The 55,338-nt window shown below is 74.4% G+C and carries 33 protein-coding genes (1 of these 33 running past the window's edge); 25 read left to right on the forward strand and 8 right to left on the reverse strand.

What is annotated here, in order from left to right; genetic code table 11:
• The 5 genes from ACIPYS_RS27165 to hppD all read right to left on the reverse strand — a co-directional run.
• Positions 1-9,151, reverse strand: the beginning of a protein-coding gene (locus ACIPYS_RS27165) for a non-ribosomal peptide synthase/polyketide synthase (RefSeq protein ID WP_400750644.1). Its footprint begins 13,283 nt before the window's first position; the window shows 9,151 of its 22,434 coding nt (coding positions 1-9,151); its start codon is at positions 9,149-9,151; its stop codon lies off the left edge, out of view.
• Positions 9,148-26,130 carry an amino acid adenylation domain-containing protein gene (locus ACIPYS_RS27170; RefSeq protein WP_400750647.1) on the reverse strand — a complete coding sequence of 5,661 codons (16,983 nt, stop codon included), beginning with the start codon at positions 26,128-26,130 and terminating at the stop codon, positions 9,148-9,150. Before ACIPYS_RS27170 ends, ACIPYS_RS27165 begins: the two co-directional genes overlap by 4 nt.
• A gap of 122 nt (positions 26,131-26,252) precedes the next feature.
• Complete coding sequence (locus ACIPYS_RS27175; protein ID WP_400750650.1) at positions 26,253-27,068, reverse strand: ABC transporter permease; 816 nt, start codon at positions 27,066-27,068, stop codon at positions 26,253-26,255.
• Positions 27,065-28,054, reverse strand: coding sequence for an ATP-binding cassette domain-containing protein (locus tag ACIPYS_RS27180; RefSeq protein WP_400750653.1), 990 nt, complete (start codon positions 28,052-28,054; stop codon positions 27,065-27,067). Before ACIPYS_RS27180 ends, ACIPYS_RS27175 begins: the two co-directional genes overlap by 4 nt.
• Positions 28,055-28,086: 32 nt before the next feature.
• Positions 28,087-29,226: a 4-hydroxyphenylpyruvate dioxygenase gene (gene hppD / locus ACIPYS_RS27185; RefSeq protein WP_400750656.1), complete on the reverse strand. Its 1,140-nt coding sequence runs from the start codon at positions 29,224-29,226 to the stop codon at positions 28,087-28,089.
• A 343-nt stretch (positions 29,227-29,569) separates the two neighbouring features.
• On the opposite strand from hppD, the gene ACIPYS_RS27190 reads away from it, so the two are divergent.
• From ACIPYS_RS27190 to ACIPYS_RS27245, 12 genes are all read left to right on the forward strand, one after another.
• Positions 29,570-29,818, forward strand: a complete 249-nt coding sequence (locus ACIPYS_RS27190) for an acyl carrier protein (protein ID WP_375974333.1) — start codon at positions 29,570-29,572, stop codon at positions 29,816-29,818.
• 59 nt (positions 29,819-29,877) lie between these two features.
• Entirely contained in the window at positions 29,878-31,119 is a 1,242-nt protein-coding gene (locus tag ACIPYS_RS27195; protein ID WP_400750659.1) for a beta-ketoacyl-[acyl-carrier-protein] synthase family protein, read from the forward strand.
• Positions 31,116-32,255, forward strand: coding sequence for a beta-ketoacyl-[acyl-carrier-protein] synthase family protein (locus ACIPYS_RS27200; RefSeq protein WP_400750662.1), 1,140 nt, complete (start codon positions 31,116-31,118; stop codon positions 32,253-32,255). Before ACIPYS_RS27195 ends, ACIPYS_RS27200 begins: the two co-directional genes overlap by 4 nt.
• Entirely contained in the window at positions 32,252-33,193 is a 942-nt protein-coding gene (locus ACIPYS_RS27205; protein WP_400750665.1) for a beta-ketoacyl synthase N-terminal-like domain-containing protein, read from the forward strand. The genes ACIPYS_RS27200 and ACIPYS_RS27205 overlap by 4 nt, the downstream gene beginning before the upstream one ends.
• Complete coding sequence (locus ACIPYS_RS27210; protein WP_400750668.1) at positions 33,193-34,041, forward strand: alpha/beta fold hydrolase; 849 nt, start codon at positions 33,193-33,195, stop codon at positions 34,039-34,041. Before ACIPYS_RS27205 ends, ACIPYS_RS27210 begins: the two co-directional genes overlap by 1 nt.
• 44 nt (positions 34,042-34,085) lie before the next feature.
• Positions 34,086-35,105: a hypothetical protein gene (locus ACIPYS_RS27215; RefSeq protein WP_400750671.1), complete on the forward strand. Its 1,020-nt coding sequence runs from the start codon at positions 34,086-34,088 to the stop codon at positions 35,103-35,105.
• A 49-nt stretch (positions 35,106-35,154) separates the two neighbouring features.
• Positions 35,155-36,264 carry a beta-ketoacyl synthase N-terminal-like domain-containing protein gene (locus ACIPYS_RS27220; protein ID WP_400750673.1) on the forward strand — a complete coding sequence of 370 codons (1,110 nt, stop codon included), beginning with the start codon at positions 35,155-35,157 and terminating at the stop codon, positions 36,262-36,264.
• 100 nt (positions 36,265-36,364) lie between these two features.
• Complete coding sequence (locus ACIPYS_RS27225; protein WP_400750676.1) at positions 36,365-36,634, forward strand: acyl carrier protein; 270 nt, start codon at positions 36,365-36,367, stop codon at positions 36,632-36,634.
• Positions 36,631-37,026 carry a 3-hydroxyacyl-ACP dehydratase FabZ family protein gene (locus tag ACIPYS_RS27230; RefSeq protein ID WP_400750679.1) on the forward strand — a complete coding sequence of 132 codons (396 nt, stop codon included), beginning with the start codon at positions 36,631-36,633 and terminating at the stop codon, positions 37,024-37,026. The genes ACIPYS_RS27225 and ACIPYS_RS27230 overlap by 4 nt, the downstream gene beginning before the upstream one ends.
• Positions 37,026-37,532 carry a 3-hydroxyacyl-ACP dehydratase FabZ family protein gene (locus tag ACIPYS_RS27235; RefSeq protein WP_400750682.1) on the forward strand — a complete coding sequence of 169 codons (507 nt, stop codon included), beginning with the start codon at positions 37,026-37,028 and terminating at the stop codon, positions 37,530-37,532. Before ACIPYS_RS27230 ends, ACIPYS_RS27235 begins: the two co-directional genes overlap by 1 nt.
• The gene (gene fabG, locus ACIPYS_RS27240; RefSeq protein ID WP_400750685.1) at positions 37,522-38,268 is read left to right on the forward strand and encodes a 3-oxoacyl-[acyl-carrier-protein] reductase; all 747 of its coding nucleotides are present in this window, start codon (positions 37,522-37,524) and stop codon (positions 38,266-38,268) included. The genes ACIPYS_RS27235 and fabG overlap by 11 nt, the downstream gene beginning before the upstream one ends.
• A 17-nt stretch (positions 38,269-38,285) precedes the next feature.
• Positions 38,286-38,903: a 2-hydroxychromene-2-carboxylate isomerase gene (locus tag ACIPYS_RS27245; RefSeq protein WP_400750688.1), complete on the forward strand. Its 618-nt coding sequence runs from the start codon at positions 38,286-38,288 to the stop codon at positions 38,901-38,903.
• A gap of 46 nt (positions 38,904-38,949) precedes the next feature.
• On the opposite strand, the gene ACIPYS_RS27250 is transcribed toward ACIPYS_RS27245, so the two are convergent.
• A complete protein-coding gene (locus tag ACIPYS_RS27250; protein ID WP_400750691.1) occupies positions 38,950-40,911 on the reverse strand; it encodes an ABC1 kinase family protein in 1,962 nt (653 codons plus the stop codon).
• Between the two features lie 272 nt (positions 40,912-41,183).
• On the opposite strand from ACIPYS_RS27250, the gene ACIPYS_RS27255 reads away from it, so the two are divergent.
• From ACIPYS_RS27255 to ACIPYS_RS27280, 6 genes are all read left to right on the forward strand, one after another.
• Complete coding sequence (locus ACIPYS_RS27255) at positions 41,184-41,528, forward strand: hypothetical protein (protein ID WP_400750694.1); 345 nt, start codon at positions 41,184-41,186, stop codon at positions 41,526-41,528.
• On the forward strand, positions 41,528-41,935 hold the full coding sequence (locus ACIPYS_RS27260; protein ID WP_400750697.1) for a hypothetical protein: 408 nt from the start codon (positions 41,528-41,530) through the stop codon (positions 41,933-41,935). Before ACIPYS_RS27255 ends, ACIPYS_RS27260 begins: the two co-directional genes overlap by 1 nt.
• A 1-nt stretch (position 41,936) precedes the next feature.
• Complete coding sequence (locus tag ACIPYS_RS27265) at positions 41,937-42,332, forward strand: hypothetical protein (protein WP_400750700.1); 396 nt, start codon at positions 41,937-41,939, stop codon at positions 42,330-42,332.
• A gap of 223 nt (positions 42,333-42,555) precedes the next feature.
• The gene (locus ACIPYS_RS27270; protein ID WP_375974295.1) at positions 42,556-42,810 is read left to right on the forward strand and encodes a LysR family transcriptional regulator; all 255 of its coding nucleotides are present in this window, start codon (positions 42,556-42,558) and stop codon (positions 42,808-42,810) included.
• Positions 42,811-43,067: 257 nt separating this feature from the next.
• A complete protein-coding gene (locus tag ACIPYS_RS27275; protein ID WP_400750704.1) occupies positions 43,068-45,611 on the forward strand; it encodes an aminotransferase class I/II-fold pyridoxal phosphate-dependent enzyme in 2,544 nt (847 codons plus the stop codon).
• Positions 45,608-46,741: a prephenate dehydrogenase gene (locus tag ACIPYS_RS27280; protein WP_400750707.1), complete on the forward strand. Its 1,134-nt coding sequence runs from the start codon at positions 45,608-45,610 to the stop codon at positions 46,739-46,741. The genes ACIPYS_RS27275 and ACIPYS_RS27280 overlap by 4 nt, the downstream gene beginning before the upstream one ends.
• Positions 46,742-46,814: 73 nt before the next feature.
• On the opposite strand, the gene ACIPYS_RS27285 is transcribed toward ACIPYS_RS27280, so the two are convergent.
• Positions 46,815-47,291 (reverse strand): YbaK/EbsC family protein, encoded by a 477-nt coding sequence (locus ACIPYS_RS27285; protein WP_400750710.1) that lies wholly within the window; start codon positions 47,289-47,291, stop codon positions 46,815-46,817.
• Between the two features lie 509 nt (positions 47,292-47,800).
• Here ACIPYS_RS27285 and ACIPYS_RS27290 point away from each other — a divergent pair.
• The 6 genes from ACIPYS_RS27290 to ACIPYS_RS27315 all read left to right on the forward strand — a co-directional run bounded on the left by ACIPYS_RS27290 (position 47,801) and on the right by ACIPYS_RS27315 (position 52,596).
• Entirely contained in the window at positions 47,801-48,772 is a 972-nt protein-coding gene (locus ACIPYS_RS27290; RefSeq protein WP_400750713.1) for an ACP S-malonyltransferase, read from the forward strand.
• A gap of 22 nt (positions 48,773-48,794) precedes the next feature.
• Positions 48,795-49,544, forward strand: a complete 750-nt coding sequence (locus tag ACIPYS_RS27295; protein WP_400750716.1) for a thioesterase II family protein — start codon at positions 48,795-48,797, stop codon at positions 49,542-49,544.
• A 16-nt stretch (positions 49,545-49,560) separates the two neighbouring features.
• On the forward strand, positions 49,561-50,304 hold the full coding sequence (locus tag ACIPYS_RS27300) for an IclR family transcriptional regulator (RefSeq protein ID WP_400750718.1): 744 nt from the start codon (positions 49,561-49,563) through the stop codon (positions 50,302-50,304).
• Between the two features lie 81 nt (positions 50,305-50,385).
• Positions 50,386-51,027 carry a 2-hydroxychromene-2-carboxylate isomerase gene (locus ACIPYS_RS27305; RefSeq protein ID WP_400750721.1) on the forward strand — a complete coding sequence of 214 codons (642 nt, stop codon included), beginning with the start codon at positions 50,386-50,388 and terminating at the stop codon, positions 51,025-51,027.
• A gap of 87 nt (positions 51,028-51,114) precedes the next feature.
• Positions 51,115-51,327: an MbtH family protein gene (locus tag ACIPYS_RS27310; protein WP_400750723.1), complete on the forward strand. Its 213-nt coding sequence runs from the start codon at positions 51,115-51,117 to the stop codon at positions 51,325-51,327.
• A 198-nt stretch (positions 51,328-51,525) separates the two neighbouring features.
• Positions 51,526-52,596 (forward strand): polyprenyl synthetase family protein, encoded by a 1,071-nt coding sequence (locus ACIPYS_RS27315; protein ID WP_400750725.1) that lies wholly within the window; start codon positions 51,526-51,528, stop codon positions 52,594-52,596.
• Positions 52,597-52,711: 115 nt separating this feature from the next.
• On the opposite strand, the gene ACIPYS_RS27320 is transcribed toward ACIPYS_RS27315, so the two are convergent.
• Positions 52,712-54,868: an MMPL family transporter gene (locus tag ACIPYS_RS27320; RefSeq protein ID WP_400750728.1), complete on the reverse strand. Its 2,157-nt coding sequence runs from the start codon at positions 54,866-54,868 to the stop codon at positions 52,712-52,714.
• A 253-nt stretch (positions 54,869-55,121) separates the two neighbouring features.
• On the opposite strand from ACIPYS_RS27320, the gene ACIPYS_RS27325 reads away from it, so the two are divergent.
• Positions 55,122-55,338 (forward strand): carboxyl transferase domain-containing protein (locus ACIPYS_RS27325; protein WP_400750731.1); only part of this gene is annotated, 217 nt, incomplete at its 3' end.

A 55,338-nucleotide genomic window follows, 5' to 3' on the forward strand; every position in this document is an offset into this window, starting at 1 on the left:
GGGCCGGAAGGGCCTTCCGGTCGGCCTTCCCGTGGGCGGTCAGGGGGATCGCGTCGACGGTGACGAACAGCTGCGGGACCATGTACGCGGGCAGCCGCCCGGCGAGGTGCGCGGACAGCTCGGCGGCGGTCGGCGCTCCTTCCGTCGGTGCTCCGTCCGTCGGTGCTCCCTCCGCGGGCGCTCCGTCCGTCGGCACGATGTAGCCCACCAGGCGCTGGTCGCCCGGCCGGTCCTCGCGGACGATCACCGCGGCGGTGCGCACCGACGGGTGGGAGGTCAGCGCGACCTCGATCTCGCCCAGTTCGATCCGGAAGCCGCGCAGCTTGACCTGGTCGTCGCTGCGGCCGAGGTACACCAGTTCGCCCGAGCGGTTCCACTTGGCGAGGTCGCCGCTGCGGTACATCCGGCTGCCGGGCGCCCCGAAGGGGTCGGACACGAAACGTTCCGCGGTCAGCGCGGGCTGGTTCAGGTAGCCGCGCGCCAGCCCCCCGCCGGCGAGGTAGAGGTCGCCGGGCACGCCCTCGGGCACCGGTCGGAGCCCCGCGTCCAGCACGTACAGCCGGGCGTTCGGCTGCGGCCGGCCGATCGGCACCGGGCCGTCCGGCACCGGCTCGCCGGGGGCGATCCGGTACTCGGCGCAGTTCACCGTCGCCTCGGTCGGGCCGTAGACGTTGCGCACCGTCACACCGGGGTGCCGCTCGCGCCACTCGCGCAGCACCGCGCCGAGCAGCGCCTCGCCGCCGAGCAGCAGCTCGCCCGAGGGCGAGTAGCCGGCCGGGAGCGCGTTGAGCAGGGGCAGGTGGCTGGGGGTCGCCTTGAGGAAGGTCGCCGGGGCCCCGGCCAGCCGCGCGGCCTCGCGCGGCTCGGGGTCGGTGAGCGAGGCGAGGTCGACCCGGCCGCCGACCAGCAGGGGTGTGTAGAGGCCGGTGACGGTCAGGTCGAAGGACACCGGCGAGTGCACCAGCGCCACCCCGCGGGCCGCGTCGTACGCCCGGGTGGTGTGCGCCAGGTAGTCGCTGACCGAGCGGTGCTCGATCACGACGCCCTTCGGACGCCCGGTGGAGCCCGAGGTGTAGATCACGTACGCCGCGTCGCGCGGCGACAGCGGCCGGAGCCGCTCGGCGTCCGTGACGGGGCCGCTCGGGCGGGCCGACAGCTCCCGCACGGTGTCGGGCCGGTCCAGCAGGACGACGGGGGCGGCGCCGGACGGCAGGGCCGCGGCGGTGGCCTCGTCGCTGAGCACCAGCGCGGGGGACGCGTCGCCGAGCACGAGGGCGATCCGGTCGGCCGGGTTGGCGGGATCGACGGGCAGGTACGCGGCTCCGGCCTTGAGCACCCCGAGCAGCGCCGTGACCAGCCGCGGCGTCCTGGGCAGCGCGATCGCCACCAGGGAGCCCGGCCCGGTGCCGCCCGCGATCAGCAGGCGGGCGAGCCGGTTGGCGGCGGCGTCGAGTTCGGCGTAGGTCAGCGACTCCTCGCCGCGGACCACCGCGAGGGCGTCCGGGGTCCGCCCGGCCTGGGCGCCGAACAGCTCGTGCAGCGGCGTGGCCGCCACCTCGGCGGCGGTGTCGTTGTACTCCGTCAGGAGCCGGTCCCGCTGCTCGGCGGGCAGCATGTCGATGGTGTCGATCGGCTGGTCCGGGTCGCCGGCGGCGGACCGCAGCACCCGGCCCAGGTACTCGGCGAAGCCCTCCGCCGTCTCCCGGTCGAAGAGGTCCGTGCTGCACTGGATGTCGCCCTGCAGACCGGCCGGCCGGCCCTGCGCGTCGAACTCCTCGGAGAAGCCGAAGCCCAGGTCGAACCGGGCCGCACCGAGGTCCACGACGTACGACTCGAGCTCCAGGCCGTGCATCTCGGTGGTGTAGTCCTGCAGGTTCTGCAGGTTGAGCAGCACCTGGAAGAGCGGGTGGCGGGCGAGCGAACGGGTCGGGTTGACCGCCTCGACCAGCCGCTCGAACGGCACGTCCTGGTTGTCGTAGGCGTTGAGGTCGGTCTCCCGGACCCGGTCGACCAGCTGACGGAAGGTCGGCCGTCCCGAGGTGTCGGTGCGCAGCACCAGCATGTTGGTGAGGAAGCCGACCATCTCGTCGAGCGACTCGTCGGTGCGGTTCGCGATCACGCTGCCGATCGGGATGTCGGTACCCGCCCCGACCCGGTGCAGCATCGTGGCCAGCGCGGCCTGCAGCACCATGTACAGGCTCGCACCGGTCTCCTGGGCCAGCGCCAGCAGCCGCTCGTGCACGTCGGGTTCGACCCGGAAGTACACCGGCGTGCCGCGGTAGCTCGACACGGCCGGACGCGGCCGGTCGACCGGGAGCGACAGCTCCTCGGGCAGCCCGGCGAGGTTCTCCTGCCAGTACCGGAGCTGCTCGGAGTAGACGCTCTCCGGGTCGTCCTCGTCGCCGATGACCTCCAGCTGCCACAGCGCGTAGTCGGCGTTCTGCACCGGCAGCGGAGCGAACTCCGGGGCCCGGCCCAGGCAGCGGGCCTCGTACGCCTGCGCGAGGTTGGTCGCCAGGGGGCGCATCGACCAGCCGTCACCGGCGATGTGGTGCAGCACGAAGAGCAGGACGTGGTCCTCCTCCCCGAGCTCGTACAGGTGGACGCGCAGCGGCAGCTCGGTGGTGAGGTCGATGCCCACCCGGACCGCGGCCTCCAGCCGGGCGTCCAGCTCCTCGGGCCGGGTCCGCACCACGTCCAGCGGCGGGCGGGCCTCGTCGACGGGCAGGATCCGCTGGTACGGCACGCCGTCGGCCTCGGGGAAGACCGTCCGCAGCGCCTCGTGCCGGGCGACCAGGTCGGCCAGCGCCTCGGCCAGCGCGGCGCGGTCCAGCGGCCCGGTGAGCCGGAGCGAGATCGGCATGTTGTAGGTGGCGCTCCGGCCGTCGAAGCGGTTGATGAACCAGAGCCGCCGCTGCGCGAACGACAGCGGGATGTGCTCCGGCCGCTCCATGGCGCGCAGCGCGCTGCGGCCGGAGCGGGCGCCGTCCAGCCGCTCGCCGAGCGCGGCGACGGTCGGGGCGTCGAAGACCAGGTGGATCGGCACCTCCACCCCGAAGGCGGCCCGGATCCGGCTGACCAGGCGGGTGGCGAGCAGCGAGTCGCCGCCGAGCGCGAAGAAGCTGTCGTCGATGCCCATGTCCGGCCGGTCGAGCAGGGCCGCGAACAGGCCGAGCAGCTGCTCCTCGCGCGGGTTGCGCGCGGCCCGGCCGGTGGTGGTGGCCTCGGGCGCCGGAAGGGCCTTGCGGTCGACCTTGCCGTTGGCCGTGAGGGGGAGCCGTTCCAGCCGCACGAAGGCGGACGGGACCATGTACTCGGGCAGTTCGGCGCCCAGCCGGGCGCGGACCGCCGCCTCGTCGAGCGTCGTCCCCTCGGCGGGGACGAGGTAGCCGACGAGCCGGGGCCGGTCCTCGTCGTCCCGGCGGGCCACGACCGTCGCCTGGGCGACGTCGGGCATCCGCGCCAGGGCCGCCTCGATCTCGCCGAGCTCGATCCGGAAGCCGCGGATCTTGACCTGGTCGTCGGCGCGGCCGGCGAACAGCAGACTGCCGTCGGGCCTCCGGCGCACCAGGTCGCCCACCCGGTACATCCGGCTGCCGGCCGGACCGAACGGATCGGCGACGAACGACGCCGCCGTGAGACCGGGCCGGGTCCAGTATCCGGCCGCCAGGCCCTCGCCGGCGAGGTAGAGGTCGCCGACGGTCCCGACCGGGACCGGGCGCAGCGAGCCGTCCAGGACGTAGGCGCGCATGTTGTCCAGCGGGAGGCCGATCGGCACGGTCCCGGCCGGCGGGTTCGCCGCGTCCATCCGGTGCGAGGTGGCGAAGGTGGTGGTCTCGGTCGGGCCGTAGGTGTCCCGGACGACCATCTCCGGGAAGCGCTCCAGGACCCGGCGGACCGAGGCCGCGGGCACCACGTCGCCGCCGGCGAGCAGCTCGCGCACCGGGGCCAGGCACTCCAGGTCCTCGTCGACCACGAGCCGGAACAGACCGGCGGTCAGGTGCAGCCCGGTCACCCCGTACTCGGCGACCAGCCGGCCGAGCGTGGCCACGTCCAGGTCCTGGGGCGGTGCCAGCACGATCCGCCGGCCGGTGAGCAGCGGCATCCACAGCTCGTAGTTGGAGGCGTCGAAGGCGTGCGGGGCGTGCATGAGCACCGTGCCGTGCGCGTCGCCGGAGAAGCACCGGTCGAGCGCGAACGCGACCAGGTCGCGGTGGGTGACGGCGACGCCCTTGGCCTGCCCGGTGGAACCGGAGGTGTACATCAGGTACGCCAGGTGTTCCGGGTGGCCCGCGACGACGGGGGCGGTGTCGGGCTGCTCCGCCAGGCGCGGCTCCCGGTCCACGACGATCGTCGGGACGCCGGAGCCCGGCGCGGCGGCCGCCGAGGCGGAGTCGACCAGGAGCAGCGAGGCCTCGGTCTCGGCCAGGATGCTCTCGTGCCGCGCCCGCGGCGCCCGGGCGTCCAGCGGCACGTACGCCGCGCCCGCCTTGAGCACCCCGAGCAGCGAGACGACGAGTTCGGGGGAGCGGCGCTGCAGCACCGTCACCCGGGAGCCGGTGCCCACGCCGGAGGCGCGCAGCAGGTGCGCGAGCCGGTTCGCCGCGCGGTCGAGCTCCCGGTAGGTGAGCCGGCCGCCCTCCCAGAGCAGCGCGGTCCCGTCGGGGTGGCGTCCGACCTGCTCGGCGAACCGGGCCTGCACCGTCGAAGCCAGCGCCGGAACCTCGACCGCGGTGTCGTTCCAGCCCGTCAGCAGCTGCTCCCGCTCGGCGCCGGTGACCAGGCGCAGCCGGGAGAGCCGGCGGTCCGGGGCCTCGGCCATCTGCGCGAGGACCGAGGCCGTCCGCTCCCAGAGTCCGGACACCGTCGCGGCGTCGAACATGGTGGCGCGGTAGTGCAGCCGCCCGGTGAGCTCCTCGCCACCGGCCCGCCCGTCCACGACGAGCGAGAGGTCGAACCTCTCCAGGCCCAGGGCGGCGTCGTCCGGTCGCACGACCAGACCGGGCAGTTCGAGGCCGGCCCCGCCCTCGCCCCGGACGGTGAGCGCGACCTGCGCCAGCGGGTGCCGGGCCGCGACGAGGTCGGGCTCGAGGCGGCGCAGCAGCCGCTCGAACGGCACCGGGCGCAGCCGCGCCCCGGCGGCCGTCCGGCCGGTGCGGGCCAGCAGTTCGGCCACGGTCGGGTCGGCGGACAGGTCGACGCGCAGCACGGCGGGGTTCGCCGCGAGCGAGCCGGCGCCGGCGGTGTGCGGTGCGGACAGCGAGGCGATCGGCAGGTCCTGGCCCGCCCCGAGCCCGCCCAGCACCACGGCGAACGCGCCGCGCAGGACCGTCTCCAGGTCCACTCCGGCCTGCTCGGCGAGCGCGGTCACGCTCCGCCGCCACGCGGCCGGCAGCCGGACCGGGACGCTCAGCAGGTGCTGGGAGTCCCGGACGGCCCGCGGCCGGTCGACCGGCAGGACGATCTCCTCGGGCAGCTCCGCGAGCTGCCCGGCCCACCACTCGACGGCCTCCTCGTCCACCGCGAAGGCGGTCGTGTCGTCCCAGCGCACCGGCTGCCCGGCGACCCTGGACCGGTAGGCGGCCGCCAGATCGGCCGCCAGCCTCCCGCCCGCCCAGTCCTCGCCGGCGATCCGGTGCAGCACTGTCAGCAGCACGGACTCCGTGTCGTCGACCCGGAACAGGGAGAAGCGGACCGGGATCGCGGTCGTCAGGTCGAAGCCCTCGGCGGCGGCCGCGGACACGGCGGTCCCGTCGAAGCCGGCCACGGGCAGGGCCGGGCGCGCGCTCGCCGGCGGCAGCACGGCCCCGGTCGGCTCGCCGTTGACCTCCGGGAAGACGGTGCGCAGCGCGTCATGGCGGGCGAGCACGTCGTGCACCGCGCCGGTCAGCGCCTCGTGGTCGAGGTCACCGGTGAGCCGGACGGCGAACGGGACGTTGTGGGTCGGGGTCCGGTGCTCGAAGCGGTTGATGAACCAGAGCCGGCGCTGCGCCCGGGAGAGCTCCACCGGCCGGGTCCCGTCCGCCGGGGCGGTGTCGGGGAGCAGCGCCTCGATCTCGGCGACCAGCGCCTCGGGGGTGGGGGCGTCGAAGACGACCCGGATCGGCACGTTCACGCCGAAGGCGGTGCGGATCCGGCCGACCAGCCGGATCGCGACCAGCGAGTGCCCGCCGAGCAGGAAGAAGTCGTCGTCGAGGCCGACCTCGGGCACACCGAGGACGTCGGAGAACAGTCCGCAGAGCATCTCCTGGTGGGGCGTCGAGGGCGCGCGGCGCGCCCCGCGGGCGGCCACCGGCTCGGGCAGCGCGGCCCGGTCCGCCTTTCCGTTCCTGGTCAGCGGCATCTCGTCGAGCAGGACGAAGGCGCTGGGCACCATGTGCTGGGGGAGCCGGTCCCCGAGGTGGCGGCGCAGGTCCTCGCCGTCCGCGCCCTCGGCCACCGCGTAGGCCACCAGCCGGCGGTCGCCGGGGCGGTCCTCGCGCACGACGACCGCCGCGTCCCGCACCGCGGGGTGGGAGCGGACCGCGGCCTCGACCTCGCCGAGCTCGATCCGGAAGCCGCGGATCTTGACCTGGTCGTCGGCGCGGCCGACGAAGGCGAGCTCGCCGGAGGCGGTCCACCGGGCCAGGTCGCCGGTGCGGTACATCCGGCCGCCGGCCGGGCCGAACGGATCGGCGACGAACCGCTCGGAGGTGAGCCCGGCGCGCCCCAGGTAGCCGCGGGCGAGCCCGGGACCGGCGGCGTACATCTCGCCGACCGAGCCCACGGGAACCGGGCGCAGCGCCCGGTCGAGCACGTAGACGCGGTAGTTGTCGATCGGCCGGCCGATCGGGGGCGTGCCGCCGTCCGCGGTCAGCGGGCCGTGCTGGGTCGCGAGCACGGTCACCTCGGTGGGGCCGTACTCGTTGAACATCCGCACCCGCGGCGCGAAGGTGGCGACCGTCTCGGCCGGCAGCGCCTCGCCGCCGGTCAGCAGCACGCGCAGCGTGTCGAGGCTGTCCTCCGGCATCGCGGCCAGCGGCGACGGCGGCAGCAGCACATGGGTGATCCGGCGCTCGGCGATCAGCTCGGCCAGGACCGGGCCGACGGTGAGCCGCTCCTCGGGCGCGGCGACCAGCGTGGCACCGCTGAACAGCGCCATCGACAGCGACCAGTAGGAGGCGTCGAAGCTGTGGGAGGCGAACTGCAGCACCCGGTCGCCGGGGCCCACCGGGAAGGAGTGGCGCTGCAGGGCCGCGCCGTTGGCCAGGCCCTGGTGGCTGATCACGACGCCCTTCGGGCGCCCGGTCGAGCCGGAGGTGTAGATGACGTACGCCGGGTTGAGCAGGTTTGCCGGAGCGGTGCGTTCGGCGTCGGTCAGCGGGGTGTCCGCGGCGGCGGCGAGCGCCTCCCGGAACCCGGCGGAGTCGATCAGCAGCTGTTCGGCGCCCGCGGCCCCGGGCAGCAGCGGTGCGGCGTCGGTCGTGGTGATCACCGCCGTGGGGGCGGAGTCCTCGATGAGCAGGGCGACGCGTTCCCTGGGGTACGCGAGGTCCACCGGGACGTGGGCGGCCCCGGCCTTGGCGACGGCGATCACCGACAGCACGAACTCGATCGAGCGCGGCAGGGCCAGCGCGACGATCCGTTCCGGCCCGATCCCCCGGGCCGCCAGCAGCCGTGCCATCCGGTTCGCCCGCGCGTCGAGCTCCGCGTAGGTCAGCGAGGCCGACTCGAACTCGACCGCCACCGCGTCCGGTGTGCGGGCCGCCTGGGCCTCGAAGAGCTGTGCCAGGGTGGCCGGTTCGACCGGGCGGGCGGTCTCGTTGTTCCGCACCAGGACCCGGTGCCGTTCGGCGGGGTCCAGCAGGTCGATCCGCCCGACCAGCTGCTGCGGATCGGCGACCAGGGCCTCCAGCAGCAGCCGGGCCCGGTCCAGCAGCGCCGCGGTCTCCTCGGCGGTGAACAGGTCGGGCTGGTAGCTGACCCGCAGGTGCAGCCGGTCGCCGGGCAGCGCGATCAGGGTGATCGGGAAGTGGCTGTAGTCGGTGCTGTCGGACTCGAGCACCTTCAGTCCGGTGCCGGGCAGGCTCTCGGCGTTGTGGTCGACCGGGAAGCTCTCGAACACGGTCACCGTGTCGAACAGATCCGCCCCGCCGGCCAGCTGCTGGACGGCGGCGAGCCCCAGGTGCTGGTGCGGCAGCAGCTCCGACTGCTCGGCCTGCAACCGGGTCAGCAGGCCGACGAGGGGTTCGTCCGGATCGATCCGGACCCGCACCGGCAGGGTGTTGAGGAAGAGGCCGATCATGTTCTCGACGCCGGGCAGCTCCGGCGGGCGGCCGGAGACCGCCGTCCCGAAGACCACGTCGTCGCGGCCGGTGAGCTGGCCCAGCAGCAGGCCCCAGACGCCCTGGACGACCGTGTTCAGGGTGATGGAGTGACGGCGCGCCAGGTTGGTCAGTGCCGTGGTCAGCGAGCGGCTCAGGTCCGTCGTGGCCCGCTCCGGCACCAGCAGGGTGCGGCCGGGCTTCACCGGCCGCGCGACGGTCCCCTCGTCCAGGCCGTCCAGGGCCTCGCGCCAGGCCAGTTCCGCGGCCGGCTTGTCCTGCTTGGCCAGCCAGGCCAGGAAGTTGCGGAACGGGGGCACCGTCGGCAGGCCGCCGTCGTCCGTGCCGCCGCGGGCGTAGAGCGTGAACAGCTCGCTCAGCAGCAGCGGGATGGACCAGCCGTCCAGCAGGATGTGGTGGTGGGTGAAGAGCAGCCGGCAGCGCCGGTCGCCGAGCCGGATCAGGGTGAAGCGCAGCAGCGGCGGACGCCCGAGGTCGAACCGGCGGACCCGGTCCTCCTCGGTGATCCGCTCCGACTCGGCGGCGCGGGCCGCCCCGTCGAGTCCGGAGAGGTCGTGCTCCGTCCACGGGACCGGCACCTCCCGGAGCACCACCTGCACCGGCTGGGCGGAGTTCTGGTGCTGGAAGGCGGTACGGAGGTTGGGGTGGCGCCGCAGCACGGTGGCCGCCGCCGCCCGGAACGCCTCGACGTCCAGGTGGCCCTCGAGGTCCACGCTCAGCTGCGAGGTGTAGAGGTCGACGCCGCGGTCGTCGTAGAGGCTGTGAAAGAGCAGCCCCTCCTGCAGGGGAGTCAGCGGCAGGATTGCTTCAACTGCTGACGTGCTCATTCCGACACCTTCCAGTTCGCTTCGAACATCTTCAATTCGTCGTCGGACAGCGACACCAGCGACAGGTCGATCGCTCCGTCGTCGTCGGGGGCCGGCGGTTCGGCCCGGTCTTCGTCGGTCTCCGCCCCGTCGGTCGGCGTCGCCGCGGCCCCCTCGGCCGAGGAGGCGATCGCCGCCGCCGTCTTGTGCTGGAAGACGTCGCGTGCGGAGACGGCGACGCCCGCGGCCCGCAGCCGGCTGACCAGCTGGATCGAGATGATGCTGTCGCCGCCCAGGTCGAAGAAGTCGTCGTCGACCCCGACCGCGGGCAGGGCCAGGACCTCGGCCATCACCGCGCACACCCGGGCCTCCAGCTCGGTGCGCGGCGCCCGCCCGGTCGACCGGCTGGAGAAGGTCGGCGCCGGCAGCGCGCGACGGTCCAGCTTGCCGTTGACCGTCATCGGCAGGGCGTCCAGCGGCACGAACGCCGCCGGCACCATGTACTCCGGCAGCCTGTCCTCGGCGAAGGACCGCAACTCGGCCACCAGTGCGCCGAGTTGGCGGGACCCCAGCGGGTTGCTGACCTGGGCCGCCGGCTCCAGCTGCGCACCGGCCAGGTAGGTCCCGGCCAGCGTCGCGTCGTCGACGCCGAACACCGCGTCCAGCCGTCCGGCCGCTCCCGGCGCGTAGGTCACCCGCACGCCCAGGCCGCACCGGTCGGCCAGCTCGTGCAGTTCCTCCGGGTCGATCCCGGCGGACAGCTCGAGCAGGGCCGCCACCTCGGCGACCGGGCGCCCGTCGGCCAGCGCCTCGGCGGCCGCCAGCTCACCGGCCACCCGGGAGTCCGGGATGCCGGTGATCCGGAGCGGGCCGTCGTCGTACCCGGCCAGCCGGCGCTCGAGGTCCGCCAGATCGGGGACGTCCACGCCGTAGCGCAGCACCGCCGCACCGCTGACGTCGCGGGCCCCGGCCGGGGCCGTCCGCAGCACCACGTCGAAGCGGTGGCGGGTGAGCTCGTTGGCACCCCGGCCCCGCTTGACCTGGACGTCAACGGCCTCGAACGCCGGGATCCGCCGCGCCGCCGCCGCGAAGTACTCCGGGTCGACCAGGAGTTCCTTCTCCATCATGATCGCCTGCTCGACGGCGCGGGACAGCGCCGCCTCGTTCTGCTGCCCGGTCCGCTGGTTCAGCCGGATCGCGGTCTGGAAGCCGCGCTGGGTGCGCAGGTTGCGCTGGTCGCCCAGGAAGACGGCACCGCCCGGCACCAGCAGCCGCGACAGCGACTCCAGCAGGTCGGTCAGGTAGGCGGCGTCGGGGAAGTACTGCGCGACCGAGTTGATGACCACGGTGTCGAAGAACTGCTCGGGCATGCCCTCCAGTTCGTGCGCCGCGCTCACCGCCAGCCGTACCCGCCCGGCCAGTTCGGGCCGCGCCGCGACCTGCCGGCGCAGGACCCCGATCGCCTCGGTGGAAAAGTCGACGCCCCAGTAGGCCTCGACCCGCGGAGCCACCTTCGCCAGCAGCAGTCCGCTGCCGACGCCGATCTCCAGGACCCGGCGCGGGCGCAGCCCGAGGATCCGGGCGACCGTGGCGTCGCGCCACTCGCGCATCTCCTCCAGCGGGATGTCCTCGCCGGTGTAGCTGCTGGTCCAGCCGCTGAAGTCCTCGCCGAACTCCTCCGGCCGCTCGGCGCCGTACATCAGCTCGTAGACCTGCTGCCACTGGTCGACCTGTTCGTCCGCGGTGCCGCTCTCCGCCGGGGACGCGTCCGTGCCGGGCACCACGTAGGCCACCAGCTGCGGATCGTCGGCGCGGTCGGCGCGGACCACCACCACGGCCTCGTCCACTCCCGGGTGCCGGCGCAGCGTCTCCTCGATCTCGCCGGTCTCGATCCGGTAGCCGCGGAGCTTGACCTGGTCGTCGACCCGGCCCACGAACTCCTGGTTGCCGTCGGGGAGCCAGCGGACCAGGTCGCCGGTGCGGTACATCCGCTCGCCCGGGGCGGCGAACGGGTCGGCGACGAAACGCCCCGCCGTCAGGTCGCCCCGGTGGAGGTAGCCCCGGGCCAGCAGCCCGCCGGCGATGTACAGCTCGCCCGGCACTCCGACCGGGACCGGCTGGAGACGGTCGTCGAGCACGTACATCCGGGTGTTCCAGGCGGGCGGACCGAGGACGACCACGCCCGGACCGGGGTCCTCGCCGGGGGCGATCCGGTGGACGCTGCAGCCGACCGTGGTCTCGGTCGGGCCGTACTCGTTGTAGACGGTGGCCCCGGGGTTCCGGGCCCGCCAGCCCGCCAGCGCGGCGCCGGTCAGCGCCTCGCCGCCGGTCACCAGGTCCCCGCCGGGGGAGAACTCCGGCGGCAGCGCGTCGAGCAGTCGCAGATGGGTGGGCGTCGCCTTGACGAACGACAGCGGGTCGGCCGCCAGCGCCTCGACCGTGCCCCGGTCCTCCTCCATCGGTGCCACGTGCAGGCGCCCGCCGGAGATCAGCGGCCCGAACAGCGCGGTGACCGTGAGGTCGAAGGAGATCGGCGAGTGCAGCAGCGCCGTCCCGCCGCCGAGGGCGGGATAGGTGTCGGCGGCCCAGTCGAGGTACTGCAGGACGGACGCGTGCTCGACCAGGACGCCCTTGGGCCGCCCGGTGGAGCCGGAGGTGTAGATGACGTAGGCGGTGTTGCCCCGGCGCAGCGGCGCCGTCCGCTCCGGGTCGGACAGGTCGTGGCCGTCCCGGCCGGCCAGCTCCGCCGCCGTTCCGGCCGAGTCCAGCCACAGACGCGGCCGGGTGTCGTCCCCGGGCAGCTGGGCGGCGCCCTGGGCGGTGCAGAGCACGAGGGCGGGGTCGGCGTCGCCGAGGACGTAGCCGATCCGCTCCGCGGGGTGGCGCGGGTCGAGCGGCAGGTAGCCGGCGCCCGCCTTGAGCACCGCGAGCACCGCGAGCACCTGCTCGGTGGAGGCGGGCAGCGCGATCGCCACCAGGCTCTCCGGCCCGACCCCGCGCTCGACGAGCAGCCGGGCGAGCCGGTTGGCCCGCGTGTTGAGGGTGGCGTAGTCCAGCGTCCCGTCCGCGCCCGTCAGCGCGACGGCCTCCGGCGTCCGGGCGGCCTGCTCCTCGAAGCGGCTGACCAGGGTGCCGGTGGGGGCGGGGCGCGCGGTGTCGTTCCAGGCGACGAGCACCCGGTCGCGTTCCTCCTGGTCCATGATCGCGAGGGCGTCGAGGCGGCGGTCCGGGTCCTCGACGGCGCTCGCCAGCAACCGCACCAGTCGCTGCACGAACACCTCGACGGTCCGCGCGTCGTAGAGGTCGGTGGCGAACTCCACGGAGCCGTTCATACCGGCCGGGAGGCCGTCCGCGTCGTGCGTCTCGGTGAAGCCGAACATCAGGTCGAAACGGGCGACCTTCATGCCGACGAACGCCTCGCGACTCTCCACCTCGGGCAGCGCCAGGACGGGCGTGGCGTCGTTCTGCAGACCGAAGGCGATCTGGAACAGCGGCTGACGGGACGGGTCCCGCTCCGGCTTGATGGCGTCCACCAGCCGCTCGAACGGCATGTCCTGGTGGGAGTAGGCGTCCAGGTCGGTCCGGCGCACCCGGTCCAGCAGCTCCCGGAAGGTCGGGTTCCCCGAGGTGTCGTTGCGCAGCACCAGGGTGTTGACGAAGAAGCCGACCATGTTCTCGACGGTCTCGTCCGAGCGGCCCGCGATCGGGCTGCCCAGCGGCAGGTCGGTGCCCGCCCCGAGCCGCGTCAGCAGCGCGGAGAGACCGGCCTGGAGCACCATGAACACGGTGGCCCCGCACTGGCGGGCCAGTGCGGTCAGCCCGGTGTGCGTCGGCTCGTCCACGCGGAAGACGACGTCGTCGCCGCGGTAGCTGGGCACCGGGGGCCGCGGACGGTCGGTGGGCAGCGTGAGCTGCTCCGGGACCCCGTCCAGGGCCTCGGTCCAGAACCGGAGCTGACGGGCGAACGGGCTGTCCGGGCCGGCCTGCTCGTCCAGCAGTTCGTGCTGCCAGAGCGTGTAGTCGCCGTACTGGACCGGCAGCGGCTCCCAGGCCGGCTCCTGCCCGTGCAGCCGCGCCGTGTACGCGGTGGTGATGTCCTGGCAGAGCGGCCCCATCGACCAGCCGTCACCGGCGATGTGGTGCAGCACGATCAGCAGGACGTGCGTCTCGGCGTCGAGCCGGAGCAGTTCCACCCGCAGCGGTGGGTCGACCTCCAGGTCGAACAGCCGTCGGGCCGCCGCGGTCATGGCGGCCTCGACCCCGGCCTCGGTCACCGCGGTGACCGGCAGGTCGATCCGGACCTGTCCGGGATCGAGGATCCGCTGCCACGGCACGCCCGCCTCGTCGGGGAAGACCGTGCGCAGCGCCTCGTGCCGGGCCACCACGTCGGTGACCGCCGAGCGCAGCGCGGCGGCGTCCAGCGGCCCGGAGAGCCGCATCGCGATCGGCATGTTGTAGGTGGCGCTGCTGCCCTCGTACCGGTCGATGAACCACAGGCGCCGCTGGGCGTGCGACAGCGGGAGCCGCTCCGGCCGCTCCCTCGGGAGCAGCGGCGGGCGGCCGGCGGCCGCGCGGTCGAACCACTCGGCCACACCGGCGACGGTCGGGTTGTCGAACAGCACCCGGACCGGCAGCTCCGCCCCGAAGGTGCTGCGGATCCTGCTGGCCAGCCTGCTGGCCAGCAGGGAGTGGCCGCCCAGCAGGAAGAAGTCGTCGTCGACCCCGACCGCGGGCAGGCCGAGCACGTCGCAGAACAGGGTGCACAGCACCTGCTCGGTCAAGGTCCGGGGGGCCCGCCCGGCCGCGGTCGGCGCCTGCGGCGCGGGCAGTGCGGCCCGGTCGAGCTTGCCGTTGGGTGTCGTCGGCCATTCCGTGAGGACCACGAAGGCCTGCGGCACCATGTAGTCCGGCAGCGCGGCTCCGGCCGCGGCCACGACCGCGTCCAGAGCGAGGTCCGGTCCGGCCGCGGCCAGCAGGTAGGCCACCAGACGGGGGTCGCCCGGCTGGTCCTCGCGGACCGTGACCAGCGCCTCGGAGACGCCCTCGGCCCGGGCCAGCACGGACTCGATCTCCGCGGGCTCGATCCGGAACCCGCGCAGCTTGACCTGCTGGTCGACCCGCCCGAGGAAGTCCAGCTCGCCGTCGGCGCGCCAGCGCGCGAGGTCGCCGGTGCGGTACATCCGGGTGCCGGGCGCCCCGAAGGGGTCGGCGACGAACCGCTCGGCCGTCAGGCCGGCGCGCTGCCAGTAGCCGCGGGCCAGCGACGGGCCGCTGATGTAGACCTCGCCTGCGCTGCCCACCGGTGCGGGACGGAGCGCGGAGTCCAGGACCCGCACCCGGGTGTGCGGGACCGGGCCGCCGATGGACGGGCGGCCCTGCTCCAGCGGGCCGGTGACGGTCGCGCAGACCGTGGTCTCGGTCGGTCCGTAGGCGTTGACCATGACGCGGCCCGGGGCCCAGCGGGCGACGAGCTCCGCCGGGGTGGCCTCGCCGGCCACCACCAGTGTCTCCAGACCGGGCAGTGCCTCGTCGCCGACCGCTCCGAGCGGAGTGGGCGGGATGGTGGCGTGGGTGACCTCGTGCTCGGCGATCAGCTCGGCGAGCGCCTGGCCCGGCAGCAGCCGGTGCGCGGGGGCCAGGACCAGCGTGGCGCCGGTCAGCAGCCCCATGCAGATCTCCCAGACCGACGCGTCGAAGCTGGGCGAGGCGAACTGCAGCACCCGCTTGCCGGGCCCGGCCCCGAGCCGGACGGTGTGCAGGTCGGCCAGGTCGGCCAGGGCCGCGTGGGTGACCACGACGCCCTTCGGACGGCCGGTCGAGCCGGAGGTGTAGATCATGTACGCGGCCCCGGAGACGTCCGGGGTGCCGGCGCGGTCCGCGGCGAGGAGGCCGTGGTCGGGTTCGGCGTCGATCGCGGCGGCGACGTCGGGGTCGTCGAGCCGCAGTTGCGGCAGGTCGGCCACCGCGCCCACCGTGTCGGCGGTCGCGCCCGACGTGACGGCGAGCACCGGCCGGGCGTCCGAGAGCATGAACGCGATCCGGTCCTGCGGGTAGTCCGGGTCGACCGGCAGGTAGGCGCCGCCGGCCTTCGCCACCGCGAGGACCGCGACGATCCAGGACAGGGACCTGGGCAGGACCACCGCCACGAAGCGCTCGGGTCCGACCCCGCTCGCCACCAGTCGGCGGGCGAGCCGGTTGGCGTGCCGGTCCAGCTCCTCGTAGCTGAGCGTCCGGTCCTCCCAGCGCACCGCGGGAGCCTGGGGGGTCGCGGCGACCACCCGTTCGAACAGCTCGGCGAGCCGACCGGCCGGCACCGACGTGTCGGCGCCGGTGGAGAAGCGGCGCAGTTCCTCCTGCTCGCCCTCGCCGAGCAGCTCGAGCCGGCCCACCGGGTGCTCCGGCCGGACGGCGAACGCGGACACCGCCCGGGCCAGCCGGTCCAGCATCGCCCCGGCCGCCACCCCGTCGAGCAGGTCGGGCCGGTAGGTGATGCGCAGTTCCATCCGCTCGCCGGGGAACGCGTGGAAGACGAACGGGTAGTGGCTGGCGTCGGTGCTCTCGGCGGCCGTCACCTCCAGACCGGCGTCACCGAGGTCCGGCAGCGCCGACTGCAGCGGGAAGTTCTGGAACGAGACGACCGTGTCGAAGAGTTCGCGCCGGGACGCGGCCCGCTGGATGTCGGCCAGGCCGAGGTGGTGGTGCTCGAGCAGCGCCGACTGCCGCTCCTGGAGCAGCCTCGCGGTCTCCAGCAGGGTCTGGCCGGGGTGCACCGCGGCCCGCACCGGGACGGTGTTGATGAACATGCCGAGCATGTCCTCGACGCCCGGCAGCTCGGCCGGGCGGCCGGAGACGGTCGTGCCGAACACGACGTCGGTGCGGCCGGTGAGCCGGGCGAGCAGCACCGCGAGTGCCGACTGCACCACCGTGTTGAGGGTCAGGCCGTACCGGCGCGCGGTGGCCGTCAGGGCGGCCGTCGCCTCCGCGGACAGCTCGGTGGCCAGTCGGGACGGGATCACGACCTCGGCCGAGCCGGTGCCCGGCGCCAGCAGGGTGGGCCCGTCGAGACCGGCCAGCTCGTGCCGCCAGGCCCGCTCTGCGGCGTCCCGGTCCTGTCGGCCGAGCCACGCCAGGTAGTCCCGGTACGCGTGGGCCGGCCTCGGGGTGCGCGGGCCCTCGCGGTACAGCTCGAAGAGCTCGGCGAAGAGCATCGGCATGGACCAGCCGTCCACCAGCATGTGGTGGTTGGTGAACAGCAGCTGGTGGTGGTCGGCACCGAGCCGGACGACGGTGAAGCGCAGCAGCGGCGCGTTGTCGAGGTCGAAGCGGTGGCCGCGTTCCCGGTCGACCAGACGACGCAGCTCGGCGTCCCGGTCCCGCGGCGCACGCGCGGACAGGTCGACGTCCTCCCACGGGAGTTCGACGGAGTCCACGACGACGGCGACGGTGTCCCGCAGCCCCTCCTGCCGGAACTCGGTCCGCAGGTTGGGGTGCCGGGCCAGCAGCTCGCGCGCGGCCGCGCGCAGTCGGGCGACGTCCAGCGGTCCCCGCACGTCCAGGGTGAGCAGCGAGGTGTAGACGTCGATCTCACCCTCGCTGACCAGGCTCTGGAACATCAGGCCCTGCTGGAGCGGGGCGAGCGGCAGGACGTCGGCCAGCGCGGGCCGGGCGGCCTCCAACAGCTCCACCTCACGCATGGACAGCGACACGAGCGGGAAGTCGGACGGGGTCCGGCCGCCGGCCCCGGGGCCCTCGGCATGGGCGACGAGGGCGTCGACCGACCGCAGCCAGGACTGCGACAGCTGCTCGATCTCCCGCTCCGGGACCAGCTCGCCCGCCCACGTCCAGGTCGCGACCAGCACCGGACCCTCGGGCCGGTCCTCGGTGACCAGGGTCAGGTCGACGGCGTGCTCCAGCGGCATCAGCGGGTCGGCGCCGCCGATCAGGCCGGTGCTGCCGGCCGGCGCCCAGTCCCGGTCGCCCGTCCCGGCGGCGAAGCGGCCCAGGTAGTTGAAGCCCCACTCGGCGGAGGGCAGTTCCGCCAGGACCGGGCCGGTGCCCGGGTTGAGGTACCTCAGCAGGCCGTAGCCGGTGCCGTCGCCGGGCAGCGCGTTGAGCTGCTCCTTGACCCGCTTGACCGCCTGGCCGACGGACGGGCCGCCGAGCGGGACGTCCCCCCAGTCCAGCGGGCCGGGGTCGATCCGCACCGGGTGCTGCTCGGTGAACCAGCCGACCGTTCGCGACAGGTCGGCGCCGGCGAACAGGTCGTGCCGGCCGTGGCTCTCCACGTCCACCAGCGGGCCCTCCGCCGGCTGGCCCCGGTGGCGGCGCCAGTCGGCGACGGCCAGGGCGAAGCCGGCCAGCAGGATCTCGCTCACGCCGGTGGAGAAGGCCGCGGGCAGGGTGGTGAGCAGCGGCGCCGTCCGCGCCGGGGACACCGACACGGTGAGGGTGCGGGCGGTCGCGGCCACGTCCCGGGCCGGGTCCAGCGCGCGGTCGGCCACGGCGGGACCGCCGCCGCGGAGCAGGTCGGCCCAGACCGGCAGCTCCCGTTCCCGCTCCGGGGTCCGGGCCAGCTCGGTGAGCCGCGTCGCCCAGGAGCGCAGTGAGGTGCCCACCGCGGGCAGCGCCGGCTCACGGCCGGCCTCCAGCGCCTCCCAGGCGAGGCGCAGGTCCTCCAGCAGGATCCGCCAGGACACGCCGTCGACGGCCAGGTGGTGGATGCTCAGCAGCAGCCGCCCGGCGCGGTCGGGGCCCGCGTCGAACCACACGGCGTCGAGCATCGTCCCGGCCGCCGGCTCCAGGCGCGCCCGGGACAGCGGGAGTTCGGCGCGGAGCGCGGCGTCGAAGGCCTCGTCGTCCGCCCCGTCGCGCGGCAGCTCGACCGCGGTCCGGGACAGCAGTACGTCGGCGCGCACCGGGCCGCGTTCCCGGACGGTCAGCGTCCAGTCGCCGTCCTGCACGTCCAGCCGCAGCCGGAGCGCGTCGTGGTGGTCGACCACCGTCTGCAGCACCTCGGCCAGCCGCTCCCGGTCGGCGCCGGTCGGCAGCGACAGCACGAAGGCCTGGTGGAAGCCGTCGACCGGTCCGCCCAGCTCGTGCTGCGCGCGGACGATCGGGGTCGCGGGCACCTCGCCGGCCGCGGCCGGGTCGTGGGCCGGCCCGTGCTCGGTGACCGCCGTCGCCCGGGCCGCCAGCTCGGCCACGGTGCGTCGGGTGAAGACGTCGCGCGGGCTGATCTCCAGCCCGGCGCGGCGGGCCCGGCTGACCAGCTGGATGGAGATGATGCTGTCGCCGCCGAGTGCGAAGAAGTCGTCGTCGACCCCCACCGAGGGCAGGCCCAGCACCTCCTGGAACAGCCCGGACAGCGTGTGCTCGGCCGGGGTGGCCGCCGGCCGCGAGGAGACCGCGGCCGCGAAGTCGGGCGCGGGCAGCGCCGCGACGTCGAGCTTGCCGTTCACCGTGAGCGGCAGTTCCGCGATCGGCACCACCGCGGCCGGGACCATGTACTCGGGCAGCGTCCGGACCAGGTGGGCCCGCAGTTCCGCCGGGTCCACCGGCCCGGCCGTGCCGACGGCGTAGGCCACCAGCCGGGTCACCCCGGGCGTGTCGGTCCGGGCCACCACCGCGGCCCGCGACACCGCGGGGTGCGCGGCCAGCGCCTGCTCGATCTCGCCGAGTTCGACGCGGTAGCCGCGGATCTTCACCTGCTCGTCGGCGCGCCCGAGGAACTCGATCCTCCCGTCCTCGGACCAGCGCACGACGTCACCGGTGCGGTACATGCGCCCGCCCGGTCCGAACGGGTCGGCGACGAACCGCTCGGCGGTCGACGCCGGCCGGCCGGCGTAGCCGCGGGCCACCTGCGGTCCGGCGAGGTACAGCTCCCCGGGCGCGCCCGGCGCCACCGGCTGGAGGGCGGCGTTGAGCACGTACGCCCGGCCGTTGCGCAGCGGGCCGCCGATCACGGGCCGCTCCGATCCGGCGAGCGGGTGCGACAGGGCGTCGACGGTGTACTCGGTCGGGCCGTAGAAGTTGTGGCTCGCCGTGGTCCGGGCGGCGCGCAGCCGGGCCCACAGGTCGGGGCCGAGCGCCTCGCCGCCGAGCATGAGCACCGCGGGCGCCGTGGCGGGGTCGTCGAGCAGCCCCGCGTCCAGCAGCTGGGCGGCGTAGGACGGGGTGATGTCGAGGAAGTCGACCCGCTGCGCCGCGACATGGGCCACCAGGGCCCGCGGATCGCGGCGCACGTCGTCGTCGACGATGTGGAGCTCGTGGCCGGCGAGCATCCACAGCACGCCGTCGAAGGAGGTGTCGAACGACAGCGACGCGGTCAGGGCGGCACGGAAGCGCCGTCCGCCCGCCGCCGCCACGGCCGGCTCCACGAGGTCGTGCCGGTGCGCGGTGAAGAGGTTCATCAGGCTGCGGTGCTCGACCGCGACGCCCTTGGGCACACCGGTGGAACCGGAGGTGTGGATGAGGTAGGCGAGGTTCTCCGGACGAGCGGCGGCACCGGGCTCCTCCGGGGTGCGGTCGTGCGCGGGGAGCGCGGCGAGTGCGGCGGTGGTCGCCGCCCCGTCCAGCAGCAGGAGGGGGGCACCGGACAGCGCCGGGGCGAGGGCCGCGGCCAGGTCGCGGGTGGTCACCACGACGGCCGGGGCGGTGTCGTCGATCGCGAAGCGGATCCGCTCGGCGGGCAGCGCCGGGTCGATCGGGAGGTAGACCCCGCCGGCCTTCATGGCCGCGAACACCGCGACCACCGCGTCCGTGCCGCGCGGCAGCAGGACACCGACGGTCCGCTCCGGTCCGACCCCGCGGCCGGTCAGCAGGCGGGCGAGCCGGTTGGCCCGGGCGTTGAGCTCCGCGTACGTCAGCGCGCGGTCCGCGCCGACCAGCGCCGTGAGGTCCGGCGTCCGGGCGGCGTGCTCCTCCAGCAGCCCGACGACGGTGCCGTCGGCCACCGGGGCGGCCTCGCCGCGTCCCCGGCCGAGGACCGCGGCGCGGTCGGCCGGGTCCAGCAGCCGGACCCGGCCGACCGGCTGCTCCAGGTCGTCGGCGAACTGCTCCAGGACGTGCACCAGAGCCGTCGCGACGTCCCGCACCTGCGCGGTCGTGAGCAGGTCGGTGCGGTGTCCGAGCCGCAGGCGCAGCGACTCGCCCGTCATCACGGCGATGCTCAGCGGGTAGTGGGTGTCGTCCCGGCCGTCGATGTCCACGACGCGCAGTCCGCCGTCGGCGGTGCTCAGCGACCCCGGTTCGAAGGGGTAGTTCTCGATCACCAGCAGGGTGTCGAACAGCTCGCCGACGCCGCCCAGGCGCTGCACCTCGGCCAGCGGCAGGTGCTGGTGGGGGGTCAGCTCCGCCTGCTCGCCCTGGAGGCGGGCGAGCAGCTCGCGGACGGTGTCGGCGCCGCCGAACCTGGCCCGGACCGGCAGGGTGTTGATGAACAGGCCCAGCATCGACCCGATGCCGTCGACCTCGGCCGGGCGGCCGGCGACGGTGCCGCCGAAGACCACGTCCTGGCTCCCGGTCAGGCCGCCCAGCAGGACCGCCCAGGCGCCCTGCACGAGGGTGCCGAGGGTGATCCCGTGCCGTCGGCCGGCGCGCTCCAGCGCGCCGGTGAGCGGGGTGCCGAGGTCCACCGCGAGTTCGGCGATGCCGCCACCGGTCGGCCGGGCGTCCCGGGTGGCGAGCCGGGTCGGGCCGGGCAGCTCGGCCAGTGCCTCGCGCCAGGCCTTCTCGGCCGCGGCCCGGTCCTGGTCGCGCAGCCAGCCGGCGTACGCGTGGTAGTCGACGGCGGGCGGCAGCGCGGCGGCGTCGCCGTACGCGGTGAGGATCTCGCGCAGCAGCAGCGGAACGGACCAGCCGTCCAGGAGGAGGTGGTGGTGGCCGAGGACGAGGCTGTGCCGGTCGTCCGCGGTCCGCACCAGGACGAACCGGAACAGCGGGGGCCGGCTGGGGGTGAAGCGCGGCTGGTCGGCCATGACGCGCTCCAGCCCGGCGGCGAGCGCCTCCCCGTCCAGGCCGCTGAGGTCCAGCTCCTGCCACGGCACGGTGAACGCGCGGGGCACGAACTGGACCGGGGCGCCCGACCCGTCCTGCCAGAAGCCCGCGCTCAGCTGGGGGTGGCGGCGCAGCGCGTGCTCGACGGCCCGGCGCAGCCGGGCGGGGTCGACCGCGCCCTCCAGCTCGAAACGGAACTGCACGGTGTAGGCGTCCGGCTGCTGGGTGTCGTACTCGGCGTGGAACAGCAGGCCCTGCTGCAGCGGGGCGAGCGGCAGCACGTCGGCCGGCGGACCGGTCTCGGCCGCCAGGGCGTCGAGGCGGCTCTGGGTCAGCTCCGCCAGCGGGACGTCCGCGGCGGTGACGCCGCCGCTGTCGGGCCGCTCCGCGTGCGCGGCGAGGCCCTCCAGCGCCTCGCGCCAGCGCCGGGTCAGCGCGGTCACGGCCTCCTCGGTCAGCACGCCCTGCGGCCAGGAGAGCACCGCGGTCAGTTCCGGTCCGTCGGCCCGCTCGTACGCCAGCACGTCGACCTGCAGGGCGTGACCGACCGGCATCGACGGGTCCTCGGCGCCGTCGAACCCGTCCAGGCCCGGCAGCGGGGTCCACGCCCGCGCGGTGCCGGTGGCGCCGAACCGTCCGAGGTAGTTGAACAGGATCTGCGGGGAGCGGTCGTCCGCCCCGCCGCGCAGGGTCCCCCGGGGGGCCAGGTGGCGCAGGACGCCGTACCCGGTCCCGGCGTCCGGGACGGCCCGCAGCTGCTCCTTGACCTGGCGCAGCGCCAGTCCGGCGGCCGCGCCGCCGGCGGCGAGTTCGGCGAAGTCCAGTGCGCCGAGGTCGAAGCGGGCCGGGAACAGTGTGGTCAGCCAGCCCACGGTACGGGTCAGGTCGACGTCGTCCTCGACGGCCTCGCGGCCGTGGCCCTCGAGGTCCAGCAGCACGGTGGGCCGCGAGCCGCGGCCCAGGTCGTGCCGCCACTGCGCGACGGCCGAGGTGAAGCCGGCCAGCAGGACCTCGCGGACGCCGGTGCGGAAGGCGGTCGGGACGGTGGCCAGGGTGGCGGCGGAGAGTCCGGCGGGCAGGGTGAGCGTCAGTCGGCCGCGGGTCCCCGCCAGATCGAGCCCGGCGTCCAGCGGGCGGTCGCCCAGCGGCTCGTCCTCGGTGTCCAGGACCTCGCGCCAGTAGGGCAGTTCGGCCTCCCGGGTGCCGTCGGCGGCCTGCGCGGCGAGCAGGCCGGCGAAGCGGCGCAGCGAGGTGCCGACCGGTGCGGGCCGCGGGTCCCGTCCCTCGCGCACGGCCTGCCAGGCCGCCGCGAGGTCGGGCAGCAGGATGCGCCAGGAGACGCCGTCGACCACCAGGTGGTGCAGCACGAGCACCATCCGGCCCGGCAGCTCCGGGCCGGCGTCGAACCAGACGGCCTGCAGCATCACGCCGTCGCGGGGCGCCAGGCGGTCCACCGCGGCCCGGGTCTCGCGCTCGGTCGCCTCGGGGGTCGGGTCCTCGCCGGGCGCGACCCGGCGCAGCCGGTCGGCCGCCGGCACCGCGCCGCGGGGCGCGACGTCCAGCCGCCAGGGGGCGTCACCGTCCGTCAGCAGTGTGGTGCGCAGGGCGTCGTGGCCGTCGACCAGTGCCTGGAGCGCCGCGGTCAGATCGTCGGCGCCGGCCCCGGCCGGGGTGGTGAAGGTCATCGCCTGGTGGTAGCGGTCGATCCGCCCGCCGCGCTCCTGGAGCCAGCGGACCACCGGGGTGGCGGGCAGCTCGCCGGTGTCGGGTCCGTGGTCGGCGGCCTCGGCCGGGCCGTGGACGGCCGCCGCGGCCAGCGCCTCGACGGTGCGGCAGCGGAAGACGTCGCGGGTGGTGAACCGGAGGCCGGCCCGCCTGGCCGTACCGACCAGCTGGATCGACAGGATGCTGTCGCCGCCCAGGGCGAAGAAGTCGTCGTCGATGCCGACCTGCGGCAGGTCGAGCAGCTCGGCGACGAGCTCGCACAACAGCGACTCCCGGGCGGAGCGCGGTGCCCGTCCGGACACCGCGGCGCTCAGGTCCGGTGCGGGCAGCGCCGCCCGGTCGACCTTGCCGTTCACCGTCAGCGGCATCACCGGGACGGACACGAAGGCGCTCGGCACCATGTAGTCCGGCAGTGCCGCCGCGGCCAGCCGGCGCAGCTCCGCGAGGTCGAACGGCTCGTCGGCGGCCGGCACCAGGTAGGCCACCAGCGCGGTCCCGCCGGGCCCGTCCTGGCGGGCGAGAACGGTGGCCCGGGCGGTGCCCGGGAGGGCGCCGAGCACGGCCTCGATCTCGCCCAGCTCGATCCGGAAGCCGCGGATCTTCACCTGGTCGTCGGCGCGGCCGACGTACTCGAGCGAGCCGTCCGGCTGCCGCCGGGCGAGGTCGCCGGTGCGGTACATCCGCTGCCCGGGCCCGGCGAAGGGCGAGGCCACGAACCGGCCGGCCGTCAGCCCGGGGAGCCCCAGGTAACCGCGGGCCAGGCCGGCGCCGGTCACGTAGAGCTCGCCCACGACCCCGGGGGGCGCCGGCCGGAGCGCCTGGTCCAGGACGAGCAGGCCGAGGTCGTCCAGCGGGCTGCCGATCAGGCTGCCGGAGGCGCGGGCGGCGAGGGTGCGGTCGAGCGCGAGGTGGCTGACGTGCACCGTGGTCTCGGTGATCCCGTACATGTTGACCAGTACCGGGGCGTCGTCGGCACGGTGGTCGTACCAGGCCGAGAGCCGGCCCAGGTCCAGGGCCTCGCCGCCGAAGACCACGTAGCGCAGGTCCAGCGGCCGGTCCGGCCGTTCCCGGTCGGCCCGGACGAGCTCGTGGAACGCCGAGGGGGTCTGGTTCAGGACGGTCACGTGCTCCTCGGACAGCAGCGCGAGGAAGTCCTCGGGGGAGCGCGACACGTCGAACGGCACCACCACGAGCCGGCCGCCGTGCAGCAGCGGCCCCCAGATCTCCCAGACCGAGAAGTCGAAGGCGAAGGAGTGGAACATGGTCCACACGTCCGAGGGCCCGAAGTCGAAGTGCCCGGCGGCGGCGGTGAACAGGCGCACCGCGTTGCGGTGGCTGACCACGACGCCCTTGGGACGGCCGGTGGAGCCGGAGGTGTAGATGACGTAGGCCGAGTTGTCCGGCGCGAGGCCGGAGGTCTCCGGGGCGGTGGACGGCTCCTCGGCCAGGGCGGCCGCGGTCGCGGGCGCGTCCAGGACCAGCCGCGGCACCTCGGACCGCTGCCCCGCGTCGGCCGCGTCGGCCGGGCCGTCCGCGTCACCCGCGGTCACCAGCAGGGCGGGGCGGGAGTCGCCCAGCATGAACGCCCGGCGGTCGGCCGGCGCGGCGGGGTCCATCGGGACGTAGGCGGCACCGGTCTTGAGCACGGCCAGGACCGCGACGACCAGGTCCAGCGAACGCGGCAGCGCCAGCGCGACGTTGCGCTCCGGGCCCGCGCCGTGGCGGACCAGGTGGTGGGCCAGCCGGTTGGCCCGGGCGTCCAGTTCGGCGTAGGTCAGCGTGGTGCCCGCGTACGTCAGTGCCGGGGCGTCCGGGGTGCGCCGGGCCTGCCGGGAGAAGAGGCCGGTCAGGGTCGCGTCGGCGGCCGGTACCCGGGCGGCCGCGGGGGCGGCACCGCCGGCGGCCGGGGAGGCGGCCGTCCGCTCGTCGGGGGTGGCGATCTCCAGCCGGCCGATCGGGAGGTCCCCGGCGGCCGAGGCGAGCTGCCGGAGTACCAGGCCCAGGCGCCGCCGGTGCGCGTCGACCTCGTCCTCCCGGTACCGGTCGGCGTTGCCGTCGACGTCGATGCGCAGCTCGGTGCCCCCGGCGCGGGTGTACACCACGACGGAGAGGTCGTCGGTCGGGCCGATCGACAGGTTGTGGACGGTGACGGGGTGCCCGTCGAAGGTCAGTTCGGCCGCGAAGGCCATGACGTTGACCTGGGGACCGACCAGGAGGTTGTCCCGGCCGCTGCCGCCGTGCTCGCGGCGCAGGTCCTCGTAGCGGTAGCGCTGGTGGCGCATGACCTCGCGCAGTCGTCCGGAGACGTGGTGCAGGGCCTCGTCGACCGTCATGGCGGAGCGCAGCGACAGCCGCAGCGGCAGCACGTTGGACACCATGCCCGGCGTCCGCAGGGCGGTGCGGCCCAGGCGGGTGGTCACCGGGATGCCGAGCGTGACCTCGTCGGTCCCGGCGGCGCGCTGCAGATAGACCGCCACCGCGGTGAAGACGGCCACCGGCCAGGCCACCGCGGCCTCGCGGGCCGTGTCGCGCAGCGCGTCCAGCTCGGCCGTGTCCAGGGTCATGGTGCGCCGCACCTTGGTGCGCGGGAGCGCGGCCGGTCCGGTGCCGAGCGAGGCGGGCGTCGGCGCGTCGGCGAGCTCGCGGGCCCAGAACGCGCGGTCGGCCTCGAACTGCTCCGACGCCCGGTAGGCGGCGTCCGCCCCGACCAGCTCCGCGAGCGGCAGGAACGGTTCGGCGGCCTCCTGCGGGGTGTCCGCCGCGTTGTAGAGCTCGGCGACGCGCCGGGCGACCGCCGCGACCGTGAAGCCGTCCGCCACGAGGTGGTGGTAGTGGTGGAACCACAGGAAGCGGTCCGGTGCCAGGGCGAACAGCACGGAGCCGAAGAGCGGGTCGGTGCCCGGGTCCAGGGGGGTGTCCAGCACCTGCCGCATCCGGCGCTCGGCCGCGGCCCGTGGATCGGCTTCCCGGCACAGGTCCACCACCGGGAGGGGCCGGTCGGCCGCCGGTCCGACGACCTGCCGGGGGCCGTCCGGGCCCGCCGTGACCCGTACGCGGAGCGTCTGCGCCTCGTCCAGCGTCTGCCGGACCGCCCGTTCCAGTCGGGGGGCGTCGACCGGGCCGGCGATCTCCAGGTACTCGCCACCCTGGTAGGCCGTGCTGAAGGGGTCGAGCTGCTGGGCCTGCCAGATGCCCGACTGTGCTGCGGTCAGCGGAAGTTCAGGCCTCGAGCGATCGGCCGGCCGGTCGTTCGCGGTGCGCTTCGAGGTCTCGCTAGGCACGGTACGTCCCCTTCTGCAATGAACAGGATGATGAGAGGGCCCGGACGGGAAGCGGGCGAAGCGCCCAGCCGGTCGGCTGGGCGACATCGCGTCCGGTCCCTCAGGCGCGGGTCTGAGGGCGCCTAGATCCGGCGCCCGTAGGCGCGGACGGCCAGCGGCACGAAGACCGCGAACACCACGGCGCACGCCACGACCGTCGACAGCGCGTGCGAGCCGACTCCGGCCGTCGGGCCGGTCAGCAGGCCGCGGAGGGAGTCGGTCAGCAGCGACACGGGGTTGATCTTGGACCAGGCCTGGAGCCAGCCCGGCAGGGTGCCGGTGCCGACCAGGGTGTTGCTGCCGAACGCCATCGGGAACAGCAGCATCATCACGAGCATGTTGACCGACTCGGGCTTCTTGGACACCAGGCCGATCGTCAGGGCGATCCAGGAGAAGGCGAAGGACACCAGGAGGACCAGCAGGACGGCCAGGACGGCGGAGAACGGATCGGTGTGGATCCGGAACCCGACGCAGAACCCGAAGACCAGGATGACGAGGGTGGACGCCGCCTGCCGGGGCAGATCGCCGATGATGTGCGCGGCGAGCGGCGCGGACCGGGCGATGGGCAGGCTCCGGAACCGGTCGAAGATGCCCTTGTCGATGTCGCTGTTGATGCCCTGCCCCACGTTGACCACCATGAAGGCCGCGTTCTGGGCGAGCATTCCGGGCAGCAGGAACTGGAGGTAGTCCGACTGGCTGCCGGAGACTGCTCCGCCGAACAGGACCAGGAAGATCAGCATCATGATGATCGGCTGCAGGGCGCTGAACACCACGAGCTGCGGCGAGGTCCGCAGCTTGGTCAGGTTGCGGCCGGCGAGGATCAGCGTGTGACCCAGCAGGCCGCCGCGGCCCGTGTTCGCCGGCGGTACGGCCCGGACGGCCGGATCGGTGGCGCTCATCGACGACTCCCTTCGACGGCCCCGGCCGGCACGGCCTCGGGGGTGGCCCGGTCGGCCGCGTCGCGGCCGGTCAGGGCGAAGAAGACCTCGTCGAGCGTCGCCTGACGCAGGGCCAGTTCGACGAACGGCACCTCGGCCTCCTCCAGTTGCTCGGCCAGCAGGCGCAGCGACCTGGTGTCGCCGGCCGGGGCGCCGACCAGGCCGGTGTCCCGGTCCACGGTCGCCTCCGCCCCGCTGATCGCGGTGAGGCGGTCGGCCACCTCGCCGCAGCGGTCCGGGTCCAGCACCCGGACCTCCAGCGTGAGTCCGCCGACCCGCGACTTCAGCTCGGTCGGCGTGCCGGTGGCGGCCACCCGCCCCTGGTTCAGGACCACCAGGTCGTTGGCCAGCTGGTCGGCCTCCTCCAGGTACTGCGTCGTGAGCAGGACCGTGACGCCGTCCCTGACGAGCTCGCGCACGAGCGTCCAGACCTCGCTGCGGCTGCGCGGGTCCAGGCCGGTGGTCGGCTCGTCGAGGAAGAGCACCCGCGGGCGGCCGACCAGGCTGGCGGCCACGTCCAGCCGGCGCCGCATGCCGCCGGAGTAGGTCCCGGCCGTCCGCCGGGCCGCCGCCTCCAGCTGGAACCGCTCGATCAGCTCGGTCGCCCGGCCGCGGGCCGCCTGGCGGGACAGCCCCAGCAGGCGCGCGATCAGCTCCAGGTTCTGCTGGCCGGTCAGTTCGTCGTCCACCGCCGCGTACTGGCCGGTGAGGCCGATCACGCCGCGGACCCGGTCCGGCTCGGCCGTGACGTCGTGGCCGGCGACCCAGGCGCGGCCCTCGTCGGGGCGCAGCAGGGTCGAGAGGATCCGTACGGTGGTCGTCTTTCCGGAGCCGTTCGGGCCCAGCAGCCCCAGGACGGTGCCGGGCCGGGCGGTGAAGTCGATCGCGGACAGCGCCGGGGTGCCGGCGTAGGACTTGGTCAGGCCTTCGACGCGGATGGTCTCCACGACGGCGCCCCCTTCTCTTCGGTTTCCGGCCCTCACCGGCCGGCGGACGGCTGCGCTGCCGGGCCGGCCGGCAGGGACTGCCGGTCCTCCTGCTCACGCTGCCGGGTCTGTTCGTGGTGCAGCTCGACCGCCTCGTAGAGCGCCTTGATGTTGCCGCTGCCGAAGGTCCGGGCACCGGCGCGCTCGATGACCTCGAAGAAGTAGGTCCCGCGCGGGTGGGTGGACCGGGCGAAGACCTGGAACAGCTGCCCGTCGTGGTCCTCGTCGACCAGCAGGTTCAGGCCGCGCAGCTCGTCCACCGAGTGCCGGGAGACCTCGATGCGGTCCGCCAGGAGCTCGTAGTAGGTCGCCGGGGTGGAGAGGAACTCCACGCCGCGCCGCACCAGTTCGCCGACCGAGGCGACGATGTCCCCGGTCGTCATGGCGATGTGCTGGACGCCGGCGCCGCCGTGGTTCTTCAGGAACGCGTCGATCTGTCCCGGGTCGCGGCTCGGGTCCGGCTCGATGACGGTGAGGGTGACCAGGCCGGACGCGCTCTGCACCACCTTGGAGTTCATCGCCTGGGTGCCGACGACGATGTACTCCTCGAAGATCATGTCGAAGTCGAGGACGTCGCAGTAGAAGCCGACGACCCGGTCGAGCTGTCCCGCCTCGACGCAGATCGCGAAGTGGTCGACGGTGCGCAGGCCCAGCTCCGCCGGGACCGGGAGGTCCGTCTGCGGGAGGAACCCGGGCAGCTCGTGCCGTTCGGCGCCGGCCGGCCGCTGCACGAAGGTGTGCGTCACGTCGCCGAACGCCATGATCGAGGCGAGCACGAAGCCGTCCCGCTCCACCGGTTCGGCGACCGGGGCGGCGCCGCGGCGGACCGCCTCGTGGAACGCGGCGCGGGCGTCCTCGGTGCCCAGCGCGATGTCGGCCACGCCCTCGCCGTGCTGCTCCAGGTAGGCGGAGCCGGGGTGGTCCTCCGTCAGCGGCTCGGTCAGCACGAACAGGATGTCGGCGGCCGCCAGCGTGCGGGAGTGGGCCGTCCCCGGGACACGGGCCGAGCCGACCGGGCGCAGGCCGTAATTCCGCGCCAGCGTTCCGGCCTTCGAGGCGATATCGCTTGCATAGACTTGAATGTGGTCAACGGTAAGGCCCGTGAAACACCTGGTCCTGTCGTCCGCGCTCACTGGGAACCCACTCCTAGTCGTCTGGGTGGTTCATTCACCGGTCGTCCGCGGCCATGCTGGCCGGTCGGCGTACCCGGCTGACAGTCCACATCGAATAATCGAGTGTGGCGGCGGTTCCGTCGCCCGGTCCGGCGACTGCGGCAAAGCCCGATGGTGCAGGAGTCCGCGGCCGGAATTCCGGGCGGTGGCAGCTTGCTGCAAGCGCGGAAGCCCTGCCCGCGGGCGGACTTGGCAGCATTCTGCCGCCGCTGTTGCCGGTGCTCCCGGGGCTGCCGTAGAACGATCTTCGGCAGAAACCTGGGAGTCACCCCGGGGTGCCGCGCCGAACAGGAAGGTGCCCATCATGGCTTCGTACGAAGAGCAGTCCCAGAAGATCAGGGAAATCGTCTGCGACATTCTCGAGATCGAGGAGGACGAGGTTACCGAGACCAGTCTCTTCAAGGAGGACCACAGCGCCGACTCGCTGCGCTCGATCGAGATTCTGGCGAATCTGGAGAAGCAGTTCAGCATCACCATCGACCAGTCCGAGCTGGCCCGCATGGTGAACCTCAAGGGCGTCTACGAGGTGGTCGCGGAGGCCGCCGGCTGGTAACCGGGGGCAGCGTTCGGACAGGGCAGGGCACGGCCGGGACACGGGACGGAGAGGTCGGGATGGCGATGTCGGGGCGGGCTGGCCCGCGCAGAGTGGTGATCACCGGACTGGGAGTGGTCTCCAGTATCGGAATGGGCGCCGGTGAGTTCCTGGAAGGCCTGCGCGGCGGGAGCAGCGGGGCCAAGCCGATCACCGTGTTCGACGTCGAGGGCTTCGACCACGCCAACGGCTGCGAGGTGGTCGGGTTCGAGCCCGAGCGGTGGATCCGGCAGCTGCCCGTCGAGCGGCTCGGCCGCGCCACCCAGTACTCCGTCGCCGCCGCCCGGATGGCGGTCGACGACGCCGGGCTGGACCTCGAGGTCTGGCGTTCGCGCCCCGGCGTCGTCACCGTGGGCACCACCGACGGCGAGTCCCGCGACCTCGACCACATGGTCGAGGCCGAGGTGCTGCACGGCCCCGAGCACATGGCGCCCGAGTCCGCCCGCCGGGTCGCGGCGGGCCGGCTGTCCGCGGCCATCGCCCAGGAACTCCGGCTCGCCGACGTCGAGGCGGTGACGATCCCGACCGCCTGCGCCGCCGGCAACTACGCGATCGGCTACGGCTTCGACGCGGTCCGCTCCGGCGAGGCCGAGTACGCCCTGTGCGGCGGCGCGGACGCCATGTGCCGCAAGACCTTCTCCGGCTTCTACCGCCTGGGCACCATCGCCCCCGACCGCTGCCGGCCGTTCGACGTGGACCGCCAGGGCATCCTGACCGGTGAGGGCGCCGGCATCCTGGTGCTGGAGAGCCTGGAGTCGGCGACCGCCCGCGGCGCCCGGATCTACGCCGAGGTGCTCGGCTACGGCCTGAACTGCGACGCCTACCACCAGGTCGCGCCCAACCAGGACAGCGTCGGCCGGTGCATGGAGATCGCCCTGGAGAACGCCGGGGTCAAGCCCGAGCAGGTCGACCTCATCTCCGCCCACGGCACCGGCACCAAGGCCAACGACGTCACGGAGGCGCGCGCCATCCGCGAGGTCTACGGTGAGCGGACGCCGAAGGTCATCTCGATGAAGTCGATGATCGGCCACACCATGGGTGCGGCCAGCGCGCTCTCCGCGATCGGCTGCGCCCTGGCGATCACCAACGACTTCGTCCCGCCGACCATCAACCACACCACCACCGACCCCGAGTGCGACGTCGACTGCGTCCCCAACACCGCGATCGAGGCGGATCTGCGGATCGTCCAGAACAACGGACTGGCCTTCGGCGGCAACAACGCCGTGGTGCTGCTGGGGAAGTACGACGGGGTGCGGCCATGAGCTGGGCCGTGACCGGTGCCGGGGCGGTGGCCGGCATCGGCCGGGACCCCGGCGAGCTGTTCGCCAACCTGTGCGCCGGAGTCTCCGGTGTGGGCGAGCTGAAGGGCTTCGACCTCAGCCGCCACGACGCCCGCTTCGCCTACGAGGTGGACGACCGCCCCGGCCCCGGCACCGACGTCCCCCGCCGGGCCACCGCCCTGCTGATCGACGCGGTCGGCCAGGCCGCCCGGGACGCCGGCCTCGACGAGCGGGACCTCCGCGGCGTGCCGATCCTGATCGGCACCGGCCTGCGGGAGCTGCGCTCGGTCGAACTGTGGCAGCGCGACGGCACCGACTTCCCCCCGCAGGACCTGCACTTCGGTACGGCCCTGCGCGCGGCCTTCGGCGCCGACGACACCCACACCTTCTCCAACGCCTGCTCCGCCGGACTGTACGCGCTGGCCCTGGGCACCGACCTGCTGGCGGCCGGGACCGCGGACACGGTGATCGTGGCCGGCGTGGACGTGCTCACCGAGACCATGTACGGCCTGCTGGAACGGGTGCAGCCCGTCCCGCCGGACCGGGTGCGGCCGTTCGACCGCAACCGGGCCGGCGTCCTCATGGGCGAGGGCGCCGCCGCCGTCGTGCTGACCCGGACCCCGGCCGAAGGACGGAAGGTGCACGGCGTGGTGCGCGGTGTGGCCGTCAACTGCGACGCCCACCACGTGACCGCGCCCGACCCGGCCGGCATCGCCGAGGCCGTCCGCGCCGCGCACGCCGCCGCCGGCCTGGAGCCCCGGGACATCGACCTGGTCATGCTGCACGGCACCGGCACCCTGCTCAACGACGAGGCCGAGGCCGTCGCCGTCGCCGACGCGTTCGGCGAGCACGCGGGCGGGCCGCTGATGACGGCCGTCAAGTCGATGACCGGCCACACCTCGGGAGCCTCCGGTCTGCTCGCCCTGGTCGTGACCCTGAGCTGCCTGGCCGAGGGCCTGGTGCCGCCGACCCTCGGTCTCGACGACCCGGTGGACGAGGCGGCCGGGTTCCGGCTCGTCACCGGGAAGGCCGCCGAAGCTGCTCTGGAAGTGGCCCAGTTGAACGCATTCGGCTTCGGCGGCGTGAACGCCGTGGCGATCGTGGAGGCGGCCCGATGACCGTACTGGTGACCGGGGTGGGCGTGGTGCTGCCCCGCGCGGCGTCGGCCCGCGGACTCGTCGAGCCGGGACCGGCCGACGCACCGCCCGTCGAACCGAAGGACCTCGTCGGGAGGAAGGGCCTGCGCTACAAGGACCGGGCCACCCAACTGGCGTACTGCTCGGCCCGGGCGGCCCTGCGCGACGCCGCGCTGCTGGACGAGCAGGACGGCCTGCGGGTCGCGGCGCTCGACGTCGGGGTGGTGGTCAGCTCCAACTACGGGAACATCGACACCGTCACCCGGGCGATGGACACCATCACCCGGGAGACCGCGGCCGCGGGCAGCCCGATGGACCTGCCCAACGCCTCCAGCAACGTCGTCGCCTCCTCCGTCGCCATCCGCTTCGGCCTGCGCGGTCCGAACCTGATGCTGTGCAACGGCGCCACCTCCGGACTGGACGCCCTCCGCTGGGGCGCGGACCTGATCCGGGCCGGCCGGGTCTCCCGGACGCTCGTCCTGGGCGTCGAGCCCGACAACGAGGCGGTGCGGGCCTTCGTCGGCGGCACCCCGACCGTGGACGGCTCGGCGGCCGTGGTGCTGGAGAGCGCCGGGGCGGCGGCCGCGCGGGGCGTCCCGGCGCTGGCCGTGCTGGGCGCCGGCGTGCGCGGCGCCGGTCTGGCGGCCACGCTGGCGCGGCTGACGGCCTCGGCCGGCGAACCTCCCGCCCTCTGGCAGGTGCCGGAGACCGACGCCCTGCCGGAGGGGCTGCTGGACGGTGTACCGCGCGAGGACCTCGGCGCCCGCTTCGGCCTCGCCTCCGGCGCGCTCGGCGTCCTCCAGTGCGCCGCCGCCGTCGGCCGGTTCGCCCGCGGCGGCACCGGTCCGGTGTTCGCCAGCTCCGGGTCGGACGCCGACGACGCCAGCGCGGGACTCGTCCTGCTCCGGCCGGCCGCCTGATGTCCGGCCCGGGCGGCCTGCTCGCCGCCGGCGACCCGCCGAAGGCCGGGCCGGGCGTTCCGCCGCCGGTGGTCGTGCGGCGCAGTGCGCCCGGCGGCCCCGACCGGATGCTGCTGCTCCACGGCCTCGCCAACAGCGCGAGCGTCTGGGACGCCTTCCTCGCCCACGCCGGCCGGGACGGCGGACCCGGGATCTGGACCGCCGACCTGCCCTGGCGCGGCGACTGCGTGGCCCACTGGAGCGCGCGGGGCGACGTCGTCCCGTACCTGGCCGAGGCACTGCGCGGGGTGCCCGGCGGCGCCGGGGTGGTGGTCGGCCATTCGATGGGAGCCAACGGCCTGCTGGAGTTCCTCCACCGGGAGCTGGAGCGCGGCGCCGACCCCTTCACCGAGTACGGCATCCGCGCCCTGGTCCTGGTGTCCCCGTTCTACCGCCGCGCGGCCGAGGACTTCGGCTGGCACTCCGTGGAGACCGCCGTCCGGAACTTCGTGCTGACCATGACCGAGGGCGTGCGGGTGCACGCCGGCGGACGGGTCACGGACGACCTGGTCGAGGAGCTCGGCGGGCGGGTCCGCGACCGGGTCGGCGCCTACGGCTGGATCCGGTTCTTCGAGACCTACCTGGCCACGCCCTGGCTGCGCACCGAACGCTTCCCCGTGCCCTGCCTCGTGATCGCGGGCGAGCGCGACTCCATCGCCCTCCCGGAGGAGGGCCGCCTGCTGGCGGCCGACCTGCCGCAGGGACGGTTCCACCTGCTGCCCGACAGCGGGCACTTCCTGATGATCGAGCAGGCGGGCGACCTGGCCGCCGCGGTCGATCACTTCGTCAGCACCTTGCCGGCCGCGTGACCGACAGGCGGCCCCGCACCCACACCACCAGGGGAGCACCTCCGATGACCACCGTGACCGAAAGCGCAGTCAAGGCGCTTCTCACCACCGAGACGACGGTGCCGCTGCGCACCCGCTTCGAGGGCGCCAACATCTGCACCTGGATCGGCTTCAAGCACATCAACTACCTGGTCGAGGAAGCCGTCCTGCTCCACTTCGCGGACGCCGGCCTCGCCGCCCGCACGCTCTACACGGAGCACGGCCTCGGTGTGGACCTCGTCGACCTCGACACCCGCATCCTCAGCGCCCTCTTCATGGACGAGACGGTCGAGGCGCACGTCGTCCCCAAGGCCGGGGACGACGACACCGCGGTCTCCTTCACCGTCACCCTGAGCGGCGAGCGCGACGGCGCGCCCACCAAGCTGGTCGCCGCCCGGGGCAGGGCCGTGCTGCGCCGGGAGAGCTACATCGAGGAGGCGAGCGAGCCGCCGGCCCCGATCGCCCGCTTCGTCACGGACCGGCTCGGCACGGCGGAGCCCGGCCTGCCGGCCCCGCCGGACATCTCCGGCCTCGACCTCACCACCGCCACCACCGCGCTGTCCGCCGGCCGCGGCACCACCGGCCCCGACCCGGTGCTCGACCTGCTCACCGCCGGCACCAACTCCTTCGGCTGGAAGTGGCGCATCCCGTACCCGTACTGCCACTTCTCCGAGCGCCTGCAGATGTCCAGCTACCTGCGGCAGATGGAGGAGGTCGTCGACCTCTTCCTGGCCGACCGGGGCATCTCGGTGCGGACCCTGATGGACGAGCGCCGCTGGATCCCCGCCTGCCCGCACTCGAGGATCCGGATCCTGGACGAGGCGCTCATGGAGGAGGAGCTCTACACCGTCTACACGGTGGAGGACGTGTTCAAGGACTTCACCTACACCTCGCGGATGGACTGCTACGTGATCCGCGACGGCGAGCTCGTGCGGACCGCCACCGGCAAGGTCACCCACGGCTACGCCGTCGTCGACAACCGGCGCGAGTGGAACCTGGTCACCTTCGACGAGCGCGTCTCCAAGGCGCTCCGGGGCGAGGCCTGACCGCCGTGCCGACCCGGCAGGCGCAACCGCGGAGAGCAACGGAGCAGACATGAGTACCACCTCTACCCTCGAGAACCCCACGGTCATCACCGCCTGGTCGGCGGTGTCCCCGTTCGGCGTCGGCCGCGAGGCGTTCGCCGAGGGGCTGCGGGAACGCCGGTCGGCCGAGCTGCCGCTGGCCCCCGAGCCCTGGCAGGCGCCCGCCGAAACCGCCTTCCTGGTACCGGACTTCGACATCCGTACGGCCCTGGGCAAGAAGGGCACCCGGTCGATGGACCGGGCCACCGGCCTCGCCGTCACCACCGTGGGCCGGCTGCTGGACGACGCGCCGCGCAACCGGCAGGTCGGCACCGGCGAGGACTCCGCGCTCGTGCTCGGCACGACCATCGGCAGCGTGCAGAGCCAGATGGACTTCACCCGCGACTCCTTCACGGGCGAGCGGCCCTACTTCGTGGACCCGGCCCGGTTCCCGAACGCCGTGATGAACTGCGCGGCCGGCCAGAGCGCGATCTGGCACCGGCTCAAGGGCGCCAACACCACCATCGCCGGGGGGCACGCGGCGGGGCTGTACGCCCTCAACTACTCGCGCCGGCTGCTGCAGTTCGGCCGGGCGCGGACCGTGCTGTGCGGCGCCGTGGAGGAGTTCTCGCACGCCCGATCCTGGCTGGACCGGCACGCCCACGACCCGCTGGCGGACGGCCCGGCCCGGCCCGCCGGCGAGGGCTGCGGCCTGCTGCTGGTCGAACGGGCCGACCCGGACGACCGGGACCAGCCGGTCCTGGCCGAACTCCTCGCCGTCCGGATGGGCATCGCCCTCGACGGTGATGTCCGGACGGCCCTGGCCTCCTGCGTGGCACACGCCCTGCGCCGCGCGGAGGTACGGCCCGAGGAGCTGTGGGCGGTCTCCACCAGCGAACTGCCCGGCCCGCTGGGCGAGCAGGAGCAGGCCGTGGTCGAGGCGGCCACCGCCGGGGCGAGCCCGCGCCGGCTCACCCAGGCCGCGCTGCTCGGCGACACCGTCGCCGCGTCGGCGGCCTTCCAGGTGGCCGGCGTCCTGGTGCACGCCGAGGACGACCCCTCGGCGGCCGGCCGGGTCGCCCTGGTGACCTCGGTCGACCGCGACGGCGCGGTCGGCTGCGCGCTGCTCCGGCTGCGCTGACCCGCACCCCGGCCCGCACCCCGGCCCGTACGCCCGACCCCGCATGCCCGATCCCGTACGCCCGACCCCGGACGCACGACCCCCACGGAAGGACACCGCCATGACGACGCAGGAGGGCCCGGCCACCACCGGGCTGGAGCTGGAGGACCTGCGCCGGACGATCGCCGACGTCCTCGACGTCGACATCGAGGAGCTGACCGACGACGCCGCCTTCGTGGCCGATCTCGGGATCGACTCGCTGCTGGCCCTGGAGGTGGTGGTCGTGCTGGAGAAGAAGTACGGCCTGCGGCTGGAGGAGCGGGACTTCCCGCTGATCACCTCGCTCCGCACCGCCTACGAGCTGCTGCGCGGAAAGCTCGGCCCGGCGTGATCGGCCCGCTCCTCGCCCCGGTGGAGGTGGTGCGTGCGCCGGAGGTCGACGGGAAGGGACGGTTCCGCGCGGTGGCCGAGGTCACCGTCGGGGCGGACGAGACGGTGCTGCCCGGCCACTACCCGGGGTTCCCGATCTTCCCGGGGGTCTGCGTGATCGAGTGCGTCCGCCTCGGTGCGCTCCAGGCCCCTCCGCCGGAGGCCGGTCCGCTGGCCCTGGTGTCGGTGGACACGGCCCGCTTCCTCAGCCCGGTCTTCCCGGGCGACCGGCTGCGGCTCGACCTCACCTGGAGCGGTGGTCCGGGCGCCTGGACCTGCGGCGGCGAGGTGGCCACCCACCGGGCCGTCGCGGCCCGGGTGCGGCTGCGGTTCGACGGCGGAGGGGAGGCGTGATGGCCGGCCCGACCGAGGCCTTCGGCCAGGCGGCGATCAGGCGGGTGCTGCCGCACCGCTTCCCGATGCTGCTGGTCGACCGGGTCCTGGACGTCGTACCGGGCGAACGGATCACCGCGGTGAAGGCGGTCAGCTGCAACGAGCCCTGGTACCGGGCGGCGGCGGACGACGCGGAGTTCGGCTACCCCCAGGTGCTGCTGATGGAGTCCTGGTGCCAGGCGGCGGGCCTGCTGGCCACCTGGGAGGACCCCGACCCGGACGTCCTGACCGGGCGGGTGATGCTCTTCGGCGGCGTGTCCGGCGTCGAGTACCACCGGCCGGTCCTGCCCGGCGACCTGCTGGAGCACCGGGCCACCGTCGTCCGCGCCCTGGCCGACACCCTGATCATCACCGGCCGGAGCCTGGTCGACGGCGAGCCCGTGCTGACCGTCGACAGCGCCGTGCTGACGTTCCGTCCGGCCGGGGAGCTCCGGCCGGCCCCCATGGGAGAGAGTCATGACCGATAACGAGACCCGGGTGGCCCTGGTCACCGGCGGCTCGCGCGGCATCGGCCGCGCGACCGTGCTGCGACTGGCGCAGGACGGCTTCGACGTCGCCTTCTGCTACCAGTCCAACGAGGCGGCCGCCGGCGCCCTGGAGGCGGAGGTGCGGAGCCTCGGCGTACGGGTGCTGAGCCGCAAGGTCGACGTGCGGGACCTCGAGGCGGTGCGCGGATTCGTCGAGGACACCGAGCGGGAGCTCGGCCCGGTCGATGCGACGGTCACCGCCGCCGGCATCACCCGGGACAACCCGCTCGTCCTGATGAAGGACGAGGAGTGGCACCAGGTGCTCGACACGAACCTGGACGGGGTCTACAACGCCTGCCGCGCCGTGGTCTTCGGCATGATGAAGCGCAAGGGCGGCGCGATCGTCAACATCTCCTCGGTCGCGGGCGTCTACGGCAACGCCACCCAGAGCAACTACTCCGCCTCCAAGGCCGGGATCATCGGCTTCTCCCGGGCGCTGGCCAAGGAGGTCGGCCGCTACGGCATCCGCGCCAACGTGGTCGCCCCCGGCTTCATCGACACCGACATGACCTCGGTGCTCACCGACGCGACGAAGGACAAGGCGCTGACCTCGGTCCCGCTGGGCCGGCTCGGCACCGCGGACGAGGTCGCGGACCTGGTCGCCTACCTGGTCTCGCCGCGCGCGGGCTACATCACCGGCGCCGTCCTGCAGATCGACGGCGGAATCACCATCTAGCGATCCAGGAGCCCGAGTTGTCGGCCGAACCGGCACGCTGGTACTTCTCCCTGCGCAGCCCCTACTCGTGGCTGGCCTTCCGGGAGCTGACCGAGAACGCCCCGGACGTGGCGGAGCGGATCGAATGGCGCCCGTACTGGGAGCCGGGCGGGGCGACCGCCCGGCTGCTGGCCGGGACGGACGTCCGGCTGCCCTACGTCCCGATGTCGAAGGAGAAGCACCTCTACATCCTGCAGGACGTCAAACGCCTGGCCACCGAGCGGGGTCTGACGGTCGCCTGGCCCGTCGACCCCGCGCCCGACTGGGACATCGCCCACCTCGGCTGGCTGCTCGCCGAGGACGCCGGCCGGGGCCGCGAGTACGTCGGACACGTCTACCGGGCGCGCTTCGAGCACGGTCTGGACATCTCCGAGCGGTCGGTGATCGCGGCGGTCGGCGCGGAGACCGGCCTCGACCCGGACGCCGTCGGCAACGCCGTCGACGATCCGGAGGTGCTCGCCCGCGGCGTGGAGGCGCTGCGCGTGCTCGGCCGCGACGGGGTGTTCGGGGTGCCGTTCTTCCTGCACGGGGCCGACCGCTTCTGGGGCTCCGACCGGCTCGCCGGCTTCGTCGCGAGTGTCCGCGCCGCGGCCTAGGGCGTGTGTCCGGACCCGCCCCGCGGGGCGGGTCCGGACACACGCCCTAGCCCGGCGGGGGAGGCTGTCGGCGGCGGGCGTGGAAGATGGTGAAGAGCACCCGCACCATCAGAATGGCACTGACCACCAGCAGGTTGTAGCCGATCACCTCGAACAGGCTGACCGACGAGGTGATCCGGGGTCCGCGGGCGGTGCTGAGCAGGATGACCGCCATCACCCCGGTGGTCGCCCCGAGGGCGGTCAGGATGACCTCGTGCACCAGGGTCTGCAGGAAGCCGCGGTCCTGGCGGTTCCCGAGCAGCCGGACGTTCACGCTCAGCCGGCCCTGTTCGACCGCGCTGGTGATCCGGTCCACCCGGCGGGGCAGTCGGCGGCCGATCAGGAGCAGGTCGAGCAGTTCGTCGGCGGCCCGGCCGGCCAGCTTCGGCGGCGACGCCGATTCGGTGACCTGGGTCCAGGCGAACTGCTTCGCCTCGGACATCAGGTCGAAGTCGGGGGCGATCCGGGTGAGGGTGCCCTCCAGGGTGGCGAGCGCCCGGAACGCCGCCGCGATGCTGTTCGGAATGGTCAGCCGGTGGGCGGTGACCAGCCGGAAGAGATCGTTGAAGGCCGTGCGGTCGAAGGACGTTCCGGAGCTGAAGTGGCGCGCCAGGAACAGTCCGAGGGTCCGTTCGAGCTCCTTCTGGTCGATCTCCTCCGGCTGGTTGGCCAGGGCGAGCAGGGCGTCGCAGAGCGCCGCCGCGTCGGCCCGGCGGAGGGCCACCAGCAGGTCCCGCAGCCGGGCCTGGAGCTGCCCGTCGATCCGGCCGACCGAGCCGAAGTCGAGCAGCGCGAGCCGGCCGTCGCGGAGCAGCAGGATGTTCCCCGGGTGCGGGTCCGCGTGGAAGGTCCCGCCGATCATGATCTGTCGCAGGACCGAGTCGAGGACGGTGCGGGCGACGGCCGTCGGGTCCGCCGCCCGGCCTTCGGTCCCCGGGCCGGACGCGCTCAGCGGCCGGCCGTCGAGCCACTCCGTGACGAGCACCTTCTCGCTGGAGAGCGCCGGGAAGACCTGCGGGATCAGCACCTTCCCGTCCCGGTGCCGCGCCGTGACCGCCGCCGTGTTGCGGGCCTCGACCCGGAAGTCCAGCTCCTCCAGGACGGACTCGGCGAAGCCGCGCGCCAGGGCGTCGACCCCGGCGGCCCGCCCCCAGGCGGTCCGTTCCTCGAGCCGGCGGGCGGCGCTGCACAGGATGTCGAGGTCCCGTTCGACGACCGGACGGCAGCCGGGGCGGCGTACCTTGACCACCACCTCCTGCCCGGAGTGCAGCCGGGCCCGGTGCACCTGCGCGATCGACCCGGCCGCCAGCGGCACCGGGTCGAACCGGGCGAACACCGACTCGAGCGGGCGGTGGAACTCCTGCCGCAGCTGCTCGGCGACGTCCTCCCAGAGCGCGGGCGCGGCCTGGTGCTGGAGGTTGCTCAACTCCTCGGTGAAGCCGGGCGCCAGCAGGTCGTGCCGGGTCGACAGGACCTGGCCGAGTTTGACGAAGGTCGCTCCGCCCTCTTCCAGGGCCCGCCGGAGCGAGCGGGCCAGCTCGTGGTGGCCGGCCGGCCCGGTGACCGGGGCCCGGCCCTTGGCGCGGAGCAGCCGTCCGAGGCCGTGCCGGTAGGCGATCGCGCTGAGCTGGGAGTAGCGGCGGGCGCGGGCGATCCGGCGGCGCAGTGCCCGCGGCAGCCGCAGCATCGACGGCCAGGAGCCGCTGGGCAGCACCACCTCGGAGGCGGCGAGGAAGCCCATGGTGAGCAGCAGTACCGCGCCGATCTCGACCGTGATGAGCGCGCCGCGGTCGCCCGAGTGCACGGTCCGGCTGAAGAGCACGGTGGCGAAGAGGCCGACGCTCCCGGTCACCGCGGCCCGGATCCGGCCGATCCGCAGGCCCAGCAGCAGCCGTGCGCCGGCGGAGAAACCCGCGATCGTGACGGAGACGGTGACGCAGCCGATCGCCAGCAGGATGGCCGTCTTCACGTGTGGCTGACCCCCTGAGCTGTACCGGACGCGAAACGAGGGCCAAGCCTACGAACGGCGGCTCGGGGCCGGGCCGGATCGGTGCCGGGGGTGACCGCAAGATGCCAGCGGTCGGCGAGGAGCCGCGGCGGGCGCCGCCGTTGTCACCTTCCTGTCAGAACGCCCCGGGGGCGGGCCGCGGAGCCCTGGCGGCTTGCGAGGATCACGGGACATGCCCGCCGTTGTCACGGCGGACCCGCCCGCGGGGCGGCGACCGGAGAGGGATGCACCGGATGAGCACAGTCCTTCGCCCACAGGCGCTGCGGTACCTCCTGGTGGAGAGCCAGGAGTCGGCGACCGAGGAGGTCCTGGCCTTCGTCCGCGACGGCGCGGTCCAGGCGGACGCCGGGCACGAGGTGACCCTGTTCCTGGTGCAGGGCGCGGTCTCGCTCGCCCTGGGCGGGCGCCCGGAGCTGGGGGCCTTCCTGGACGCGGGCGGCCGGCTGCTGGTCGACCGCTTCTCCACCGACCAGCGGGGGATCGCCGCCGAGGCGCTCCGCCCGGAGGCGGTGCCGTCCGGGATGGACGCGGTCGCGCGGCTGGTGCTCGATCCCGGGGTCCGGACGGTGTGGCACTGATGCCCCGCGCGATTCCCGGCACCGACGTGCTGCTGACCTTCATGGGGGCGCCGCACCGCACCGACCTGACCACCACCGTGCTGCGACTGGTCCAGTCGATGCTCGAACAGGGCGGGCGGGTCCAGGTCTGGGCCTGCGGCTACGCGACGATGCTGACCCAGCAGTCGCTGGGCGAGTTCAAGCCGCGCGACCTGGCGGACTGGTCGACCCGGCACCCGAGCACCGCCACCATCGTCCAGGAGATGCTCCGGGCCTTCCCGGACCGGCTCTACTGGTACGGGTGCCGGTTCTGCAGTGACGACCGCGGGGCCACGGCCCATGTGCCGGAGGTGGCCATGCGGGCGCCGCACGCCTACGCGGCCAATCTGGCGGCGACGGCCAAGACCGTACTGATCGGGGTGATCTGAGATGGCCGGAGCGGCCCGAGTGCTGGCGATCGTGGACCGCGCCTACCGGGGCGCCGTGGAGAAGCAGTTCGTCGACACCCTCTACCTGGTGCGTGAACTGCACCGGCAGATGGGCGGACTGGACATCCTGCTGCGCGGACAGGCGGTCGGTTACGCGGCCCGGGCGGCGCGGGTGGCGCCGCTGCGCTTCGGCGACCGGGTGGTGGAGACCCTGAGCGACCCGCGACGGGACGTCCAGGCCCTGCTGGACGCCGGCATCCGGGTCCTCGCGGAGGAGCCCGGGCTGACGGCGAGCGGGCTGGCCGGCCGCGAACAGCTGCTCGAAGGCGTCGAGTTGATCGGCGCGCGAGCCGCGGCGGAGAGCTGGTCCGGGTACGGGACGGTCTGCTTCCTGTGAGCGGGCCGCCCGCCGGCCGCCCGGCGGGCCGGCCGCGCTCGAGCCGCCCACCCGGCCGACCGCGCTCGAGTCGCCCGGCGGACAGCCCACCGGGCCGGACGGGTCCGTGCCGTTGCAGCTTCCTGTAGCCGCTGTTGCCCGGGCCACTTCGCATCGGCTGTTATGGCCCGGTCAGCGCGGATTCCGGGTGCCCCGGCGACCCGCCGAAACCACAGGGGGAGCTATGCACGAGCGGGAGTTCCGAGCTTTCGTGTCCGTGGCCGAGTTCGGACGCATGGACCACGCGGCGAAGGAGTTGGGGTATTCCCAACCGGCGATCAGTTACCAGATCAAATGCCTGGAACAGATGCTGGGAACGAAGCTCTTCACCCGTGATTCCAACGGCGCGCACCTGACCCGCGAGGGGCGGATGATCCTGCCGTCGGCGAAGGCCGTCCTGACCCTCATCGACAGCATGAAAGGCGTCTGCGCGGTGTGAGCCCGTCGGCGTCCGGGCCCGGTGACAGCATTCCACCGGGCCGGCGGCGGCACACCGCCACGTCAAAGAGTTGAAAACGGTGACGACAGGAACGGCGTCCTGTCGGGTGTCAGCAAGTTGCCGAGCCGTGCCGCGCGGGGCGTCCGGACCGGGAGCCGTGCCGTCTAATCGACATCGCTTCCGATTACTGGATGGGGACTCAGCATGCGCGGACACGACATCGAACTCCCGGTGCCACGAGCGGAGGTGGGCGTCCGATGACGGCCCACGGCACGCCGGGCGCGGCTCCGAAGGCACTCACGCTGGACGACTGCGCCGTGCTGGCCCGGGAGCGCATCGACCCGGCGGTCTGGGACTTCGTCCAGGGCGGCGCGGGGGAGGAGCGGACGCTCTCCCGGAACCTGCTCGCCTTCGACCGTGTGTGCCTGCGCACCCGGGTGCTGACCGGTGCGAGCGAGGTGGACACCTCGGTCACGGTGCTCGGACGCCGCTGGGCCGCCCCGGTGGGGGTCGCGCCGATGGCGTACCACACGATGGTCCACCCCGAGGGTGAGACCGCTACCGTACGGGCGGCGGGGGAGGCCGGCCTCCCGGTCGTGGTGAGCACCTTCGCCGGGAAGCCCTTCGAGGAACTGGCCGCCGCCGCGGGTTCCCCGCTCTGGCTGCAGGTCTACTGCTTCCGCGACCGGTCGACGACCCGGCAACTCGTCGAGCGGGCCGAGCGGGCGGGCTTCGAGGCGATCGTCCTCACCGTCGACGCGCCGAGGCTCGGCCGTCGGCTGCGCGACCTGCGCAACGACTTCCGGCTGCCCGGGGGCATCGTGCCGGCGAACCTGCCGCGCGCCGACTACTCCTCGCCGAGCGGCCACGGGCGCACCGAGCTGGACCCGGGCCTGGACTGGTCGGTGGTCACCTGGCTGCGCTCGATCAGCGCACTGCCCGTCCTGCTCAAGGGGATCACCACGGCCGAGGACGCCGCGCTGGCGCTGGCGGCCGGCGTGGACGGCCTGGTCGTCTCCAACCACGGCGGGCGCCAGCTCGACGGCGGACTCGCCTCCCTGGAGATGCTCGCGGAGGTCGCCGGCGCGGTCGACGGCCGCTGCCCGGTGCTGCTGGACGGCGGCGTGCGGCGCGGCACGGACGTGCTGACGGCGCTGGCGCTCGGCGCCGATGCCGTACTGCTCGGCCGCCCGGTGCTGCACGGGCTGGCGCTGGCCGGGCAGACCGGCGTGGCCGAGGTGTTCGACATCCTGGCCGGCGAGTTCGAGGACGCGCTGCTGCTGACCGGCACCCGCTCGGCCGCCGAGGCCGGTCCGGCGGTGCTGGACCGCGCGGCGCGGGAGTCCCTGGTGCGGGAGTCCCCGGTGCCGGCGCCCGCCGCACCGGAGCTCGCGGTGCCGGAGCCCGCCGCACCGGGACCCTCGGCACCGGCCGGGCGGTCGCAGCTCCCGGGCGTGCTGCGCAAGGAGGAACTCCACGCCAGCGTCAGCGACCCGGTGCTGGACACCATGAACTTCCTCAACGAGGTGACCACCCGCTACCCCGACGCGGTCTCCTTCGCCCCGGGCCGGCCCTACGAGGGCTTCTTCGACACCGAGCAGCTCTTCGGCCACCTGCGCCGCTACCTCGACCACCTGGCCGAGCAGGGCGACACCCCGGAGGCCGTCCGCACCAAGCTGTTCCAGTACGGTCCCACCGCGGGACTGATCAACGGGCTGATCGCCGACTCGCTGCGCGAGGACGAGGGGATCGACGTCGACCCCGCCTCGATCGTGGTCACGGTGGGCTGCCAGGAGGCGATGTTCCTGACCCTGCGGGCGCTGTTCGCCGGCCCCCGGGACGTCCTGCTGGCCACCAGCCCCTGCTACGTGGGCATCACCGGCGCCGCCTCGCTGCTCGGCATCCCGGTCACCGCGGTCGGGGAGGGGCCGGAGGGCCTCTCCTGCGCGGCGGTGGAAGCGGCCGTCGGTGCGGAGCGGGCCCGCGGCCGCCGCCCGCGCGCGCTCTACGTGGTGCCCGACCACTCCAACCCGTCCGGCACCACCATGCCCCGCCGGGCCCGCGAGGACCTGCTCGCGCTCGCCGAGCGCCTCGACCTGCTGCTGATCGAGGACAACCCCTACCGCCTGGTCAGCACCGGCGAGCGGCTGCCCACCCTCAAGGCGCTCGACACCGGCCGCCGGGTCGTCCACCTGGGCTCGTACTCGAAGACGGCCTTCCCGGGCGCGCGGATCGGGTTCGTGGTGGCGGACCAGCCGGTCCGGGACGCCGCCGGCGCCGGCGGACTGCTCGCCGACGAGCTCGCCAAGATCAAGAGCATGGTGACGGTGAACACCCCTCCGCTCAGCCAGGCCGCGGTGGCCGGGATGCTGCTGGCGGCCGGGGGGCGGCTCTCCGCGCTGAACGCCGGGCCCGCGGCACACTACGGGGAGGTCCTGGCGGCCGTGCTGGAGCAGTTGGAGCGGCACTTCCCCGAGGAGCGGCGGCGTGCGCTCGGCCTGCGCTGGAACGTCCCCGACGGGGGGTTCTTCCTCGCCGTCGAGGTGCCGTTCCCGGCGGACGAGCCGGCCCTGCTGCGCTCGGCCGGGGAGCACGGCGTGATCTGGACCCCGATGTCGTACTTCTATCCGCAGGGGGGCGGCGAGCGCACCGTGCGGCTCTCCTTCAGTTACCTGACCCGCGCGGAGGTCGAGGACGGCATCGCCCGACTGGCGGGCTTCGTCGAGGCCGAGGCCGCGGCTGCGGCCTCGACGGCAGCAGCAGCGGCAGCGGTCGCGGGCCACGACGGGCCGGGGCGATGAGGAGCGCCGCCGTCATCGGGACCGGGGCGATCGGCACCTCCGTCGCGCTCGCGCTCGGCCGGCACGGGGTGGCGGTGCATCTGAGCGACGTGAACCCGACCGCGGCGAGGACCGCGGAGGCCATGGGCGCGGGCTCGCTGGCCGTGCCCGAGGGACCGGTCGACCTGGCCGTCCTCGCCGTGCCGCCCGCGCGCGTCGGCACCGTCCTGGCCCGGGCCCAGCGCGCCGGACTGGCCCGCGCCTACACCGATGTCGCCAGCGTGAAGGCGCGGCCGCACGACGAGGTGGCGCGCGCCGGGGCGGACCCGGCCCGCTTCATCGGCGGGCACCCGATGGCCGGCACCGAGCGCTCCGGGCCGCTGGCCGGGCGGGCCGACCTGTTCGACGGCCGGCCCTGGGTGCTCACGCCGTCCCCGGCCACCGGCCAGGACACCCTCAACCGCGCCCTCGAACTCGCCTCGCTGTGCGGGGGAACACCGGTGGTCATGGATGCCACCGAGCACGACCGCGCCGTCGCGCTGGTCTCGCACGCCCCGCACCTGGTCTCCTCCCTGATGGCGGCCCGGCTGGCGGACGCGGGGGAGTCCAGCGTCCGGGTCGCGGGGCAGGGGGTGCGCGACGTCACCCGCATCGCGGGCGGCGACCCGGGCCTGTGGGGCGAGATCCTGGACGCCAACGCCGCCGCCGTCGCGGACGTCCTCGACGAGTTCGCGGCCGACCTCGGCCGGACCGTCTCCGCGCTGCGGGGCCTGGCCGGCACCGACGCCGCGCGGCGCGGACAGGCCGCGGCCACGCTCGACGAGGTCCTGCGGCACGGCACCCTGGGGTGGGCGCGGGTCGCCCGGAAATCGGGCACCCCGCTCACCGGCCTGGCCGCCGTTCCGGTCCTGGTGCCGGACCGACCCGGCGCCCTGGCCCGGCTGTTCACCGCGGTGGGCGAGATCGGGGTGAACATCGAGGACGTCCGGATCGAGCACTCGATGGACCGGCCCCGCGGCCTGGTCGAGCTGCTGGTCCAGCAGCGCTCGGCCTCGGCGCTCGGCCGGCTGCTGGACGCGGACGGCTGGACGGTGGCGGAGGACGGCTGGACCGTCGCGGAGGAGGCCGCCCCGGCGGCGGGCTCCCGCTGACCGACGACGGAGCTCCGGGGGGCGCGGGATCGCCGTCCCCCCGGAGCTCCGTCGTTCGCGGTCGCCGGTCCGGTCAGCCGACGGCCACCGGATCGTGCTGCGCCACCGGCCGGATCAGCGGGTGCGCGAGGCCGGCCCAGTCCGCGGGAGCGATCGCCAGTGATCGGTCCAGGCGGGCGGCGTTGAAGTAGATCTCCGCGGGTTCGAGCAGCGTGGGGTCGGCCAGCAGCCCGAGTTCCGGGTGGAAGGTGAAGGGGACGATCGATCCGCTGCGGCACCGGGTGAGCCGCTCCGCGGTCCGCCGGTCGGCGAACGCCGTCCGGTCGCCGCCGAGATGGTGGGCGACGGCTTCCAGGTCGACCCGGCGGTCACCGGGTACGACGACGACGGTGTGCCGGGGCGGGCTCCCGGCGGTCCTGGTGCGGACCACGACGCATTTCGCGGCCTGCCGCAGTGCGTGCCCGCGCAGTGCACTGGCCTCGGCGGTGCGCCCCTCCGGCCGGTGGTCGATCAGACGGAACGGCGTCCCGGACGATGACATCATCGTCATGATCCTTCGATAGACGCCGTCTTCGGGTTCGTCCGTGAGCTGATTGCTGTTCACGGAATTTCCTTCCTCGAAAGGCTGCCCCGAACGTAGTGCCCGCCGGGGGCCGGCATTCCGGCCGTGACCAGTAGCTGTCACTCCCTGCGGGCCGGTGCGGGGGCCGCCGGACCCGGGCCGCCGGGCCCGCCGTACCCCTGACCGGCCGCGCGGCGTCCGCCCCGGAGGTGGCAGCTTCCTGAAACGGGCGTTGTCCCTGGTCCGCGCGGCCGGATAGAGATTGCCGAGCACAGCGGCGGTCGGCCCATCCCCCGGCCGGGCGCAGCATGCCTCCGGCAGTCACCGACCCCCGGGCCGACCGCCGGAGTCGTCGTTCGGGTGTGGTGCACGCCGTCGTGGTGAGCGACGGCGGGCCCCGGGCGACGGAACGGCGGAGCCGGCCCGGACCCCGACGGGCCCGGCTCCGCCCCGGACCCGGACGACCCGCTGATCCGCCTGCTGGAAGGTGTTGGGCCATGACTCCCGAACCGATCGCGTTGCTGTTCCCGGGACAGGGCACCCAGAAGCAGGGCATGGGCGAGCCCTGGCGGGACACCCGGGCGTGGGACCTCGTGGAGCAGGTGTCGGAGCGGGTCGGCGAGGACGTCGCCGAGCTGCTCCTGCACACCGGCGACGCGTTGCTGCGGCGGACCGATCTGGCCCAGCTGGCGGTCTTCACCGTCGATGTGATGGCCCACGACGAGGCGCGGCGGAGCGGACTGTGGTCCGGTGCGCCGGTCGTCGCCTGTGCGGGCCACAGCCTGGGCGAGTTCGCCGCCCTGGTGGCCGCGGGGGCGCTCGGGCTCGCGGACGCGGCCGGCCTGGTCGCCGTCCGCGGTCGCGCCATGCGGGACGCGGCCGAACTCTTCGACGGCACCATGGGTGTGCTGGTCGGCGCGCCGCTGCCGGCCGTGGAGGCCCTGGTCGCCGACGCCCAGGCCGCCGGGCACCGGGTCTGGGTCGCCAATGCGAACGCGCCCGGCCAGGTGGTGCTGTCCGGCTCGGTGGACGGGGTGGCGGCGGCCGCCGCCGAGGCGCCCGGGATCGGCGCGAAGCTGATCCGCGTCCCGGTGGGCGGGGCCTTCCACAGCCCGCTGATGGCGCCCGCGGCCGTGCGGCTGCGGACGGCGCTCGCCGGGGTCGCGTTCGCCGGACGGCACACCCCGGTGGTCGCCAACGTGGACGCCCGCCCGCACGGGGCCGGCGCCGACTGGCCGGTGCTGACGGAGCGCCAGCTGGTCTCGCCGGTGCTCTGGGAGGCCGGGGTCCGGACGCTGGTCGACGGGCTCGGGTGCACACGGCTGATCGAGCTGGGCCCCGGACGGACGCTGGCCGGCATGGTCCGCCGGATCGCACCGGCCGTCGAGGTGCTCTCCGTGGACAGTCCGGAGGCACTCGCGGCCCTGGCGTCCGGCCGGTCCGGCCGGGTCGAGGGCGCGCGGGGATGACGTACCGACAGGAGAGGCAGAGATGATCGAGAGCACAGTCGCGAGCCGGTGGTTCCGGCGCTACCCGCCGTCGCAGGGCAGGGCGGCCGTCCGACGGCTGGTCTGCCTGCCGCACGCGGGCGGGACCGCCAGCGCCTTCCACGGCTGGGCGGACCGGCTCGGCGGCGGGACGGAGGTGCTCGCGGCCCGCTACCCCGGCCGGCAGGAGCGGATCGCCGAGGACTGCGTCACCGGCATGGCGGAACTCGCCGACGCGGTCACCGGGGCGCTGCTGCCGTTCCTCGACCTGCCGGTGCACCTGTTCGGCCACAGCATGGGGGCCTCGCTCGGCTACGAGGTCGCACTGCGGCTGGAGGAGGAGCACGGCGTCCGGGTGGCCGGCCTGCACGTGTCGGCCCGGAAGGCGCCGCACCTGGTGACTCCCGAACCCACCTACCTCGGCGGCGACGAGGCCGTGGTCGCGGAGGTGCTGAAGCTGGGCGGAACCGAGGCACAACTGCTCCGCGACCCGGACCTGCTCGAGCTGGTGATGCCCGCCCTGCGGGCCGACTTCGAGATCGTCGGCACCTACCACGCGCGGCCGGTGCGGCCGCTGGGCTGCCCGGTGGCCGGCTACGTCGGCGACCGCGACGAGGTCACCCCGGCCGACCTGGCGGCCTGGGCGGACGTGTCCACCGCCTCCTTCGACCTGACGGTGTTCCCGGGCGGCCACTTCTACCTGGCGGACCAGCGGGACGCGCTGCTGCGCGATCTCGCCGCCCGGATCGCGTAGCGCCGTGGGGGGCACCGTGACCTCGGAACCGAGCAGCGGCGTCGGCGTCCTGGACAAGACCTCGCTGCTGCTCGGCGCGCTGGCCGAGGGCCCGGCCTCGTTGCGCACCCTGAGCGACGTCACCGGTCTGTCCAGGGCGACCGTGCACCGGCTCGCGCTGGCCCTGGAGAGCATCCGCCTGCTGACCAGGGACACCCGGGGGCGGTTCCTGATCGGTCCGCGGATCGGCGAGCTGGCCGGCGGGGCCGGGCGCGACCGGCTGGTGCAGAGCTCCGGCCGGGTGCTGGCGGACCTGCGGGCGCGGACCGGGGCGAGCGCGCGGCTCTACCGGCGCCGCGGCGGGGTGCGGATCTGCGTGGCGACGGCGGAGGGACCGGGCACGGGGCGGTCGGCCGGGGCGGCGGAGGGCGTGGCGCTGCCGATGAAGGCCGGTGCGGGCACCCAGGTCCTGCTGGCCTGGGAGGACCCGTACGAGATCGCCCGGACGATCAGGGGGGCCGACTTCGGGGTGGCGGCCCTGGCCAGGGTGCGGCGGCAGGGCTGGGCGCAGAGCCTGGGGACGGGCGAGCTGGGTTTCGGCGCGGTCGCGGTGCCCGTCCGCGGGGCCGACGGGCGGGTCGAGGCGGCGCTCGTCCTGGACGGGCCGGTGGCGCTGATGTCCCGGGCGCCGGGCCGGCGGTACGGCCGGCTGCTGATCGGCGCGGCCGACGGCCTCGACACCGGGCCCGTCCGGCCGGCCGCGCGCGTTTCTGACAGTTAGCTGCAGAACGGCTTGTCCGCCCCCTCGGGGAATCGATAGAAATCCGTCCGGCCGTTCCTTGCGAATTCCTTGGAGACATTGATGGCAAGAAAGCCGCCGCGCTGGTACTTCTCGTTCGGCAGTCCGTACTCGTGGCTGGCGTACCGGGATCTGACCGCCCGGTACCCGGACGTCGCGGACGCGATCGAGTGGCGTCCGTTCTGGGAGCCGGACGACGCCCACCACGACGACCTGGAGTCCTCCGGGGTGCGGCTGCCCTATGTGGAGCTCTCCCGGGAGAAGTTCCTCTACGTGCTCCAGGACATCCGCCGGCTGGCCGTCGAGCGGGACCTGCGGGCGGTCTGGCCGGTGGACCGTTCGCCCAACTGGGAGGTCTCGCACCTGGCCTACCTGGTGGCCGCGGACCACGGCCGCGGCCGTCAGTTCGTCGACGCGACCTACCGCGCCAGGTGGCAGGAAGGGCTGGACATCTCCTCGCCGGAGGTCGTCGCCGGCATCGGCGCGGGGATCGGCCTCGACCCCGCCCTGCTGGGCACCGCGTGGCAGGACCCGGAGGTCCGCACCCGGGGCCTCGAGGCACTCGACGCCTCCTACCGGGACGGCGTGTTCGGGGTGCCGTACTTCATCGACGGCTACCAGCGCTTCTGGGGCGTCGACCGGCTGCCCGGCTTCGTCTCGGAGGTGCGCCACCGCATGGCGGCGGCCACCGCCGCGGCCCGCTGACCGCCGCCACCCGCTGACCGGCGTCGGCCGACGCCGGTTCCATCCGCCCATCCGCAACCAACCGAACCGACAGGAGCCCGATCCATCATGGCGACCAACCCGTTCGAGGACGACAACGCCTCCTACTACGTCCTCGTCAACGAGGAGAACCAGCACTCGCTGTGGCCCGCCTTCGCCGAGGTGCCGGCCGGCTGGACCGTCGTGCACGGCCAGGAGAGCCGCGAGTCCTGCCTCGACTACATCAACACCAACTGGACCGACATGCGCCCGAAGAGCCTCGTCGAGGCGATGGGCGCCTGACCCGCACACCCTCTTCGGCGGCCCACCGCCGCCGGCCCGACCCAGGCCCCGGTCCGCCCGCGAACCCCGCGGACCGGGGCCTGCCGTCCGCCCGGTGACAGGTTGTTGCCAGCCTGCCCGGGGGAGTCCGGCCGGTCCCGGACCCACGACCTAGCGTCGGGTCCGAACGACCGCGCCGACGCTTCGCCCGGAGGAACGATGACCGCGCCGACCGCGCCGACAGCCCCGACGGCCCTGGCCGACGAGCCCCGGCCGGACTCCCTGCTGGCCAGACTGGCCCCGCCCGACCCGGCACTCGCCGACCGGCTGCGGCACGGCCTGGCCCACGCCGAGACCCGACTGCGCGAGGTCGCGGCGGACGTGCCGGACGCCCGGGTCGCCGAGTGGTCGCGCTATCTGATCGAGGCCGGCGGGAAGCGGCTGCGCCCGCTGCTGGTGCTGCTGGCCGCCGAGTTCGGCGCGGCACCGCCACCCGCGGACCGCTCGGACCGGGTCCTGGACGCCGCCGTCATGGTGGAACTGATCCACGTGGCCTCGCTGCACCACGACGACGTGATGGACGGCGCCCGCAGCCGGCACGGCGTTCCCAGCGCCCCGGCCCGCTGGGGCAACCGGACCGCCGTGCACCTCGGCAACCGGCTGCTGAGCAGGGCCGCCCGGCTCGCCGCGGACCTGGGGGGCGAGGTGGTCGGGCTGCAGGGCGGCGCCACCGAACGCCTGGTCCGCGGCCAGTTGCGGGAGCTGACCGGTCCGGCGGCGGGGGAGTCCCCGCTGACCCACCACTTCGCGGTGATCGCCGACAAGACCGCCTCACTGATCTCCCTGGCACTGCGGGTCGGCGGCACGGCGGCGGACGTGCCCGCCCCGGTCGTCCGGGCGCTGGCCGGGTACGGCGAGTACCTGGGCATCGTCTTCCAGCTCTCGGACGACCTGCTGGACTTCGCCGCCGATCCGGCGGAGTCGGGCAAGGACACCGGGACCGACCTCGCCGTCGGGGTGCGCACCCTTCCGGTGCTGCTGGCGCTCAGCGAGGACGGGCCGCGCGCGGCCGAGCTGCGCCGGTTGCTGGAGGGCGGGCCGCTCGCGGACGAGGGCGGCCGCCGCCGGGCGGCGGAGCTGCTGCGCAGCTCCACGGCGGAGGCACGGGCCAGGGAGCTCCTGCACTCCTACGCCGCGGACGCCCGCGACGCGCTGTCCGCCCTGCCGGACGTCCCGGCCCGGGCCGCGCTGGACGCCCTGGTCGGAGTGGTCGAACACCGCAGCTCCTGAGGCCGGCCGGGCGGGACCCGGGCGGGTTCGGTCCGGCCGGCCCCGGGCGGGTGGGCACGAAGGGGCCGGCGGGTCGGATCCGACCCGCCGGCCCCTTCGCCGTCGCCGACGCGGGTCAGCCCGTGGCGCGGCTGCCGCTGCCCACCAGGAGCGGCTGCTCCTCGCCGGCCGACGGCGGTGCCTGGTCCTTCAGCCCCGGCCACCAGGCCCGGCGGCCGAGCAGCGTGGTGGTGGCGGGAACGAGGAACAGCGCCATGACGAAGGCGGTGAGCAGGATGCCGAACGCCACCGCGAAGCCCATCTGCTGGAGCATCGAGTTGTCCGCGAGCATCAGCACACCGAAGGTGCCGGCCAGGATGATCGCGGCGGCGCCCATGGTCGGCGCGGACCGGGCCACCGCGTGCTTGACCGCCGCCCGGGGGTCGGCGCCCTCGCGGATCTCCTCGCGCAGCCGGGCGATCATGAGGATGTTGTAGTCGGTGCCGATGGCCACCACGAAGAGGTAGACCAGGATCGGCAGGCTGAACAGCACGCCGTTGGCGCCCTTGACGCCCTGGAAGAGCCAGACCGTGGCGCCCAGGGTGGCGACGAAGCCGAGGCCGACCGACAGCATCAGGAACCACGGCGCGACCACGCTGCGCAGCAGGAGGCCGAGGATCAGCATGATGGCGAGGGCGGCGACCGGGAACACCACGGTGTAGTCGTGGTTGGTGGCGGTGCGGATGTCGACCATGACGGCGGTCATACCGCCGACCAGGGCCCGGGTGCCGTCGGGTGCGGCGGCGTGCGCCTGGTCCCGGAGGGTGCCGCCGACCAGGTCGATCGCCTCCTCCGCCATCGGCTTGTAGGCCAGCGAGACGCTGAACTGGGCGGCCGTGCCGTCGGCGGAGAGCACCGCGGGGGAGACCAGGGCGACGCCGCCGATGCCGGCGAGCTTGTCGTGGTAGGCGGTCAGCTGGTCGTCGGCGAGCCTGCCGCCGCCGGTCTTCTCCACGAAGACCAGGGTCGGTTCGGCCCGGCCGGCCGAGAACGCCCCCTGGAGGGTGTCCATGGCCTGCACCGACTCCAGGTCCTTCGGCAGCGAGTTGCCGGTGTCGAAGTCGGCCTTGAATCCGAGGGCACCGGCCGCGAGCACCACCAGCAGTCCGCCGGAGACCGCCGCGACCAGCCCCGGACGACGGGACGTCAGCGCGCCGACCTTCTGCGCCAGCGCGTTCTTCGGCTCGCGCTTCCAGGCCTTGGAGGGCCAGAATGCGGCCCGGCCGAGGAGGGCGAACACGGCCGGCACCAGCGTGACGCCGGCGACCATGCTGACCCCGACGGAGATGGCGAGCGAGGGCCCCATGGCGCGCAGCATGCCCATGGTGGAGAGGGTCAGCGCGAGGAAGGCCACCGCCACCGCTCCGGCCGCGGAGGCGATGGTCTCGCCGACCCGGGCGACGGCCTCGGCCATCGCGGGGCGCGGCGCCATCCCGGCCCGCAGGAACTCGCGGTAGCGGAAGAGCAGGAAGAGCAGGTAGTCGGTGCCGACGCCGAACAGGACCACGATCAGCATGGTCGAGACCGAGGAGTCGGCGGTCAGCCCGAAGACCGAGCTGGCGGTGGAGATCAGCCCGGTGGCGGTCAGGTAGACCAGGGCGATCACGACCACCGGCAGCAGGGCGATCAGCGGGCTGCGGAAGATGGCGCCGAGCAGGACGACGATCAGCAGCAGGGTGGCCATCATGATCATGCCGTCGGTGTTGCTGCCGGAGTCCTGGGTGTCCAGCGCGGTGGCGGCGTCGCCGGTCACGCCGGCCTTGAGGGCGGTGCCGTTCAGGAGCTCCTTGACGTCCAGCCGCAGTTGCTTGACGTCCTTGGTGACGGCTTCGTCGTAGGAGTCCTTGATGTCCGCGTAGATCTGGGCCAGGCCGATCCTGCCGTCCGGCGAGATCGAGTTCGGGTCGGTCTCGACCTTCTTGAGGTGTGCGTACTGCTTGCCCTCGAGCCCGGTGGCGATCTTCGCCAGGTCGGCCTTGTCGCCGTCGGTGAGGGCGGCTCCGTCGGTGCGCTGGAAGACGGCGATCGCGGCGGGCTGGTCGGGCCCGGGGAAGGCGCGCTTCTGCACCTCGGCCACCTGGACCGACTCGTAGTGCGAGGGCAGGAACTCGGCCTGGTCGGTGGTCGACTTGAGCTTGGGGGCGAGCGCGGTCAGGGCGACCGCCGCGATCAGCCAGGCTGCGACGACCAACCACGGTCGGCGGACGACGAACCGCCCGATCCGTGTGAACATGACACTCCTTTGGACGATGGGCACGGGTGTGTGCGACCGGGGTTCGCGATCGCGGGGGGTGAGGCGGCAGCATCGCACCAGCACCCCCGTTCGCACCTGCGGCGTGGCAGCTTGTGGCCACCGGGCCCGCGTGGCGCCGGTCCTCCGGCGTGCGCGGTTCAGCTTGCGGACGGCCGCGGGGCGAACCGTGGTGGCACGGGCCGGGTCCTGCCTACCGTCGACGCACCGTCGAGGTTCAGAGGGGGGATGGCCGATGCCGGGAACCGCGCCCGCCGTGTCCACCGTGCGTGACCGGGTGGAGGAGCTCCGGGGCCTGCTGGCCGGCGTCCGCGCCGGGGATCCGCGGGCCACCGAGGCCCAGCACGCCAAGGGCAGGCTGACCGCCCGCGAGCGGATCGAGCTGCTGCTCGACGAGGGCTCGTTCCGGGAGGTCGAGCCGCTGCGCCGGCACCGCGCCACCGGTTTCGGGC

This window comes from Kitasatospora sp. NPDC089913 (assembly GCF_044748625.1).
In the GTDB taxonomy this organism is placed as follows: Bacteria; Actinomycetota; Actinomycetes; order Streptomycetales; family Streptomycetaceae; genus Kitasatospora.

Coding starts and splice junctions, on each gene's coding strand:
- ACIPYS_RS27175 (WP_400750650.1), bottom strand. CDS start 27,068: ATGAGCGCCACCGATCCGGCCGTCCGGGCCGTACCGCCGGCGAACACG.
- ACIPYS_RS27190 (WP_375974333.1), top strand. CDS start 29,570: ATGGCTTCGTACGAAGAGCAGTCCCAGAAGATCAGGGAAATCGTCTGC.
- ACIPYS_RS27195 (WP_400750659.1), top strand. CDS start 29,878: ATGGCGATGTCGGGGCGGGCTGGCCCGCGCAGAGTGGTGATCACCGGA.
- ACIPYS_RS27200 (WP_400750662.1), top strand. CDS start 31,116: ATGAGCTGGGCCGTGACCGGTGCCGGGGCGGTGGCCGGCATCGGCCGG.
- ACIPYS_RS27205 (WP_400750665.1), top strand. CDS start 32,252: ATGACCGTACTGGTGACCGGGGTGGGCGTGGTGCTGCCCCGCGCGGCG.
- ACIPYS_RS27210 (WP_400750668.1), top strand. CDS start 33,193: ATGTCCGGCCCGGGCGGCCTGCTCGCCGCCGGCGACCCGCCGAAGGCC.
- ACIPYS_RS27215 (WP_400750671.1), top strand. CDS start 34,086: ATGACCACCGTGACCGAAAGCGCAGTCAAGGCGCTTCTCACCACCGAG.
- ACIPYS_RS27220 (WP_400750673.1), top strand. CDS start 35,155: ATGAGTACCACCTCTACCCTCGAGAACCCCACGGTCATCACCGCCTGG.
- ACIPYS_RS27225 (WP_400750676.1), top strand. CDS start 36,365: ATGACGACGCAGGAGGGCCCGGCCACCACCGGGCTGGAGCTGGAGGAC.
- ACIPYS_RS27235 (WP_400750682.1), top strand. CDS start 37,026: ATGGCCGGCCCGACCGAGGCCTTCGGCCAGGCGGCGATCAGGCGGGTG.
- fabG (WP_400750685.1), top strand. CDS start 37,522: ATGACCGATAACGAGACCCGGGTGGCCCTGGTCACCGGCGGCTCGCGC.
- ACIPYS_RS27255 (WP_400750694.1), top strand. CDS start 41,184: ATGAGCACAGTCCTTCGCCCACAGGCGCTGCGGTACCTCCTGGTGGAG.
- ACIPYS_RS27260 (WP_400750697.1), top strand. CDS start 41,528: ATGCCCCGCGCGATTCCCGGCACCGACGTGCTGCTGACCTTCATGGGG.
- ACIPYS_RS27265 (WP_400750700.1), top strand. CDS start 41,937: ATGGCCGGAGCGGCCCGAGTGCTGGCGATCGTGGACCGCGCCTACCGG.
- ACIPYS_RS27270 (WP_375974295.1), top strand. CDS start 42,556: ATGCACGAGCGGGAGTTCCGAGCTTTCGTGTCCGTGGCCGAGTTCGGA.
- ACIPYS_RS27275 (WP_400750704.1), top strand. CDS start 43,068: ATGACGGCCCACGGCACGCCGGGCGCGGCTCCGAAGGCACTCACGCTG.
- ACIPYS_RS27280 (WP_400750707.1), top strand. CDS start 45,608: ATGAGGAGCGCCGCCGTCATCGGGACCGGGGCGATCGGCACCTCCGTC.
- ACIPYS_RS27285 (WP_400750710.1), bottom strand. CDS start 47,291: ATGACGATGATGTCATCGTCCGGGACGCCGTTCCGTCTGATCGACCAC.
- ACIPYS_RS27290 (WP_400750713.1), top strand. CDS start 47,801: ATGACTCCCGAACCGATCGCGTTGCTGTTCCCGGGACAGGGCACCCAG.
- ACIPYS_RS27295 (WP_400750716.1), top strand. CDS start 48,795: ATGATCGAGAGCACAGTCGCGAGCCGGTGGTTCCGGCGCTACCCGCCG.
- ACIPYS_RS27305 (WP_400750721.1), top strand. CDS start 50,386: ATGGCAAGAAAGCCGCCGCGCTGGTACTTCTCGTTCGGCAGTCCGTAC.
- ACIPYS_RS27310 (WP_400750723.1), top strand. CDS start 51,115: ATGGCGACCAACCCGTTCGAGGACGACAACGCCTCCTACTACGTCCTC.
- ACIPYS_RS27315 (WP_400750725.1), top strand. CDS start 51,526: ATGACCGCGCCGACCGCGCCGACAGCCCCGACGGCCCTGGCCGACGAG.
- ACIPYS_RS27320 (WP_400750728.1), bottom strand. CDS start 54,868: ATGTTCACACGGATCGGGCGGTTCGTCGTCCGCCGACCGTGGTTGGTC.